The organism is Streptomyces sp. NPDC058665, assembly GCF_042714995.1.
Taxonomy (GTDB): Bacteria; Actinomycetota; Actinomycetes; order Streptomycetales; family Streptomycetaceae; genus Streptomyces.
In genome coordinates, this window is the sequence record NZ_JBHXRX010000023.1 from 53,143 (window position 1) to 110,379 (window position 57,237).

The 57,237-nt window shown below is 69.9% G+C and carries 49 protein-coding genes and 3 pseudogenes (1 of these 52 only partly in view); 32 read left to right on the top strand and 20 right to left on the bottom strand.

The annotated features are described in order from the left end of the window. Positions 1–780 (top strand): annotated as a pseudogene (locus tag ACFWV8_RS17130) (IS630 family transposase) (it extends 353 nt beyond the left edge of the window). 117 nt (positions 781–897) lie between these two features. On the opposite strand, the gene ACFWV8_RS17135 reads toward ACFWV8_RS17130, so the two are convergent. After that, on the bottom strand, positions 898–1,683 hold the full coding sequence (locus ACFWV8_RS17135; RefSeq protein ID WP_384202173.1) for an IclR family transcriptional regulator: 786 nt from the start codon (positions 1,681–1,683) through the stop codon (positions 898–900). A gap of 270 nt (positions 1,684–1,953) precedes the next feature. Here ACFWV8_RS17135 and ACFWV8_RS17140 point away from each other — a divergent pair, with 270 nt between their 5' ends. From ACFWV8_RS17140 to ACFWV8_RS17180, 9 genes and pseudogenes are all read left to right on the top strand, one after another. Next, complete coding sequence (locus ACFWV8_RS17140; RefSeq protein WP_384202176.1) at positions 1,954–2,736, top strand: HpcH/HpaI aldolase/citrate lyase family protein; 783 nt, start codon at positions 1,954–1,956, stop codon at positions 2,734–2,736. A gap of 10 nt (positions 2,737–2,746) precedes the next feature. Beyond that, positions 2,747–3,685: a hypothetical protein gene (locus ACFWV8_RS17145; protein WP_384202179.1), complete on the top strand. Its 939-nt coding sequence runs from the start codon at positions 2,747–2,749 to the stop codon at positions 3,683–3,685. Next, positions 3,682–4,179, top strand: a complete 498-nt coding sequence (locus ACFWV8_RS17150) for a carboxymuconolactone decarboxylase family protein (RefSeq protein ID WP_384202181.1) — start codon at positions 3,682–3,684, stop codon at positions 4,177–4,179. Before ACFWV8_RS17145 ends, ACFWV8_RS17150 begins: the two co-directional genes overlap by 4 nt. Positions 4,180–4,385: 206 nt before the next feature. Next, positions 4,386–5,414, top strand: coding sequence for a tyrosine-type recombinase/integrase (locus ACFWV8_RS17155; RefSeq protein ID WP_384202338.1), 1,029 nt, complete (start codon positions 4,386–4,388; stop codon positions 5,412–5,414). Further along, the gene (locus tag ACFWV8_RS17160) at positions 5,411–5,737 is read left to right on the top strand and encodes a helix-turn-helix domain-containing protein (RefSeq protein ID WP_384202184.1); all 327 of its coding nucleotides are present in this window, start codon (positions 5,411–5,413) and stop codon (positions 5,735–5,737) included. The genes ACFWV8_RS17155 and ACFWV8_RS17160 overlap by 4 nt, the downstream gene beginning before the upstream one ends. 71 nt (positions 5,738–5,808) lie before the next feature. Further along, on the top strand, positions 5,809–7,845 hold the full coding sequence (locus ACFWV8_RS17165; RefSeq protein ID WP_384202186.1) for an XRE family transcriptional regulator: 2,037 nt from the start codon (positions 5,809–5,811) through the stop codon (positions 7,843–7,845). Continuing rightward, positions 7,842–8,060 carry a hypothetical protein gene (locus tag ACFWV8_RS17170; protein ID WP_384202189.1) on the top strand — a complete coding sequence of 73 codons (219 nt, stop codon included), beginning with the start codon at positions 7,842–7,844 and terminating at the stop codon, positions 8,058–8,060. Before ACFWV8_RS17165 ends, ACFWV8_RS17170 begins: the two co-directional genes overlap by 4 nt. 105 nt (positions 8,061–8,165) lie before the next feature. Beyond that, a pseudogene (locus ACFWV8_RS17175) lies at positions 8,166–8,961 on the top strand (IS5 family transposase). 91 nt (positions 8,962–9,052) lie between these two features. Next, positions 9,053–9,628 (top strand): hypothetical protein, encoded by a 576-nt coding sequence (locus ACFWV8_RS17180; RefSeq protein WP_384202192.1) that lies wholly within the window; start codon positions 9,053–9,055, stop codon positions 9,626–9,628. Positions 9,629–9,805: 177 nt separating this feature from the next. Here the strand turns inward: ACFWV8_RS17180 and ACFWV8_RS17185 are convergent, their stop codons facing one another. Next, complete coding sequence (locus tag ACFWV8_RS17185; RefSeq protein WP_384202195.1) at positions 9,806–10,519, bottom strand: cation transporter; 714 nt, start codon at positions 10,517–10,519, stop codon at positions 9,806–9,808. After that, positions 10,519–10,854: an ArsR/SmtB family transcription factor gene (locus ACFWV8_RS17190; RefSeq protein WP_384202198.1), complete on the bottom strand. Its 336-nt coding sequence runs from the start codon at positions 10,852–10,854 to the stop codon at positions 10,519–10,521. Before ACFWV8_RS17190 ends, ACFWV8_RS17185 begins: the two co-directional genes overlap by 1 nt. Positions 10,855–11,080: 226 nt before the next feature. On the opposite strand from ACFWV8_RS17190, the gene ACFWV8_RS17195 reads away from it, so the two are divergent. After that, a complete protein-coding gene (locus ACFWV8_RS17195; RefSeq protein WP_384202201.1) occupies positions 11,081–12,565 on the top strand; it encodes a flavin-containing monooxygenase in 1,485 nt (494 codons plus the stop codon). A 22-nt stretch (positions 12,566–12,587) separates the two neighbouring features. Here ACFWV8_RS17195 and ACFWV8_RS17200 read toward each other — a convergent pair whose 3' ends face one another. The 4 genes from ACFWV8_RS17200 to ACFWV8_RS17215 all read right to left on the bottom strand — a co-directional run bounded on the left by ACFWV8_RS17200 (position 12,588) and on the right by ACFWV8_RS17215 (position 19,607). Beyond that, positions 12,588–13,412: a DUF427 domain-containing protein gene (locus tag ACFWV8_RS17200; RefSeq protein ID WP_384202204.1), complete on the bottom strand. Its 825-nt coding sequence runs from the start codon at positions 13,410–13,412 to the stop codon at positions 12,588–12,590. 177 nt (positions 13,413–13,589) lie between these two features. Beyond that, the gene (locus ACFWV8_RS17205; RefSeq protein WP_384202207.1) at positions 13,590–17,861 is read right to left on the bottom strand and encodes a trypsin-like peptidase domain-containing protein; all 4,272 of its coding nucleotides are present in this window, start codon (positions 17,859–17,861) and stop codon (positions 13,590–13,592) included. Positions 17,862–17,882: 21 nt separating this feature from the next. Continuing rightward, positions 17,883–18,254, bottom strand: coding sequence for a CU044_2847 family protein (locus ACFWV8_RS17210; protein WP_384202210.1), 372 nt, complete (start codon positions 18,252–18,254; stop codon positions 17,883–17,885). 129 nt (positions 18,255–18,383) lie between these two features. Next, a complete protein-coding gene (locus ACFWV8_RS17215) occupies positions 18,384–19,607 on the bottom strand; it encodes a saccharopine dehydrogenase family protein (RefSeq protein WP_384202213.1) in 1,224 nt (407 codons plus the stop codon). 128 nt (positions 19,608–19,735) lie between these two features. Between ACFWV8_RS17215 and ACFWV8_RS17220 the strand changes: the two genes are divergently transcribed. Then, entirely contained in the window at positions 19,736–20,545 is an 810-nt protein-coding gene (locus tag ACFWV8_RS17220; RefSeq protein WP_384202216.1) for a TetR/AcrR family transcriptional regulator, read from the top strand. Here the strand turns inward: ACFWV8_RS17220 and ACFWV8_RS17225 are convergent. Continuing rightward, positions 20,508–22,394, bottom strand: a complete 1,887-nt coding sequence (locus ACFWV8_RS17225) for a hypothetical protein (RefSeq protein WP_384202219.1) — start codon at positions 22,392–22,394, stop codon at positions 20,508–20,510. The two genes, ACFWV8_RS17220 and ACFWV8_RS17225, sit on opposite strands and share 38 nt — an antisense overlap. 153 nt (positions 22,395–22,547) lie before the next feature. Then, the gene (locus tag ACFWV8_RS17230; protein WP_384202222.1) at positions 22,548–24,566 is read right to left on the bottom strand and encodes a beta-galactosidase; all 2,019 of its coding nucleotides are present in this window, start codon (positions 24,564–24,566) and stop codon (positions 22,548–22,550) included. Positions 24,567–24,975: 409 nt separating this feature from the next. Between ACFWV8_RS17230 and ACFWV8_RS17235 the strand changes: the two genes are divergently transcribed. The 9 genes from ACFWV8_RS17235 to ACFWV8_RS17275 all read left to right on the top strand — a co-directional run bounded on the left by ACFWV8_RS17235 (position 24,976) and on the right by ACFWV8_RS17275 (position 37,826). Further along, positions 24,976–26,637, top strand: coding sequence for an ABC transporter substrate-binding protein (locus ACFWV8_RS17235; RefSeq protein ID WP_384202225.1), 1,662 nt, complete (start codon positions 24,976–24,978; stop codon positions 26,635–26,637). A 65-nt stretch (positions 26,638–26,702) separates the two neighbouring features. After that, entirely contained in the window at positions 26,703–27,686 is a 984-nt protein-coding gene (locus tag ACFWV8_RS17240) for an ABC transporter permease (protein ID WP_384202341.1), read from the top strand. Between the two features lie 6 nt (positions 27,687–27,692). Then, a complete protein-coding gene (locus ACFWV8_RS17245; RefSeq protein WP_384202228.1) occupies positions 27,693–28,592 on the top strand; it encodes an ABC transporter permease in 900 nt (299 codons plus the stop codon). 58 nt (positions 28,593–28,650) lie between these two features. Next, positions 28,651–29,736, top strand: coding sequence for an ABC transporter ATP-binding protein (locus ACFWV8_RS17250; RefSeq protein WP_384202231.1), 1,086 nt, complete (start codon positions 28,651–28,653; stop codon positions 29,734–29,736). Further along, a complete protein-coding gene (locus ACFWV8_RS17255; RefSeq protein ID WP_384202234.1) occupies positions 29,733–30,836 on the top strand; it encodes an ABC transporter ATP-binding protein in 1,104 nt (367 codons plus the stop codon). Before ACFWV8_RS17250 ends, ACFWV8_RS17255 begins: the two co-directional genes overlap by 4 nt. Next, positions 30,833–31,876: a LacI family DNA-binding transcriptional regulator gene (locus ACFWV8_RS17260; RefSeq protein ID WP_384202237.1), complete on the top strand. Its 1,044-nt coding sequence runs from the start codon at positions 30,833–30,835 to the stop codon at positions 31,874–31,876. Before ACFWV8_RS17255 ends, ACFWV8_RS17260 begins: the two co-directional genes overlap by 4 nt. 145 nt (positions 31,877–32,021) lie before the next feature. Then, a complete protein-coding gene (locus ACFWV8_RS17265) occupies positions 32,022–33,623 on the top strand; it encodes an FAD-dependent oxidoreductase (protein ID WP_384202240.1) in 1,602 nt (533 codons plus the stop codon). A gap of 12 nt (positions 33,624–33,635) precedes the next feature. Beyond that, positions 33,636–35,807, top strand: a complete 2,172-nt coding sequence (locus ACFWV8_RS17270) for a glycoside hydrolase family 3 N-terminal domain-containing protein (protein ID WP_384202243.1) — start codon at positions 33,636–33,638, stop codon at positions 35,805–35,807. Positions 35,808–36,122: 315 nt separating this feature from the next. After that, positions 36,123–37,826, top strand: coding sequence for a right-handed parallel beta-helix repeat-containing protein (locus tag ACFWV8_RS17275; RefSeq protein ID WP_384202245.1), 1,704 nt, complete (start codon positions 36,123–36,125; stop codon positions 37,824–37,826). A gap of 98 nt (positions 37,827–37,924) precedes the next feature. Here ACFWV8_RS17275 and rpsN read toward each other — a convergent pair whose 3' ends face one another. Next, positions 37,925–38,230 carry a 30S ribosomal protein S14 gene (gene rpsN, locus ACFWV8_RS17280; protein ID WP_329377179.1) on the bottom strand — a complete coding sequence of 102 codons (306 nt, stop codon included), beginning with the start codon at positions 38,228–38,230 and terminating at the stop codon, positions 37,925–37,927. Next, positions 38,230–38,466: a 50S ribosomal protein L28 gene (rpmB, locus tag ACFWV8_RS17285; protein ID WP_384202248.1), complete on the bottom strand. Its 237-nt coding sequence runs from the start codon at positions 38,464–38,466 to the stop codon at positions 38,230–38,232. Before rpmB ends, rpsN begins: the two co-directional genes overlap by 1 nt. Before the next feature lie 68 nt (positions 38,467–38,534). Here rpmB and rpmG point away from each other — a divergent pair, with 68 nt between their 5' ends. Genes rpmG through ACFWV8_RS17300 form a run of 3 tightly spaced genes read left to right on the top strand, consistent with a single transcriptional unit; the run spans position 38,535 to position 39,337 of the window. Beyond that, positions 38,535–38,699, top strand: a complete 165-nt coding sequence (rpmG, locus tag ACFWV8_RS17290; RefSeq protein WP_384202251.1) for a 50S ribosomal protein L33 — start codon at positions 38,535–38,537, stop codon at positions 38,697–38,699. 51 nt (positions 38,700–38,750) lie between these two features. After that, positions 38,751–39,005, top strand: a complete 255-nt coding sequence (locus ACFWV8_RS17295; protein ID WP_384202254.1) for a type B 50S ribosomal protein L31 — start codon at positions 38,751–38,753, stop codon at positions 39,003–39,005. Next, positions 39,005–39,337, top strand: a complete 333-nt coding sequence (locus ACFWV8_RS17300; protein WP_384202257.1) for a 3-oxoacyl-[acyl-carrier-protein] synthase III C-terminal domain-containing protein — start codon at positions 39,005–39,007, stop codon at positions 39,335–39,337. The genes ACFWV8_RS17295 and ACFWV8_RS17300 overlap by 1 nt, the downstream gene beginning before the upstream one ends. Positions 39,338–39,511: 174 nt before the next feature. Here ACFWV8_RS17300 and ACFWV8_RS17305 read toward each other — a convergent pair whose 3' ends face one another. Further along, positions 39,512–40,465, bottom strand: a complete 954-nt coding sequence (locus ACFWV8_RS17305) for a DMT family transporter (protein ID WP_384202260.1) — start codon at positions 40,463–40,465, stop codon at positions 39,512–39,514. Positions 40,466–40,563: 98 nt separating this feature from the next. On the opposite strand from ACFWV8_RS17305, the pseudogene ACFWV8_RS17310 reads away from it, so the two are divergent. Continuing rightward, positions 40,564–40,764, top strand: a pseudogene (locus tag ACFWV8_RS17310) (GntR family transcriptional regulator); the annotation flags it as partial. Between the two features lie 2 nt (positions 40,765–40,766). Here the strand turns inward: ACFWV8_RS17310 and ACFWV8_RS17315 are convergent. Continuing rightward, on the bottom strand, positions 40,767–40,937 hold the full coding sequence (locus ACFWV8_RS17315; RefSeq protein WP_384202355.1) for a hypothetical protein: 171 nt from the start codon (positions 40,935–40,937) through the stop codon (positions 40,767–40,769). 104 nt (positions 40,938–41,041) lie between these two features. On the opposite strand from ACFWV8_RS17315, the gene ACFWV8_RS17320 reads away from it, so the two are divergent. From ACFWV8_RS17320 to ACFWV8_RS17330, 3 genes are all read left to right on the top strand, one after another. Next, positions 41,042–41,422: an aminotransferase class I/II-fold pyridoxal phosphate-dependent enzyme gene (locus ACFWV8_RS17320; protein ID WP_384202344.1), complete on the top strand. Its 381-nt coding sequence runs from the start codon at positions 41,042–41,044 to the stop codon at positions 41,420–41,422. Between the two features lie 18 nt (positions 41,423–41,440). Then, positions 41,441–42,142: a hypothetical protein gene (locus tag ACFWV8_RS17325; protein WP_384202263.1), complete on the top strand. Its 702-nt coding sequence runs from the start codon at positions 41,441–41,443 to the stop codon at positions 42,140–42,142. Between the two features lie 126 nt (positions 42,143–42,268). After that, entirely contained in the window at positions 42,269–43,474 is a 1,206-nt protein-coding gene (locus ACFWV8_RS17330; RefSeq protein WP_384202266.1) for a globin domain-containing protein, read from the top strand. 100 nt (positions 43,475–43,574) lie between these two features. On the opposite strand, the gene ACFWV8_RS17335 is transcribed toward ACFWV8_RS17330, so the two are convergent. Genes ACFWV8_RS17335 through ACFWV8_RS17355 form a run of 5 tightly spaced genes read right to left on the bottom strand, consistent with a single transcriptional unit; the run spans position 43,575 to position 51,000 of the window. Further along, a complete protein-coding gene (locus ACFWV8_RS17335) occupies positions 43,575–44,210 on the bottom strand; it encodes a vitamin K epoxide reductase family protein (RefSeq protein WP_384202269.1) in 636 nt (211 codons plus the stop codon). Beyond that, positions 44,207–44,989 (bottom strand): respiratory nitrate reductase subunit gamma, encoded by a 783-nt coding sequence (gene narI / locus ACFWV8_RS17340; RefSeq protein ID WP_384202272.1) that lies wholly within the window; start codon positions 44,987–44,989, stop codon positions 44,207–44,209. The genes ACFWV8_RS17335 and narI overlap by 4 nt, the downstream gene beginning before the upstream one ends. After that, entirely contained in the window at positions 44,986–45,777 is a 792-nt protein-coding gene (gene narJ / locus ACFWV8_RS17345; protein ID WP_384202275.1) for a nitrate reductase molybdenum cofactor assembly chaperone, read from the bottom strand. Before narJ ends, narI begins: the two co-directional genes overlap by 4 nt. Continuing rightward, positions 45,774–47,300, bottom strand: coding sequence for a nitrate reductase subunit beta (gene narH / locus ACFWV8_RS17350; RefSeq protein ID WP_384202278.1), 1,527 nt, complete (start codon positions 47,298–47,300; stop codon positions 45,774–45,776). Before narH ends, narJ begins: the two co-directional genes overlap by 4 nt. Position 47,301: 1 nt before the next feature. Next, the gene (locus tag ACFWV8_RS17355) at positions 47,302–51,000 is read right to left on the bottom strand and encodes a nitrate reductase subunit alpha (protein WP_384202282.1); all 3,699 of its coding nucleotides are present in this window, start codon (positions 50,998–51,000) and stop codon (positions 47,302–47,304) included. A 379-nt stretch (positions 51,001–51,379) separates the two neighbouring features. Between ACFWV8_RS17355 and ACFWV8_RS17360 the strand changes: the two genes are divergently transcribed. Further along, positions 51,380–51,883, top strand: coding sequence for a hypothetical protein (locus ACFWV8_RS17360; RefSeq protein ID WP_384202285.1), 504 nt, complete (start codon positions 51,380–51,382; stop codon positions 51,881–51,883). A 355-nt stretch (positions 51,884–52,238) separates the two neighbouring features. Next, positions 52,239–53,273 (top strand): Acg family FMN-binding oxidoreductase, encoded by a 1,035-nt coding sequence (locus tag ACFWV8_RS17365; RefSeq protein ID WP_384202347.1) that lies wholly within the window; start codon positions 52,239–52,241, stop codon positions 53,271–53,273. A gap of 53 nt (positions 53,274–53,326) precedes the next feature. On the opposite strand, the gene ACFWV8_RS17370 is transcribed toward ACFWV8_RS17365, so the two are convergent. Further along, positions 53,327–53,749, bottom strand: a complete 423-nt coding sequence (locus ACFWV8_RS17370) for a pyridoxamine 5'-phosphate oxidase family protein (protein WP_384202288.1) — start codon at positions 53,747–53,749, stop codon at positions 53,327–53,329. A gap of 320 nt (positions 53,750–54,069) precedes the next feature. Between ACFWV8_RS17370 and ACFWV8_RS17375 the strand changes: the two genes are divergently transcribed. Continuing rightward, entirely contained in the window at positions 54,070–55,290 is a 1,221-nt protein-coding gene (locus tag ACFWV8_RS17375; protein ID WP_384202349.1) for an MFS transporter, read from the top strand. A gap of 72 nt (positions 55,291–55,362) precedes the next feature. On the opposite strand, the gene ACFWV8_RS17380 is transcribed toward ACFWV8_RS17375, so the two are convergent. Further along, a complete protein-coding gene (locus ACFWV8_RS17380; protein ID WP_384202291.1) occupies positions 55,363–56,490 on the bottom strand; it encodes a saccharopine dehydrogenase NADP-binding domain-containing protein in 1,128 nt (375 codons plus the stop codon). A 128-nt stretch (positions 56,491–56,618) separates the two neighbouring features. Between ACFWV8_RS17380 and ACFWV8_RS17385 the strand changes: the two genes are divergently transcribed. Next, positions 56,619–57,185 (top strand): helix-turn-helix domain-containing protein, encoded by a 567-nt coding sequence (locus tag ACFWV8_RS17385; protein ID WP_384202294.1) that lies wholly within the window; start codon positions 56,619–56,621, stop codon positions 57,183–57,185. The last annotated feature ends 52 nt before the right edge of the window (positions 57,186–57,237 follow it).

The window sequence follows — 57,237 nt, forward strand, 5'->3', positions numbered from 1 at the left end:
ACTGGCGGACTTCCTGGTTGCCGAGGGGGTGGTCGACGACATCAGCCACGAGGGCCTGCGCATCCTGCTCCGCGAGGAAGGCGTCTCCTTTCAACGCCTGAAGACCTGGAAGACCTCCCGCGACCCCGACTACGCGGCCAAGAAGGCACGGGTCGAGCACCTCTACGCGATCGCCGACGGCGAGGTCATACCCGAGGACGGCGAGCCCGAAGTCATCTTCTGCATGGACGAGTTCGGACCCCTCAACCTGATGCCCCACCCCGGGAAGCAGTGGGCCGAACGCAGCGGCAAGCACAAAGACCCCGACCGTGAACCACGCCGCAGACGGCGGGCGACCTGCAACCGCTACGACGGAGTACGCCACCTCTTCGCCGCCTACGACCTGGCCAAGGACAAGATCTACGGCCACATCAAGCCGATCAAGAAGCGCACTCAGTTCCTGGAGTTCTGCCGCTACCTGCGCAGCCTCTACCCGCCATCAGTGCGGATCGCGATCGTCTGCGACAACTTCTCCCCGCACCTCACCACGAAGAAGTGCCAGCGCGTCGGCAACTGGGCCGCCGCGACAACGCCGAGATCGCCTACACCCCGACCAACAGCTCCTGGATGAACCGTATCGAGGCCCAGTTCACCGCCCTGCGCTACTTCACCCTCGACGGCACCGACCACGCCACCCACAAGGAGCAGAGCAGCATGATCCGCCGCTACATCATCTGGCGAAACCGCCACGCCGACGACCGGCGCTTACGCGCCGTCGTCGACAGGGCAAACGTTGCCTGACGCGGCTCTAGCCTTTCTCGTGTGGGACAACCGTTGTGTCCCACACCCGTTGGAGCAGACCGTGGTCACGGGGATCCCGCGCGGTCCGCCGGCCGGGGCCGGAGGACCGCGCCGGTACTAGCCGGTCGCCACGTCGTGTGCGAGCGGGTTTCTCATCTCTCGTTGGATCGTCGCGGCGCCGGTCAGCAGGGCCTTCGCGACAGGACTGTCGTTGCGCTCCGGAACGAACTGCGAGATCCCGACCACCGCGAGCGTCGCCACCACCAGTCCGTTGGCGTCCCGCACCGGGGTCGCCACAGCCCGTACTCCCTCGTCGACGCTGGCGCGGACTGCGATACCGGTACGGCGCACCTCCGCGAGCTCGTCCTCGGTGGCGTCCGCCAGTTGGGCGCCGGGCCGGAAGCGGTGGAAGGACTCGTCGCGGAAGGCCCGGAAGACCACGGACTGGGCCGTGGTACGGCGCAGCACACTGCCCACCCGGATCGACACGTGGGCGGTACGGCCGGAGTCCTCGCAGACCTGGGCCACGACGGGGGCATGGCCGTTCCAGATCCCCAGGACTACTGTGTGCCGCACATGGACGCTGATCTCTTCCATGATCGGGCGGGCGAGGTCGATCACCCCCAGCCGGGAGAGGGCAGTGGTCCCCAGCTCGGCCAGCAGGGCGCCGAACTCGTACGAGGTGCGATCGCGGCGCTGGAGCAGTCCGTGGTTCTCCATGGACGCCAGATAGCGATGGGCGGTTGACTTCCCGACCCCCAGTTCCTGCGCGGCGGTGGCGAGGTCGATGGTCTCGCTCCCGCTGAGCAGTCTGAGGACCTGAACGGCGCGCGCGATCACCTGGATGTCCCCGGTGGAGGACTCGATCCCGGTGGTGGAGGACTCCCGCTGCGCAGAGGCCATCAAGGTCTCCTTCGAAGTTGTTCCGCATTGTGGTTTCGATGTTCGACTATGCGGTACAGCGGACTTTAAAGCGCCCCTGTCCCTCGCTGTCAATGCGTCTGCCAGTTTTCGAGAATGTTTCTTTGGCGCATATCAACCCCTTGACAGTGGAGCGCGACGGATCCTAGCTTCACTGCATTCTGCATACCAGGATGCGCATCCCGTATCGCGCAACGCACTGTCGTCGCGACGGGTAGGCAGCCGCCCCTCACTCACGAAGGAGCGCGGTCCATGCGCATGCTCGAAAGACTCGGCGAATCGGCCGGCCCGCCACTGATCGGCACCTGGATCAAGATCCCCGCCCTGGAGACCGTCGAACTGCTGGCCCACGCGGGCTACGACTTCGTCGTGGTGGACATGGAGCACAGCCCGATGACACTGGAGGCCGCCTACCGGACGACGACCGTCGCCCACGGCCTCGGCACGCGGGTGCTCGTACGCGTCCCCGACCGCGGCGGCAGTCATATACAACGGGTCCTCGACATGGGGGTCGACGGCATCCTCGTCCCCCATGTGAGCAGCGCCGAACAGGCCGCCGAAGCGGTCGGTTCCATGCTCTTCCCACCCCGTGGGACACGGGGACTCGGCACCACCTCCCGTGCCGGGACCTGGGGACTGGACACCACCGCCGACTACCTGCGGCGCGGGGACGAGGAGACCCTGCGCATCCCGCAGTTGGAGGACCTGTCCGCACTGGAGAACGCCGAGGCCATTCTCGACACCCCCGGGCTGAACGCGGTCTTCCTCGGCACCGGCGACCTCACGCTCTCCAGCGGACTGCCCCCCGGCGATCCGCTCCTGGCGCGCCTCACCGGCGAACTCCTGCGATCGGCCGCCGCCCGCGGTGTTCCCTGCGGGACCGCAGTGCGGGACGCCCCGGCCGCCGCCCGCGCCGCCGAACAGGGCTTCTCCTACGTGATGGTCAGCAACGACGCCCACATCTTCGGCGACGCCGCCGTCCAGCTCTGCCGGCAGGTCCGCAGCCAGACACACCGCCCGGAAACCCGGTCCTGAGAGGACACTCATGGTCTACCACCCCGGCGACGCCCGGTCGGCGCTGCGAACCGCCCCGACCGCAAGCCCGAGCACCGGAACCGACAGCCCCCGACAGGCCGCCGAGGCCGACTACGTACGGTTCTACGAAGTGCCGCCGACCACCCGGGACGACAACGCCCGCACCTGGTACGCCCGCAGCCAGCATCTGGTGACCGGCTACACCCAGGTCACCGGCGAGACCGTCGTCGAACACCCCGGCGGCCCCGACGAGCACGCCCTGCTCCTGCCCGAGGACACGGTCGGCGCCACGATCGAGTCGGGCGGCGAGAGCACGGAGGTCTCCGGGCACACCCTCACCTTCATGCCCCCGGGCCCCGCCACCCTCACCCTGCGCGGCACCGGCCGGGCCGTCACGATCGCCACCACCCGGTCCGAGGCACTGGCCGCCAGAGCCGCCAACGCCGACTCGTACGAGCAGCCGCATCCCCACGTGGCACCGCTGATCCCCTGGCCGGAGCCCGTTGGCGGGTACCGCGTCCGCACCTACCGGCTGGACGTCCCCGGTCTGGAGAACCCGCCGTTCCGTATCTTCCGCTGCTCCTCCTTCATGGTGAACGCCCCCCGGCCGCGCTCCGGCCCCCGTGACACCACCAAGATGTCGCCCCACTCCCACGACGACTTCGAGCAGTGCTCGCTGATCATCGACGGTGAGTTCGTCCACCATCTGCGCTGGCCGTGGACCACCGACCTGGGGCAGTGGCGGGAGGACGACCACGAGCACTGCGGCGCGCCGTCCCTCACGGTGATACCCCCGCCCGTCGTGCACACCAGCCAGGCCGTGGGCAAGGAGACCAACCACCTCATCGACCTCTTCGCCCCGCCCCGCAGGGACTTCTCCCTGATGCCGGGCTGGGTGCTCAACGCGGACGAGTACCCGATGCCGGACGACCCGGAGCCGGCCCGATGAGCCGGCTCGACGTGGCGCTGCCGGGACCGCCCACCGCCGAACAGCGCAGCCTGCACGACGAGATCGCACTCGGACGGCGTGCCGAGCGCCCGCCGGCGTTCCCGCTCCTCGACGACCGCGGGCTGCTGAACGGGCCCACCCGGGCATGGCTTCTCCAGCCCCGGCTCGGGGCGGGGCTGGAGAAGCTCGGAGCGGCGATCAGCTACGACATGACCCTGCCGGCCCGCTGCCGGGAGGCCGTCATCCTGACCGTGGCACAGCACCACGCGAGCCCCTTCGAGCTGTACGCCCACCGGCTGGCCGCCGTCCGGGCGGGACTGAACGAGGCGGAGACCGGGACGCTCTGCGCGGGACAAGTGCCCGAGACCACCGACACCCGCGAACGGACCGCTGTCGAGGTGGCCAGGAAACTGCTGGAGACCGGCGGCCTGGACGACGCCGACTACGCGAAGCAGGATGAATTGCATCTGATGCAACACTCCTCGCGACGCTGACACGGCCGTTTATGCAGGCTGCTGGCGCGGTGCCGCGTCAGCGACCAGAGGGTCTCTGGTCGCTGACCTGCACCCTAGCAGGCAGACTCAACAATGATGCATCTGATACAACAGCGGTTGTGGTTACTCAGGCTCCTGGTTCGGCGCGTCTTGTGCTGGCCCGCAACGTCATACACATCGACCCGGCTCCGGCCGTCTTCACCGCGATGAGTGAGGGCTGGGCCCGGCAGCAGTCGGCCCGGTTCCTGAAGTCGTCGACGATCGATCCGCGGCTGCGCATGATCGAGCGGCTGGAGGAGTTCACCGGCCTGTATCCCTGGCAGTGGTCACCCGCGGAGGGTGAGGCCTTCATCGCTCACCTGCGAAGCGGGAAGAATCCGATCCAACTGTCGACGGCCCGTACGTACGAGGTGACGATCGAGCTGTTCCAGGAGTACCTGCTCGACACCCGCTACGGCTGGATCGACATCTGCCTGGAGAGGTTCGGCGAAGCCCCGCAGCAGGTCTTCCACGAGGGCAACTCGGTTCTGCACACGGTCGAGTACGAAGGCGATCCGCGACGGCGTCCACTGGACTACGACGAGGTCCAAGCCCTCTTCGACGCCGCCGACGCCCGGCCGGCCAAGGTTCGGGGCCAGGGTCGCAAGGGCGCCCTGACCGCCTTGCGGGACGCCGCCGCCCTCAAGACCATCTACGCGTACGGCACCCGTCGGACCGAGTCGTCCAAGGTCGATCTGGTCGACCTGCGGCGCAGTCGCAAAGCTCCGCAGTTCCGCCGCTACGGCACCATGATGGTCCGCTTCGGCAAAGCCTCGAAGGGGGCACCGCCCAAGCGCCGCACGGTGCTGATGGTCCCGGAGATGGACTGGGCGGTCGACGTCCTGGACGAGTGGGTGACCGAGATCCGCCCGCACTTCTCGCCCGGACGTCACCCCGCGCTCTGGGTGACCGAACGGGTCGGGCGGCTGTCGCCGCGGTCGATCAACGAGGCGTTCGTGACGGCCCGCGAGGACGCCGGTCTCGACGAGGACCTCGACCTGCACTGCCTTCGGCACAGCTACATCACACATCTGACCGAGTTCGGCTATCCCGCCCGCTTCGTCCAGGAACAGGTTGGTCACTCCCACGCATCAACCACGGCCATTTACATGGGGGTCTCGGACGAGTACCGCAACACGCTGCTGGCAGCATCCATGAAGAACCGACTGGGCGACGACTGGGACGTGAACTCGTGATCAAGAAGATGGGCTACCAGTGGCAGCTTCGGCAGCTGATGGCCGAGCGTCAGATGTTCCAGACCTCCGACCTGGTCCCCTTGCTGGCGGAACGCGGTGTCACCCTGTCGCGCGAGCAGGTCTACCGGCTGGTGACCCAGCCGCCGCAGCGCATGAGCATGGACACCCTCGTTGCGCTCTGCGACATCCTGCAGTGCACCCCTAACGACCTGATCAAGCCCGAAGTCGTCAACGTCCAGCTCCGCAAGACCGCCGACGGGGACACCGGCCCGCTGCCGGACAAGCCCCGCCGCACCGTGATCCGCCGCCCAGGGCAATCGTGAAACCAGCCGCAATACGCCGGCAGCGCGAGCTCGCTCAGGCCCGCGCTCGCATGATCGCCTACCTTCAGCGGGTGGCAGGCCCTGCGCTGACAGTCGAGGACGCCCAGGCGGCGTTGGAGAAAGCGAAGGCATGGAATCCCGCTCCGGCACGGGCCCTGGACGACTACTTCACCGAGCACCCGAACGCCCTCACCGAGCCCTCGCCACACTGTCCTGTCCATGTGGTCCGGCTCCTCCAGCACCTCGAAGCCACCGGGCACGGCGACGCCGTCACCCAGCTGGCCTGCGCACGCTGCCACCGCACCGGCCTTCGCCTGCCCCGGATCACCGAGGAAGGCCGCTGCTGCGACTGGTGCGTCGCGCGGACGGAGCTTCGGCCCTGCGCACGCTGCGGCCAGAACGGCCTCATCGTCGCCAAGCGCGAGGACGGGCCCGTCTGCCGCCGCTGTTACCGCACAGACCCGTTGTTCCTGAAGGACTGCGCCGACTGCGGCCGCAAGCGCCCGCCCGCCCTCCGCCGCGAAGACGGCACGTTCCTTTGCCTGCGCTGCTACCCGAAGCCGAAACACGAGTGCATCCACTGCGGGGAACTGCGGCCGGCGAACGCCATCACCGACGACGGCCCGGTCTGCGCTCCCTGCCGCCTCTCCCCGCCCACGCTCTGTGACGCCTGCCAGCAGATCAAGCCGATCAGGATCTCCCGCAAGTCCGATGGCGAGCCCGTGATCTGCGGAGACTGCTACCGCGGGCCGAAGCGGACCTGCGTACAGTGCGGCCAGGTCCGGCACGGATTCACCCGCCGCGAGGGCGAGTTCTACTGCACCTCCTGCCGCGAGCGACCGTGGCTGCCTTGCGCCGACTGCGGCGAGACCAGGCCGGTCAAGGTCCGCTGGCCCGTTGGCCCGCTCTGCGCCACGTGCTACACGCGCCGAAGGCGCCAACCTGCCCCGTGCGCTCAGTGTGGAGTCCTCCGCGCGCTCGTCGGACGAACCGAAGACGGACAGAACATCTGCGGTCCGTGCTCCGGCACCGGGATCGACTACACCTGCCCTCGCTGCGGTAACCCCGGCGCCATCTACGCCGACGGCGCCTGCGCACACTGCGTTGCCAAGGACCGGGTCCGCCAGCTCCTCAGCAACGAGGACGGCACTGTCCACCCCCAGCTCCAGCCCCTCGCAGAACAACTCAGCACCGCCAACCACCCCTGGTCTGTCCTCGGCTGGATACGCCGCAGCGACGCAGCCCGCATGCTGGCCGGCCTCGCCGCACGCCAACAAGAGATCACCCACGAACTCCTCGACGAACTGCCGCAGGACTCGCGAACCCTCTACATCCGAGAACTGCTCGTCGCAGCAGGCGCCCTACCCACACGGGCAGAGCACTTCGCTCGCACCCAGCTCTGGCTCAAAGCCAGACTCGCCGACCTTCCCCCTCATCACGCCCGCATCGTCCGCCCGTTCGCCGAATGGGGCGTCCTTCGCTCCGCCCGGCGCCGCGCTGACAAGGGCCGCTACACCCTCGCTTCTGCATCAAGCGACCGGCGAAACATCCGCGCCGCAATCACGTTCATGACCTGGCTCGACGACAACTCGATCACGCTCGCCAACCTCAGCCAGGAAGACCTCGACCTCTGGCTGACCACCAACCCCACCCGGCGCCGAAACCTCAAGCCGTTCATCCGCTGGGCCGTCGCTCGCCGCCTCACCAGCAAGGTCACCATCTCGACGAAGAAGTACGGCCTGCCCTCCCGTTTCCTCGACACCGACGAACTCAACCAACAACTCCGCCGTTGTCTCAACGACGACACCCTCCCCTTGGAAGCCCGCATCATCGGTGCCCTGACCTGCCTCTACGCCCTCCCCACCACCCGGATCGTCGACCTCACGACCGACCGCTTCCACCGGGACGGCGACGACGCCTACCTGAGATCAGCAAGCACCCCGTCCTCCTCCCACCCCGGCTCGCGGTCCTCATCGAACGACAGATCACGAGCCCCGCCTGCCGCACCTCCGTGCTCCAGCAGTCGCACACCGGGACACCAGGCTTCCTCTTCCCGGGACGGCCCCCAAGCCGCCCCCGCAGCCCTCAGACCGTCAACCACTACATGAAGCTGCACAGCCTGCCGGGCATCGGCGCCCGCAACACGGCCCTGATGGAAGCGATCACCGACCTCCCTCCGATCGTGGTCAGCGACCTCTTCGGCATCCACCCCAACACCGCCTACGCCTGGGCTCAGTACGCCCAAAACAGCTGGGCGGAATACCTCGAAGCCGCGCAGGCCTTGGAGGCGGCCGTCCAGGACGTCGACGGCCCGCAGGCGTGAGCCTGCGGGCATGTCCGGCGCGGAAGTCCTAGGGCGCGTATCGAGTCGTGATCAATCTTCGAGATTCGCCCCCAGTCCGAGGCCTGACCCGATAGATCCTCTTGCGTGACTCAAATGCAACTGGCAGACGCAGAATGGGAGTTCATCGAGCCGTACCTGCCGATCGGTGAGTACGGCCCGTACCCCGAGCGGCTGCGACAGCAGTTCGAGGGCGTGATCTGGCGGTTCAAGACGGGTGGGCAGTGGCGATCACTGTCCTTGAGGAAGCAGCTGCCGAGGAAGAGAAGGTCAGGTCAAAGGGGGCAGCCTCAAGGAGCGAAACGGGCAGGCTGCCGAAGCGGATCCCGAGCGGGAGGTACGACGACGCGTCCTGCGTCGCCGAAAGCTCCGATTGAAAGCTGCCCTCCTGGGACGCTCGCGGGGCGGGCTGACGAGCAAGGTTCACCTCGCCGCCGACCGCAGGTGCCGCCCGCTGTCGTTCGTCCTGACCGCGGGACAGGCCGCGGACAGCCCGCAGTTCATCCCCGTGCTGGAGAAGGTGCGTGTCCGGGGGCCCGTCGGCCGTCCTCGCACCCGACCCGACGCGGTCGCAGGTGACAAGGCCTACGCGTCCCGAGGCAATCGCGCCTACCTGCGGAAACGCCAGATCAAGGCTGTCATCCCGGAGAAGAAGGACCAGGCTGCCAACCGGAAGAGGAAGGGCCACAAGGGCGGTCGGCCAGTCAGCCACGACGCTGACCTGTACAAAGAGCGCAACACCGTTGAGCGCCTGATCAACAAGCTGAAGGCCTGGCGAGGTTTCGCCACTCGCTACGACAAGACACCCGCGAGCTACCTCGCCGGCCTCCACCTTCGCGCCTCGATCATCTGGATCAAGGACCTCACGCGGACCGCTCCTTGATCCAGCGAGGTGTCACGAAGACTGTGTTGGCCGCACGTGGCCGGCTGATACCCGGTCGAAGGTGGGCTGGTCATCATGTTGGATGAGCCACATGAACGAGCATGCTGCAGTGCGACTTCGTCAGGCCATCCGCCGTATCGAAGAGGCCACTCGTGACCGTACCGCCACGGGGTGCCGACCGGAGGACGCTGATGACCTCACCGGAACGTTCGCCACAGACGGGGCACTCGGTTTTGACCCGATCCCCTTCCTGCGCGCCCTGCACGAGGCCGGCTCGCACGCGATGGTCATCGGCCAGGTCGCCGGCATCATGCACGGATCCGCCGAGCTGACCGGGGACCTCGACCTGCTGTGGGACGGCACACCTGCGCAGGCCCGAGCCTTGCGAGATGCCCTCGCCGCGGCTGGCTGCACCGATCTACCCGACCTCGACCGAGCCCAGGTGGGATATCAGGTGACCGGTGCCGCCGGGGATCTGTGCACGCCTGCCTTGCCCTGGGGCGACTTTGATGTCACCGACTGCCTGACCCGAGCACAAGGCACCGACGACTCCTCCGGATTCACGATCCGCTACGCGTCGCTTGACGACCTGATCCGAATGCGGCGGGCCATCGGACGGCCGAAGGATCATCGCCGCGCCGACGAACTCGACCGCCTGCACGCCTGAACACACCATGCCGACGGCGAACGATCGATGGTGCCCCGCCCGGGTGAGGCACTGTTCAGCGTGGCGGTCCCGGCATCCTTCGCTAGAGCCACCAGACCACGGTTTCCCGAGCAACTGCTGAAACAAGTCCTGACTCGAAGCCGAATCCCGCAGAGTGATCACGACTCGATACGCGCCCTAGCTGCAGCAGTCGCAGCCCGGGCGGCACCCGCAACCGTCGCTCTCGGCACTCACAGGGTCGGCGGCCGGGACGCCCGGCACCGCGCAGCAGCCCTTGCCCTGCCAGGCGTCGTGCCCTTCCTTCACCGCGATCGCCGCGATGACGAGGGCGGCGATCGGGTCGGCCCAGGACCAGCCGAAGATGCTGTTGGCGAGAAGGCCGACGAGCAGGACCGCGGACAAGTACGTGCACAGCAAGGTCTGCTTGGAGTCCGCGACTGCGGAGGCGGAGCCGAGTTCGCGGCCCGCGCGGCGCTGGGCGGCGGACAGGAACGGCATCACGGCCAGGGAGAGCGCGGCGAGCACCATCCCGACCATGGAGTGCTTGGCCTCGCCGCTGCCGGCCAGGGCCCGGACGGACTCGACGGCTACATACGCGGCGAGGGCGAAGAAGGAGACGGCGATGATCCGCAGCGTTGTCTTCTCGCGGGCCTCGCGGACCGCGTGGTCACGGGCGGAGAACTGCCAGGCGACCGCGGCGGCGGAGGACACCTCGATGATCGAGTCGAGCCCGAAGCCGATCAGGGCAGTGGACGAGGCGATCGTTCCGGCGGTCAGCGCGACGGCTGCCTCGATCACGTTATAGGTGATCGTCGCGGCCACCAGCAGCCGTATTCGCCGGGCCAGAGTGTCGCGACGGGCCGACGACGGGCCGAGGGATATCGCGGTCATCAGCAGCACCCCTTCTCGTCGGCGTCCGGGCAAGTGCGGTCGGTCTCGACGGCCACCACGGCGGCACGAAGGTCGTCCAGCGCATGCCCGAGGCGTTCATCGGTGAGTTCATAGCGAGTACGGCGGCCGTCGGGGACGGCGACGGCCAGGCCGCAGTCCCGCAGACACGCGAGGTGATTCGACAAGCGGGTTCGGGAGATCCCGAGCTCCTCGGCGAGGTCGGAGGGATAGGCAGGGGCCTTGCGCAGGGCGAGCAGAATGCGGCAGCGGATCGGGTCGGCAAGCGCACGGCCGAACCTAGCCAGCACCTCGACCTCGGGGGCGACGGTCAGCATGGAACGACAGTACAGGAATCTCTGAATTCAGAGAAGAATGAACCCTCCGCCTGGTTCGCCTTGGAATAGCGCAGGGATGGAACACCGCCTCTTCCCCAGTCGCGGCGGACCGCGTCCTCGGTTCGCCGGGCCTGTTCGAAGTCACCACGCTGGTGGGCTTCTACACCCTGATCGCCCTCCAACTGAGCGTGTACGCCATCCGCCCGCCGGCAGAGGAGCGGACCTGATGGGTGCCGAACAGTCCGCGTCCGAGCCCGAGTCCACCGGTGTCGTCATCATCGGCGGCGGCTTCGGCGGCATCGCCGCCGCCGTCAGACTGATACGCGCCGGCGTCGAGGATTTCGTGATCCTCGAACAGTCCGAGGGCCCCGGAGGCACCTGGTGGGACAACCGCTATCCAGGCTGCGAGGTCGACATCCCCTCCCACGCCTACTCCTTCTCCTTCACCGACCACGACTGGCCCCGCACCCACGCCACCCAGCCGGAGCTCCAGCGATACGCCGAGACGGTCCTCGACCGCTTCGGGCTCCGCGCGCGGCTCCGGCTGGGGACCCGCGTGGAGTCGGTGACCTGGGACGAGGAGAGCGGCCGGCACCGGGTGCGGACCGCACGGGGCGCCGGGTACCGGTGCCAGTTCGTCATCAGCGCCGTAGGACTGCTCAACGTGCCCCGCTACCCGGACTGGCCCGGTCTCGACGGCTTCACCGGAGACTCCTTCCACACCGCGCGATGGGACGAGAAAGTCCAACTGGCGGGCAGGCGCGTCGCGGTGGTGGGCACCGGATCGACGGCCGTCCAGATCGTGCCGGCGGTGGCGGACAGCGCGGCACGGCTCTACGTCTTCCAGCGCGAACCCGGCTGGGTGGAGCCCAAGGGTGAACGCGCCTTCACGGAAGCGGAACGCGCCCGGTTCCGGCGCAGCCCGCTGTACCGGCGCCTCTACCGGCTGCGGCTGTTCCACGAATCGACGCGGCGCTTCCGCGCGTACGACGCCGGCGGCCGGGCCCAGAAGCGGATGCGGGAACTGTGCCTGCGGTATCTGGAGACGTCCGTCCAGGACCCCGCCACCCGCGCCGCGCTCACCCCGGACTACCCGTGGGGGTGCAAACGGCCGATCTACGCCTCGACCTACTACCCGGCGTTCAACCGGGACCATGTGACGCTGGTGCCGCACCCGGTACGTGAGATCACCGCCACCGGCGTGGTGGACAGCCGGGGCGAGGAAGACGAAGTGGACGTCCTCATACTGAGCACCGGGTTCCAGCCCACCCGTTTCCTCTCGTCCTTCACCGTCACGGGCGCGGACGGCAGGGAGATCCAGGAGGCGTGGGGGGACCGCCCCCGGGCGTTCCTCGGGGTGACCGTGCCCGGCTTCCCCAACTTCTTCATCCTGTACGGCCCCAACACCAACGGCGGCTTCTCCATCATCGCCCAGCTCGAACGCCAGGCAGACGTGGCCGCCCGTGCCATCCGTAAGGTCCGCCGCCGCGGATGGAAGGCGGTGGACACCCGGGAGCGCGCGCTGGAGCGCTATGTGCGGTGGCTGGACCGACAGTTCGACCGCCACGCGTCGGCGATGGAGGCAGGATGCAACAACTACTACCACGCACCCTCAGGGGCCAATGTCACCCAGTGGCCCCGCACCCATCTCGCCTACTTCCTGCGCTGCCGGGCACTGCCCCGTCTCGGGCTGACGTTCCGCCGGCGCTGAGCCCCGGCCGGCAACTCCTCGATCAGGTGGCCGACTTCGTATCCGTTCGGGTACGCGCCGCTTCGAAGGCCGCCCGGTCGGCCGGGGCGGCCCGAGGCAGCAGTGTCCCGTCGACGTGCGTGTCGACCCGCTCGTTGTAGAAGCAGACGAGCCCGGCGATGGGCGCCAGTTGGCGGGTCGGGAAGTCGTAGGACCAGGCCAGGTCCTTGTGGGTGGCCGTGCCGGTGTCGGCCGACCAGTAGGCGCTCGTCCGGCCCTTGTACGGGCAGGCGGTGACCGTGTCGGAGGGCACCAGGCGCGTGAGGTCGGCGTGCGTACGGTCGAGGTAGTAGCGGGTCGGCAGGCCGGTCTCGAACACCATCACCGACGAGGGCGCGTCGGCCAGCACCACACCGTCCCGCTCAACGCGCACCGGCCGGCTCGAACGGAGCGCGTCCACCCGGGTGTAGGGGTTCCTCGGGTGGACGAAGACCTCCTCGTCCTCCTCGAACCACGCGTCGAGCGCGTCCCACTCGAATCTGACCGTGCCCGCGAGCTCTCCGGGCGCGTCGTCGGCCCACACCCACGCGGCGGCGGGCCGCGAGACACCGTCGGCCACCAGCGCGTGCCGCCGGGCCGTGCCCGGTGTGAGCCGTTGGACGTGGTCCTCGTCGAGGAGGGCGCCCTCGGCCACGTCTTCGAGCGGAATGCTGTACTGCGGGTAGCCCGGCCATTCCCATACGTACCGCGCCCGTACGGTATCGAGCACCGCACGCCCTCCCACGAAGGCGCGGATGCGCCGGGGGACCGGCTCGACATGGCCGACCGGGGCGATCGGCCGGGGATGACCCGGCGCGGTGTCCGTCATGGGTACTCCTGGCTCAGAGGCGGTGGTTGAAGACCTCGTCAGCGTCGCAGACCCGCGGCACGACCCGGGGCAGGCGGTGAGTCCCGGAGAGTCGGGACGCGCGAGGGCGACCGCGCGTTCTGTCTCCGCCCAGGCGGCCCGACGGGGAGGCGGCCCGACGAGGACCGGGCTCGGCTGTCAGGACGGGCAGATGTCCGTGGGCACGCCATGGGCGAGTCCGCGGCGCTCGTCCTGGGTGAGCTCCCGGCCGAGGACCTTGCACAGGTGGCGCCTCCAGAGGGCGGGGTCGAGGCGGAGCAGGTCCTGGGGCTCAAGGTTCGCGGGGTCGCGGAGGATCGCCTTGCCGTCGCGGGTCGCTGCCGGAAAAGCTTGTTCTTCGCCGAATTGGTAGATGTCCTGGTAGCCGGGTTCGTCCGCCTTGAGGAAGTGGATCGAGCCCTTGTAGGCGAGGAAGAAGCCGGCTCCCTCGGTGGGGCGCAGCGACCACTCCTGTGACCACTCGCGGTCGGTGAGCGGCCCGAACGGGCCCGCCACCCTCCTTGCCGGCCGCCCGGGTGGGACCGACCAGAGCTCAGCCATCTGGGCAGTGGTCAGGACGGTCACGTACTCCGGGTCGGCCAGGAAGGAGGCCGAGAAAAGGTCATCGGCGAGACGCACGCGGAGCTTTTCCTCGGGTTTTCCCGTGCGCAGGTCGACGGCGTGCATGTACGACTCACCGGCCACCGTTACGCTCACGAACCCCGGCTTGGGATGGTCTCGTACGGTGAAGGCGGGCCGGTCCTTCTTGGTCAGGCGTATGTCGCGCAGATCAACGGGCCGCGACAGACGCCGACCGCTGCGGGCGTCCCAGCTCTCCACGACAGAACCGGACGTCGTGACGATCCGGTCGTCGCCATGGAAGCCGAGAAAGACCGCCGGCCGTTTCCTGGATTCCAGAGCGGGGGGCTTCGCGGTGCGAAACTCCGCCACCCGACGCAGCGAAGGGAGCGCACGGACCACGACCCGATGCCTTTCCAGGACGTCCGCCACCAGCGTCCCGGGCCCGTTCACTTCGAGGGGCACGTACGGTTCCTGAGCGGGGGCGGACGTGACCTCGGAGAGAATCCCCCCTTCGCCTTCCGTCTCCATGACCCGCAGCAGACCGGCGTCTTCCTTTCTTGCCCTGATGACCATCCTGCTGCCGTCGCCGAGCAACTGCGGCTCCGGGTCCGTGCTGTCGTTGTACAGCGTTCGCGCCCACCCTTTGAGCGCGTTTCCCTCGTTGGTCACCAAGGTGGGTGTGTGAGGAGTCCCGACAAGGAAGGGGGGAGCGTCGACGGTCGCGGAGTACTCGACGCGGTTGGAGTAACTCAGCGGATCGGGGCCGAGGAAATACGTCCGCGGCGCGATACCGGGGTGAGTACCGACAAGGTCCCAGTGGTTGGAGGAGTTGTTCACGACCGCGAAGTAGTCACCGGTGCCGTCGACGGCGATGTCGGAAAGGGTGCAGTCGTACTTGTATTTGTCCATGTCGACGGTCCTCAGCACCTGTCCGTCCGATACACGAACAACGCGAAACCGTGTCTCCGGACCCGTGCAGGAAACCGCCACGCCGGCGTTCCCCGAAACCGCGACCGCGGCTCCACGCGACAACTCGCGTACGGCGCCCGTAGCGATGTCGACCTTCACCAGCGAGGGGCGGGGAAGGAGTCGTTTGGCCACAACCGTGTTCTCGTCGGGCCCGAACCACACGCTGTCCAAGCCACCGAATCGCTTGGGCAGTTCACGAGGCCGCCCGGTCGCCAGGTCCCACACTCGCAAGGGCCGTGCCGACACGGACGCGCCGACCAGGAAATGGGAGTCCGGGGAGAAGTCCATGGTGTTACGGCGGTCCACGTCAGGTAGCGAGTCGGGCCCCAGGAGGGCGCCTCGGAGGGTGCGCATCGGTCCCGCCAGTCGCTTTCCCGTGGGTGTCACGTCGTGCCAGACCACCACGCCGTCCTCACCGCGCACGTAGGCGATCCGGCTGCCGTCGGAGCTGACCACAGGGGACAGGACGTCGTCCACGAAACGGAGCTGTGTATGCCGGACGCTGCCGTCCGCCGTACGGACGAACAGTGTCGCGCGGCCCGTCACGCTCGTCACGAGGGCCACCGTTCCCTCGTCGCTGACGTCCGCCTCCACCATCTTTCCCTGAGCCCCCGCCAGCACCCACGCCGCGCCCTTCAGCTCCGCGTAGCGCCGCATCAGCGCGCTGCGGGCCTCCTGCGTGGGTGCGGTGTCGTACGCCGCGAGAGCTGCCAGGCCCGCCTGAGCGGGGTTGCTGTCCGTCAGCTCGTCCGACTGGATCGCCAGAGACCTCGACCGGCCGTCCGCCGCCCGCTTCGCGCTCACCCGGGACTCCTGCGCGAGGAATGTACCGAGCCCGGCGATCAGCGCGAGGGCCAACCCCACCGCGATCCACCCCGCACGCACCCGGGCGCGCCGTGCCTGGCGGCGCCGGCGGGCCAGCGCGAGGAAATCCCGTTGTTCCTCCGTCAGGTCCGCCTCACGGCTCCGCAACCTCGCCTTCAAGACGGCGAGTTGAAGGGTGCCGGGCAGCAGATCCACCGGGCTGTCCGCCTTCAGCCACCGCTCCAGGTCGTGCTGCACCTCCGCGCGGGCGGCGAGGAAGTCGGCGTCGGCACGGACCAGATCGGCCAGCGTCGGCCACGCGGTGATCAGCGCCTCATGCGCCAACTCGGCGCTCTCCGGGCTTCCTTCGCCCCCGTGGAGGACCAGCAGGCGCTGCCCGGCCAGCGCCTGGGCCAGGCGCCAGCGCCCCTCCCCGGCCTCGTCGCGGGTCAGCCGGCGCCGCAGTGGAGCCTCACCACCCGGCAGCACCCGTACCAGCCCGGTCAGCAGCGCCAGGGCTTCAGCCTCGCCCCCGGACGGGACGCACTGCTGCCACGCCCGCTCGGCGTGGCGGCGCAGCGCACCGGACACCCCGCCGATGTCCTCGTACGTCGTGGCCAGAAGACGCCCCGCCGCCCGGTGCTCCCACAGCTGTTCCAGGACGAAGCCGAGCAGAGGGAGGACGCCCGGTTCGCCGCCCGTGTCGTCCAGTACGCGCCCGGCGAGCCCCGGATCGTACTCCACCGCCGGTACCGTCTCGACCGGCTTGGTGATCACCTCTCGCAGCTGGTCGCGGGACATCGGCGTGAGCGGCAGCGTTGCGCCACCGCGCAGGACGGGTCCCAGGCGCGGGTGTTCGAGGGCGGCGTTCATGAAGTCCGCGCGGAGGGTGAGGAGTACCCGTGCCGAGGTGGTGGGCGGGCGGTCGGGGAAGAGCAGTTCCACGAGTTCGCCGAGTTCGGCGTCCGTGCGGTCCAGGAGCGCCTCGGCCTGATCGAGGATGATCAGCGGCTTGCCGGCGGCCGTGCCGCGGAGCCGGTGGAGCGTGTCGGTGAGCCCTTTGTCCGTGAGCCAGGCCTCCACCTGGTCCACGCTTTCCGCGCGGGCCGGCCCGAACCGGCCGGTACGGACGGCCTCGTGGAGTTCGGTGGCGAGCGCGGAGCGCGGGGACGAGACCTGCCCGGCGTTCACCACGAACACCTCGTACCCGGCCCGCCGCATCCGCGGAGCCACCCCGGCCAGCGCCAGTGACGACTTCCCGCAGCCCGAAGGGCCGTACAGGGTGACCGCGGTGTCGGCACCGCGCAGCGCGGTGACCACGCGCTCGATGTCGCCGTCACGTCCGAAGTACACGTCCGCGTCCTGCTCCTGGAAGGGTGCCAGACCGCGGAAGGGCGTGGGAGGATTCACGACGGCGGCGAGTGAGGGAACCTCCCGCAACACGCTCCTGGTCCGCAGCACGTACGCCTGCTGCGCGTCCTGCTGCGGTTGCGCGGCCACGAGCAGACCGACGACCGCGCCCAGTTCGTTGTCCCAGACCGGACCGCCGCTGAACCCGCGCCGGACGTGTGCGCTCTGCCCGTCCGCCCGGGAGAGCTGGAGCCAGCCCTCGCTGGTGGCGCCGCTGAGCCTTCCGCGGAACCAGGTCTCCCCGGGCTCGCCACCCGTGAACCCCACCGCACGTGCCCCGTGATCCCATACGCTCGCGGCGTCGGCCATCGGCAGGGGACGGGCGGAGGGGATCGCCTCCCGAAGCCGCAGGACCGCGATGTCGCCCGCGTGGCCGGCCCTGATCGGCACCCACTGCTCGACCTCGGCCGGCCACACCTCGGGCCCGCCGCCCTCCCGACGCTCGGCCAGCGGGAGTTCGACGTTGACCACCGCCCCGGTCGGCACCGTCTCGTCACGGGGCCGGTCCAGCGCGTCCGACACCACGTGGGCGCAGGTCAGCACCAGATCCTCGGCGATGAGGAAACCCGCGCCGCTCAGCGCCCCGTGGGGCCCCGTGACCCGGACGACCGCTGAGGCCAGGGCCTCGTCCGGACTCGGCGACGCCCCGTCCGCGGTCTCCGACATCGTGCCCCCAGTCCGGATCGGTCAACTTCCCTGAGGATCATCCCCAGTTGAGTCCCCGGTGTCACGGCGGCTCCAGCTCAGACTCACCGTGAAGTTGGCCGTGGTCGCCGTGCTCGCGATGACGACGTCCGCCCCCGCGGACAGCGAGACCCCGAACTCCAGGGTCATCTCGTCGGGCGGCACGGCGAGTTCCTGGAACCTCCCGACGAAGCTCTCCGCCACCGGCCGTACGGTGTCCAGCATCTGGCCGAGCGATCGCCCGGCACGGGCGACCGAGCCGCCGCGGCCCACCCGGACCACCGACTCGTCCACCTCACGGATCTGAACCCGGATGACCTCCTCGCCTCCCTCGTCCAACGGCACTTCGACCGTGTGCACAAGACGGTCAGTCACAGCAACCTCCAACAGATCGAGCGGCTGGGGATTGTAGCGAAGACAAGTCCCGCTCAGACGCCGGACGTTGATCGGTGAGCCAGGCTCGGGGAACGGCGACCCGCGGATCCCGATCGACCCCGAGCGACGTCAGTTCTCCTCGCGCAGGCCCCACGGGGAGCCGTACGCGGTGAGGAGGTCGAGGAACGGGCGGGGCGGCAGGGCCTCGGGGCCGAGGACTCCGCTGCCGGTCCATACGCCGCCGGCGATCAGTTCGAGGGCGACGACCGGATTGATCGCGGTCTGCCAGACCACGGCCTGGGAGCCGTACTCGCGCATCGACCACTGGTTGTCGACCACGTGGTACAGGTACACCTCACGCACGGCACCGTCCTTGACGCCCCTGACCCAGGTGCCCGCGCAGGTCTTGCCGGTCATACGGTCGCCGAGTGTGGCCGGGTCGGGCAGACAGGCGGCGACCACGTCACGGGGCGAGACCTGGACGGGACCGCCCCGCCCGGGGACCGTGACCTCGGCGGTTGAGTCCAGGCCCAGTTCATGGAGCACCTTGAGCTTGGCGATGAAGTCGTCGCCGAGGCCGTACTTGAACGTCACCCGGCGTGCTTCGACCCAGCGGGGGATCAGCAGCACCTCCTCGTGCTCCACGTTGACGCACTCCACCGGGCCGATCCCCTCGGGAAAGTCGAAGACCTCCGGCTCGCTGAACGGCGCCGTGGTGAACCAGCCGCGCTCCTTCTCGTAGACCACCGGCGGATTGAGGCATTCCTCGATGGTGGTCCAGATGCTGAAGGACGGGGCGAAGTCGTAGCCGTCGACGGTCAGATCGGCGCCGTCCCGGACGCCGATCTCCTCGATCTCGTCGAAGAGTTCGTCGGCCGCGTACCGTGCGAAGACGTCCGACAGACCCGGCTCCACGCCCATGCCGACCAGAGCCAGGCGGCCCGACCGTTCCCACTCGCCGGCCAGCTCGAACTGCCCGTCGCCGAGCTTCACACCGCAGCGCTCGTAAGGGTGGGTGCTGTGCGGTGAGGACAGGGACATCGCCATGTCCAGGTAGTGCGTGCCCGCTGCCAGGGCGGCCTGGAACAGCGGCATGACGAACCGCGGATCGGTGGCGTTGAGCAGCACGTCACACGAGTTCTCGGCGAGCGCCCGGCGCACCGCTTCCTCGTCGGAGGCGTCCAGGCGCAGTGCGCTGAAGCGGTCCCCGCGTTCCCCGAGCGCCGCGACGGCCTTCTCGGCGCGGGAGAGGTCGTAGTCGGCCACGGTCATGTGGGTCAGGAAGTCCCGGCGGGCCGCGATCCGGCTGATGGCGGTTCCGACGCCGCCCGCGCCCACGAGCAGTACACGCATGTCGCACACCCTTCGTCCCCGCAGGCGGACGCCTGTCGGGTACCCCGATGCAACGGGACCGCACCGGCTAGGGTCAACTGTGTTGGCATAAGACCGTGGGCGACAGCCGGGGAACAGAGGAGAGCGCGATGCCGAAGCAGGTGGTGCCGGAAGAGGCGCGACGCAGGCGCCGTCCGACCAGGCAGGGCTCTGTACTGTCCGAGACACTGATCGTGCACACCGCGCTGCGGGTGCTCAGAGAGCACGGCGGTACGGGACTGACCGCCCGCCGGCTGGGCACCGCCCTCGGCGCCGACCCGAGCACCCTCTATCGGTACTTCGCGGGTATGGACGATCTGACCCGCGCCATCGGCGAGGAACTCATGGGACGGGCGCTGGACAACTGGACGGCCACGGGTCACTGGCAGGCCGACCTGCGCGCCCTCGGGCTCGCGATCCACTCCTCCTATCTCGCGCATCCGCAGGCCGCCGTACTGACCGCCAGCCGGGTCACCGGCCGGCCCCGGGAGATCGCGGTGGACGAGGCGATCCTCGGCATCCTGCGCGGCGCGGGTTTCCCCGACGCCACGGCAGTCCGCGTCTACCACGCCTTCATCGACTCAAGTCTGGCCTTCGCCGCCCTGGACGCGGGATCGCTGGCCCTCACCGACGAGGCCCGCGAGAGGGACGAGGAGATGTGGAGTTCGACGTACGCCCGGCTTCCCGCCGACACCCACCCCCATATCGCCACCACCGCGCGACTGCTGGCCGGCCGCATGACACACAGCGCCTACCCGGTCGTCCTGGACACCCTGCTGAACGACGCGGCGGCGCAGCTCACGACGGCAGAGCCGCGGCCCGTCCCCCGTAACGAGCACCACGCCCAGGAGGCCCTGCCAGACGCGGCAGGGCCTCCGTCCGTCAGCCGGCGGGCGCCCGGTCCCGCCCGGCCACGGTGAAGGAGTACGACACCGCGAAGGGGGCATGGCCGTACGTCACGTTGATCGTTTCGCGGGGCTTCGCGCGCAGCGCCGCCACATGGAGGGTCGCGCTGAACGTCTTCGAGTTCTTCCCCGTCTGCGTGACGGTCAACGGTTTCGCGCTCCGGTCGCCCACGCGTACCTCGACCGTGCCCTCGCCGAGGGCCTCGGCGTCCAGGTTCAGCGGTGCGGCCAGCTCCACCCGGACCGTCTCATCAGCCTTCACGACCTTCGCCGGAGCGCGGTCGCGGGCGATCACCTTCAGGTGAGTCTGGTCAGCCGCTCGCCATGCCAGTGACTCGTTCCAGGCGGTGTTGAAGGCGACCCATCCTTCGGTGTGCCCGATATCGCCGATCTCGGGGTCGAAGGGGTAGAGCCCGTTCTTCGGGCTGCCGTCGAGCACGCCCCGCTCGCCCTCCAACAACCCTGCTCCGCCGTAGTATTCGGAGTACCACCCGCGTTCCACGCCCTCGAATCCGTCCTTCTCGCTGGGCGCGTCGTAGGAAGCGTGGCGCCCCGCCGGGTTGCGGCCGAAGAGATTGTCGACCTGTGCCGTGGCGACCTCACGGAGTCGGCCGGCCAGCGGGTCGTCTCCCAGAAGGCGTGCCGCCGCGAGTGCGGGCGCGGAGAAACCGGCCACGTTTCCCACCTCGTTGGGATCGTCGGCACCGCCGCCGGTGAAGGCGGGTATGGTCCAGCGGTCGTCGGAGTAGCGGCGGAAGTCCCAGAGATTGTCCGAGCGTTCGACGGCGATCCGGGCCCAGTCCCGCACGAACCGGGTGATGCCCTCGGGAGCCTGGTCCGGATACGTCTCGGCGAACTGCACCAGTCCCGTGATCAGTACGTGCTCGCTCTGCCGCTGCCCCTTGGTGACGCGCGGATCCGTGACATCCAGCTCGTCGACCAGCCAGGATGCCTGCTTCTGGGCGGCTTCGAGATAACGGCCGGCGTCGTCGCGGCCCTCACGCTTCGCCACCTCGTACATCATCAGGTTCGGCCACACCGAGTGCCCCGGTGCGAGCTCTCCTTTGCCCGTTCCCACCTGCGTATAGACCTGGAGCAGATTCCCGGTGTGAGGTGTGAGCGCCTGCCAGGAGTACCGATCGCGGGCAGGGTTGTCCCAGGTGGCGAAGAGATGGGCGGTGGCACGCTCGTACACCGAGACGGGGATGTATTTCTCCAGCCGAGGATAGGCATAGACGAAAGCGGCGAGCTGCTCCTTGAGTTGAGGGTCGTTCACGTCCTCCTCCAGAAGCACCTCGACGCCCCAGTGAATAAGACGCACGATCTCGGGTGTGCCTTCCGGCAGGGTCACCGGAAGCCCCTTGTAGACAGCGCTGTCCACGTGGATCCGGTCGAACGCGCCGGGGTTCGCCGAATACAGGTCGACGAGTGTCTGGATCTCTTTGGAGTACTGCGACGCGTCGCGCCAGGCCACCCCCTTCATGCACTCACGCGGCCCGTACTCATCGCTGACCGGGTCGGCTTCCTTGCGCGTGTAGTCGCCGAAGTAGCACCGACTGCCCGACATGAATTCGATCGCGCGCCGATAGGAAACCCGCTCGGTCCAGTACGCGCCGATGCCGAAGGGTACGGATGTGCCCACGCCGGCTTTCCCCGTGACGATGACGACGAAGTCACCCGTGTCGCGTGGGTCGAACGCGGTGAGATCGCCTATGCCGTTCTTGATCTTTCCTCGGTGCCTGACGGCACCGGATGCATCGGTGACCGTGAACCTGGCACCGTCCTCCGCCCGTGGCGCGGTGAACCGCTTGGACTCGCCGAGACCGAAGCCGCTCTGGTTGAGCAGCACGGGCTGCGCGGCCATGGGATCTCCTGCCGCCGCACCTGCGGAAACCGGATCGGTCGCGGCAACAGCCGTGCCTGGAACGGCTCCCAGGATGAGCGCACCTATGGCTACCAGCAGACGGACCTTCATGGGCCACCTCTCTTTTCGATGGATGGGAAGAAGCGCGCGACGTCACCGGGGGTTCTCCGCCACCACGGCGACTTCGCCCGCCGCGACGGTGAGAACGCCCGGCGAGCGGGTGGCTGACAGGAGATCGATTCCTGTCGTAGCCACCCGCGCCGGGTGATCGGTGTGGTTCACGACGAAGAGCCAGGACCTGCCGTCGGGGGTGCCGCGGCGGGTGACTTCCACTCCATGACCGGCGCCCGGGACCGGAGTCGCGCAGCCCGCCTGCGCGGCCCACCGGGGAAGGAGCCGCAGGAGGGAGGCGTGGTCAGGGCGGGTGGCCAGGTAGCGGGTGGTGCCGTGGCGAAGGACGGCCGGGCCGCCCCGCGCGGGTCCGTCGGCGAACCGGCTCTCCACCTCCGTATCCGGATCGGGCAGCACACGCTCAGCCCACAGCAGGCCGATCGAGCCGTCGTCCAGACCGACGGACGCTCCGGCCGTGAGCGGCAGGTACTCGTCCACCCGCAGGCCGAGCAGGTCACGCAACTCGCCCGGATACGGGCCGGGGTGGACGCGGTCGTGCGGATCGGCCACTCCGCTGAACGGGCCGACGACCAGATGGCCGCCGCGGGCCGCGTAGTCCTCCAGCGCCCTGGCCGTACCGGACGACAGGGCGTAGAGCGAGGGCACCAGCAGCAGGCGCTGTTCTCCGGGTTCCCCGGGGCCGGACACCAGGTCGCAGGAGAGCCCGAGTTCCCACAGGGCGCGGTACCAGTCGCGGAGAACGCCGGTGTACGTCATGTCGCCGCTGGGCCGGTGGGGCAGTTGGAGGGCCCACATGGCTTCGTAGTCGAGGAGCAGGGCGATGTCGGCCGGCGCACACGTGCTGCCGGCGATGTCGGCGAGGGCGGCCACAGTGGCGCCGAGCGCCTTGGTCTCCCGCCAGACGCGGGTGTCCTCACCGCCGTGGGGAAGCATGGCCGAATGCCACTTCTCCGGTCCGTACACGGACTGGCGCCACTGGAAGAACAGGGCGGCGTCCGCGCCGCGGGCGAGGTGGGTGAGCGTGTTGCGGGCCATCTCCCCCGGGGTTTTGGCGATGTTGCGGGGCTGCCACTGCACGGCGGATGTGGAGTGCTCCATGAGCACCCAGGGCTGCCCGGCCGCGAGACCGCGGGTGAGGTCCGCGGCGAAGGCGAGGTCGGCGGCGCGGTCCGGATCCTCGGAAGAGAGATAGTGGTCGTTCGAGACGATGTCGACCTCACGTGCCCAGCGCCAGTAGTCGCTCCAACGAAGGGAGCTCGCCATGAAGTTGGTGGTGACCGGGCGGCCGGGGGAGTGGGCGCGCACGATGTCGCGCTCGGCGCGGAAGCAGGCCAGATGCGCGGCGTCGCTGAAGCGAAGGAAGTCGAGCCACAGTCCCGGCGAGAGGCTGCTGGTGCTGGGCCGCGGCGGAGTGACCTGTGCCCAGTCGCTGTAGCGCATGCCCCAAACGGCAGTGCCCCAGCGGTCGTTGAGAGCGTCGAGGCCGTCTCCGTACGTAGTGCGCAGCCAGGAGCGGAAGGCCTCGGCGGAGATGTCGCACCAGCAGTGCGGGTTCCCGTTGGCGTACTCGTTGTTGATGTGCCACATCACCACGGCCGGGTGGTCGCCGTAACGCTCGGCGAACCGGCGGGTGATCACGGCCGCGCGCTCCCTGTAGGCGGGGGACGAGGGACAGTACGCCTGCCGGGAGCCGGGCGCGAGCGTTCGCCCGTCGGCGGTCACCGGCAGTGATTCGGGGTGTGCGTGGGAGAACCAGAGCGGCGGTGCGGCGGTCGGCGTGGCCAGGTCGACGGCGATGCCCGACTCGTGGAGAAGGGCGATGACCTCGTCCAGGCCGGAGAAGTCGAAGGCGTCCGGCGCGGGTTCGATCCAAGACCAGGCGAAGACACCGAGGGTCACCAGGTTGACGTTGGCCTCGCCCATGAGGCGGACATCGTCCTTCCACGTCGCCCTGGACCATTGCTCCGGGTTGTAGTCGGCGCCGAAGGCGGGGCGCGGGATTCGGTTCCATGCGAGGTGCGGCCGGTCGGATCGCGGCATGGGGAAGCTCCTGAGCTATGAGCGGCGAAGTGCGGGATCGACGGGGCGGCGCAGTACCCATCCGCCGGCGGCCCGAGCAACGGGCGGCTGGTCCACGAGAGTGTGCGGGAGCGACGACTGGACGCCGACGGGCGGAGCGCGCTATGCACGACGGCCCGTCGCGGTGACCAAGGCAGGTGCTGGAGGCGGCAGTTGATGCACCGTGAGCGCGCTCAACTTAGGCTGGCCGCACCAGGCTGTCAACGGCCGGAAAACATTCCCGTCACACCCTTGACGCTCTCCCGCAACGTCCGTACGTTCCCTGGTCATACGTAGAAGCAAGTGCCCCGGAGCCTTCTTCCGTCATGCTCATACGTATGAGCAACTCTCTGTGCGCAGCCCCGCCCTAACGATCAGCCAGGAGTCAGCCATGCCCACGAGAAGAGTCTTCCTAGCGCGCACCACCGCCGCGGCCGTCACGATTCCCCTCGGGGCGACTGCCTGCACGGCCGGCACGGGCGGGTCAGGGGCGGGCGGCACATCGGCGAAGTCACTCGTGTTCGGCAAGACCGACGGAGGGACGACGTTCGTCCGCAACTACAACATGTTCGGCCCCGCCACACAGAAGTCGCCCAACAGCGAGATGATCTACGAGCCGCTGGCCCGGATCGACTACAGCGACGGTGCGAAGGTCAAGCCGTGGCTGGCCAGTAGCCTGGAGTTCGACGAGGCCGGCACCACGCTCACGGTGACACTGCGCGACGATGTGACGTTCTCGGACGGCAAGCCGATGACCGCCGACGACGTGGTGTTCTCGCTGGGTATCCCACTGGAGGACCCCTCGTTCAACACCGGTGGCACCACCTACGAGCGCGTGGTCAAGAAGGACGCCACGACCCTCACTCTCCACTGGAAGCAGCCCGCCTTCAGCGAACTGGGTCAGCTGGCCTCGATCATGGTTCCGGTCGTGCCCAAGCACATCTGGGCGGGGAAGGACCTCAAGAGCTGGTCCAATCCCGACCCGGTGGGCACCGGCCCCTTCACCCTGGAGCGGTTCGCGGCTCAGCAGGTGACCCTCCGCGCCAGGGACGACTACTGGGGCGGGAAGTTCGCCTTGAAGGAACTCAAAGTCGTCCCGACCAGTAGCGACGCCGTGCGGGCCCAGCTGCTGCGCGGCGAGGTGGACTGGGCGCTCATCGCCTGGAACGGCGCCGAGAAGGAGTACGAGGCGAAGAACCCCAAGCATCACCTGTATCAGAAGTACGCGACCGGCGGGACCTACGCTCTCTTCTTCAACACCGCCAAGGCTCCCTTCGACAACGTCCATCTGCGGCGGGCGCTCGCGATGACCATTCCGCGCAAGGACATCGTCACCATGCTGGAGCGTCCCGGCACGGAGGCGGGACCCACGGGACTGGTCGATGAGGTCTTCGCCGATGTGATCCTGCCCGAGTACCGGAACAAGGTGCAGGCGGTGGACGCCGCCGGGGCGCAGAAGGAGCTGGCGCTGAGCGGCTTCAAGGTGCGGGGCGGCAAGCTGGTCAAGGACGGCAAGTCCTACGCTCCGAGGCTCTCGTTCAACCAGGACTACGGGTGGGACCCGTATGCCAACATCATGATCCGCAGCTGGCAGAAGCATCTCGGAATCACGGTGAAACAGGTCGGTGCCCCCAGTGCCAACCTGTACGAGCAGCAGCAGGCCGGCGACTTCGACCTCACCATCAACTTCACGACCGGCGGCGGCGTCGCCGGCGTCTACAGCGGGCTGAGCAGCCGGGCCCACCGCCCGCTGGGTGAGAAGGCAGCCACCAACTTCGGGCGGTGGAAGGACCAGGCCACCGACACCTCGCTCGGAAAGCTGCTGGGGTCGAACGAACCCGCGGTGACGAAGAGCGCCGGGGAGGAACTCCAGAGGATCGTCGCGGACCAGGTGCCGTACAGCCCCATCTACAACAGCTACTGGTTCATAGCCATCAACGCCTCGCACTGGGAAGGCTGGCCCACGCCCGAGCGCTTCTCCCACGTGCCGTTCCCGGGCCTCGGCCCCGACGCCACACTTACCTTGATGGACCTGAAGCAGGCCGCCAAGTGACTGCGGCGGCCGTTTCCGCCGCGCCTGCCGCGCGCTCAGCAAGAGTTCCCCGCCGCTGGCGGTTCCTGGCCCGCCGGCTCGGCTTCTACCTGGCCGCCGCATGGTCGGCGATCACCCTGAACTTCTTCCTGCCGCGGCTCATGCCGGGCGACCCGTCCGCCGGCATCGTCGACAAGCTCCAGCGGGTCAGCGGCCAGCAGCTGTCGCCGAGCGCCCTGGAATCGATCCAGAAGGTCTTCGGCGAACCGGACACCAATCTCGGCCGCCAATACATCGACTACCTGGGCCAGTTGGCGCACTTCGATCTCGGTGTCTCGGTCAGCAACTTCCCCACGCCGGTGAGCGACCTGCTGTGGCAGGGGCTGCCCTGGACCATGCTTCTGGTCGGATCGACCACCGTGATCGCGTTCGTCCTCGGCACCGGCATCGGCGCCGCCGCGGGCTGGAAGGCGGGCAGCCGCTTCGACACCGTGGTCAGCCCCCTCACCACGTTCGTCTCGGCCATCCCCTACTTCTGGATGGCGCTCATCGGACTGTGGCTGTTCGGCTTCCAGCTGGGCTGGTTCCCGCTGTCCGGCGGATACGACGCCGACCTGCCGATCAACTTCTCCCCGTCGTTCCTGCTCAGCGTGTTGCACTACGGTGCGCTGCCCGCCGCCACCATCGTCTTCTCGGCCTTCGGCGGCTGGCTGCTCGGCATGCGCAACATGACGGTTACCACCGTGCGCGAGGACTACGTTCTTCTCGCCCAGGCCAAGGGCCTGTCCAACCGCAGGGTGATGCTCCGCTACGCGGCCCGCAACGCCGTCCTGCCGAACTTCACCGGCTTCGCTCTCGCCCTCGGTCACGTCGTCGGTGGCGCCCTGCTCACCGAGGTCGTCTTCAACTACCCGGGTGTCGGCTATCTGCTCTTCACCTCGCTCCAGCAGCGCGACTACCCGGTCATGCAAGGGGTCTTCTTCCTCATCATGCTGACCGTTCTGCTGGCCAACCTGCTGGCCGACTCGGTGTACGCCCTGCTCGACCCGCGCATCAGAGAAGGAGGGTGACGGGAGTTGAACACCGCATTCCTCACCAGCTGGAAGGTCCGCGTCGGCCTCGGTATCCTGGCCTTCTTCTGTCTGCTCGCCGTGTTCGGGCCCTGGCTGGTGGGCACCCTGCTGGGCCTCGACCCGCGCGAGAACGACACCAGCGTCATCGCCCAGCCACCCGGCGCCGCCCACCTCCTGGGGACCAACCAGTTCGGGCAGGACGTCCTCGCCCAGGTCGTCGCCGGGGCCCGCGGGTCGATGTACGTCGGGCTCCTCGGCGCGGTGGTCGGCACGGCGATGGCGATCCTGATCGGAGTACCGGCCGGGTACTACGGCGGCAAGGTCGACGCCGCCCTGAACTTCCTGACGAACCTGTTCCTCGTCCTGCCCGTGTTGCCTCTGATCCTCATCGTCGCCGGCTATCTGGAGGGCACGGGAATCACCACCATCGCCCTGATCATCGGCTTCTTCGGCTGGTCCGGCGGCGCCCGTACGCTGCGCGCCCAGGCGCTCAGCATCGCCAACCGTGACTTCGTACGCGCCATGCGGATGCTCGGCGAGCGGGGCCGCAGGCTGGTCTTCGCCGAAGTGCTGCCCCATCTCACCGGCCTCATCGCCTCGATGTTCCTGCACGCGATGATCGGCGCGGTGATGGCCGAGGCGGGACTCGCCTTCCTGGGCATCTCCGACTCATCGGCGATCAGCTGGGGAACGATGATCCAGTCGGCGCAGCAGCAGAGCGCCGTGCTGCGCGGCCTGTGGTGGTGGTTCGTACCGCCCGGCCTGTGCATCGCCCTGATCGGTACGGCCTGTGCCCTGGTCAACTTCGGCGTCGACGAGATCGCCAACCCCAAACTGCGAGTTGCCCGCCCCGTCTCGGTGCGGCGCGCGAAGCGGCTCGCGCGAACAGGCGGTGGGGCGTGATGGTCAGGTGCCCTGTGCCGCCGCGCCCGACGACCGTTCCGACCGGAGGTGGATCCCGATGACCGTACAGGCCGAGCAGCACATGCCGTCCAAGACCTCCGCCGGACAGGCTGTCCTTGAGGTACGTGGCCTGACCGTTCAGTACGCCACCGGTGGCGTACCCGTTCGCGCCTGCTCCGACATCTCCTTCACCCTGAGCCGGGGCGAGATCCTCGGCGTGGCCGGGGAGTCGGGCTCCGGGAAGTCGACGCTGATCACCGCCCTGACCCGGCTCCAGCGCCCGCCCGCCGTCACCACCGCGGGAGAGATCCTCTTCCATGGCCGCGACGGTGCCCCGCCCGTCGATCTCGTCGCGCTCGACGGCAAGCGGATGCGCCGCTACCGGTGGACCGCGCTGTCCATCGTGCTGCAGTCCGCCATGGACGCGCTGAACCCGGTGATGCGGATCGGTGCCCAGTTCGCCGACGTCCTGCGGGCCCGCGACCGCTCGCTGAGCAAGCGGGACGCCTGGGCGCGGGCCGCCGAACTGCTCGCCCTGGTCGGCATCTCCGCCGACCGCGTCCGCGACTACCCGCACCAGCTGTCCGGCGGTATGCGCCAGCGCGCCGCCATCGCCCTGGCCCTGGCCTGCGGGCCCGAGCTGGTGGTGATGGACGAGCCGACAACCGCGGTCGACGTCGTGATGCAGCGCCAGATCCTCGCTCAAGTGCTCAGGTTGCGGCGCGAGTTGGGCTTTGCCGTCGTCTTCGTCACCCACGACCTGTCGCTGTTGCTCGAACTGGCGGACCGTATCGCCATCATGTACGCCGGCCGCATCGTCGAGGTGGGTGAGGCGGCGGCCCTCTACAGCGCCCCGAAACACCCGTACACCCAAGGACTGCGCGACTCCTTCCCGCCGTTGCACGCCCCGCTGCGCACCCTGCGCGGCATCCCCGGGACCCCGCCCGACCTGCGCCGCCCACCGGTCGGCTGCCCCTTCCACCCGCGCTGCGCACAGCGGATGAAGGGGTGCGAGGAACGGCTGCCGGCCCTGCTGCCCGTAGGGCCGAAGGCAGGGCACGAGGCGGCGTGCCTGCTCAACGAGACCGAGACCGAGACCAAGACCGAGATCGACAGCGGCGAGACGAAAGGCGGGATCCTGTGAGCAAGGTCCTGCGTGACAAGGTGTCCGAGGCGGACGCGCCGGAGTACGTGCTGGAAGCACGGGACGTCTCCAAGCACTTCACCGTCCGCGGCCCCCTCGGCGGCACGTCCGTCGTCCGCGCTGTCGAGGATGCCACCGTCCGCCTGAAGCCCGGTCAGATCCTGGCGCTGGTGGGGGAGAGCGGCAGCGGCAAAACCACTCTGGCCCGCATGCTGGCCCGCTTCCACGAGCCGACCCGGGGTGAGATCGTGCTCCGGGGCGAGACCGTGCGCGGCAACCGGCGGGCACAGCGCACCTACCACTCCGAGGTGCAGCTGATCTTCCAGGACCCCTTCGGATCGCTGAACCCGCTGCACCGTGTCCGCTACAACCTCGAACGTGCGCTGCGCCTGCACCAGCCGCACCTGACGGCCCAGGGGCGGAAGACGCGGATCACCGAACTCCTCGAACGCGTCAGCCTCACTCCGGCCGCGGAGTTCGCGGCGAAGTTCCCCCACGAGCTCTCCGGCGGGCAGCGCCAGCGCGTCGTCATCGCCCGCGCACTCGCCGTGGAGCCGAAGGTCCTGCTCGGCGACGAACCGATCTCCATGCTGGATGTGTCGATCCGGCTGGAGATGCTCAACCTGCTGCAGGGACTGCGTACCGAGGACGGTCTCGCGCTGCTCTACATCACGCACGACATCGCGAGCGCCCGCTATCTGTGTGATGAGATCGCCGTGATGTACGCAGGACAGATGGTGGAGTCAGGCCCCAAGGAGGAAGTGATCGCGTTCCCGCGGCACCCGTACACCAAACTGCTCATAGAGTCCTCGCCGGACCCCGAGCGCGGCGTGGGAGACCGCGACAAGCTCTTCGCGGGAGCCGACGAACTGGGCGAGCCGCCCAGTCTGATCGACCCGCCGACAGGCTGCCGGTTCCACCCCCGTTGCCCCTTCGCGATGCGGGAGTGCGCCGTCGAGGCCCCGCCGCGCACGGAGTTGGGCGACGGGCACTGGGCGAAGTGCTGGCTGCACGCCAAGGGCCGGGCCGGGGAACTCGCCGAGACGACACATGCCGCGGCGACCGCCGCCCGGCGGGAGAAGCTCCAGGGGGCATCATGACAGCGCGACGACGGGGCAAGGCACCCAGCCAGGCGGACGTGGCACGGCTGGCCGGGGTGTCCCAGTCCGCGGTGTCCCGCGTGATCAGCGGGAACGCGGCGACCGCACGGATCCCGGAAGAGACGAGACAGCGGGTCTTCGAGGCGGTGCGAGAGCTGGGCTACGTCGCCAATCCGGCGGCACGGGCCATGCGCAAGAAGCGCAACAACCTGCTGGGGGTGCACACCTTCGAGCGTGTGTTCCCCCGCGCGCACGAGGACTTCTACTTCGAGTTCCTCCTCGGCATCGAGGAGCGGGCCGAGGAGACCGGCTTCGACCTGGTGCTGTTCACCTCGACCGGGTCCGGCACCGACGGTGAACGCCAGATCTACAAGGACGGCACCAATCGGCTCAACCTCGCCGACGGCAGCATCCTGTTCGGTGTCGCGGCCGACCGCGGTGAGCTGGCCCGCCTCTGGTACGAGGGCTATCCCTTCGTTCACATCGGCCGCCGCGACGTACCCGGCGCACAGATCCCGCAGATCGTCCCCGACTACCACGCGGCGAGCGGACAGATCGTCGAACGACTGGTGCGGCACGGCCATCGGCGACTCGGCTACATCCGTGAGTGGCTGCAGATGGAACCGTACGAGGACCGTCGCCTCGGTTACGCGGAGGCGGTCGAGCGGCTCGGACTGACCGATGTCTCGCCGGGGTTCCACGGTGCCGTGGACATCGACGGGCCGTGGCTCGACGAGGTGGCGGGCGGCGCGGTGACCGCGATCGTGGTGGAGTCCGTGCGGCTGGCGGAGTCCCTGCGCGACCAACTGGCCGCGCGCGGACGGAAGATCCCCGACGACGTGTCCGTCGCCGTGCTGGAGGCGGCGCCCGCTGACCTGTCCGGACAGTGGGACTCCCTGGTGATTCCCCGCGTCGAGATCGGCCGGCTCGCCGTTGACCGGTTGCAGGCCATGCTCGACGACCCCGACCTGCGCACCAGCAGCCTGATGGTGCCCTGCCCGCTGATTCCCGGTACCACCATCGCGGACGCGCGCGAGTAGGCCCGAACAGCTCTCACCACCCCACAACCCCGGACGCGCCGGCACCCGCGCGGCGCCGTCCGCCGGTCCCGGCTGCCCCGAAGCCGACGACCGACGCCGACCGACCACAGCGACCGGTAGAGCCGGCAGAAGGAACCCCGAACCCATGACAGACATACGAACCGAGGTCCTCGTCGTCGGCGGCGGCCTCGGCGGCGTGGCCGCGGCGCTCACCGCCGCCCGGCTCGGCCGGACCGTGGTGCTCACCGAGGTCACCGACTGGCTCGGCGGGCAACTCACCGCACAGGCCGTACCGCCCGACGAACATCCCTGGATCGAAGGCCCGGCCGCACCACCGGGCTACACCGAGCTGCGCCGCCGCGTGCGCGACTACTACCGACGCAACTATCCCCTCGGACCCGATGCCGCACAGGACCCGCTGCTCGACCCCGGGCTCGGCGTCGTCAGCCGCATGTGTCACGAACCGCGGGTGGCCGCCGCCGTCCTGGAGGAGATGCTCGCCCCGTGGCGGTCCTCCGGCGCGCTCACCGTCCTGACCGGATACGAACCGGTCGCCGCGCACACCGACGGCGACCGCGTCGAGGCGGTCACGCTGGCCGGCCGGCGCGGCGAACCCGAGATCACCGTCCAGGCCGACTACGTCGCGGACGCCACCGAGCTCGGCGACCTGCTGGAACTGGCCGGCGTGGAACACGTGATCGGCGCGGAAGGGCGCGACGAGACCGGGGAGCCGCACGCCCCCGAGACCGCCGACCCCCTGGACCAGCAGGCCGTGTCCTGGTGCTTCGCCCTGGACCACAGGCCCGGCGAGGATCATGTGATCGACCGGCCCGCGTCCTACGACCACTGGCGCACCACCGTCGCCCCGTTCTGGCCCGGTTCGCAGCTCTCCTTCACCGACGTCGAGCCCATCACGCTCCGGCAGCGCACCTGGGCACTGATGGGTGCCGACCGGGCGGCGGGCGAGCACTTCGACCTGTGGCAGTTCCGCCGTGTCCTGGCTCGCGAACAGTTCGCGGCCGGTGCCTTCGCCTCCGACGTCACCGTGGTCAACTGGCCGCAGATCGACTACTGGGAGGCGCCGCTGCTCGGAGTCGACGCCCAGCGGCGACAGGCGGCACTCGACGCCGGCCGAGATCTGTCACTGTCCTTCCTGTACTGGCTGCAGACCGACGCCCCCCGTCCCGACGGGGGCACCGGCTGGCCCGGCCTGCGGCTGCGGCCCGACGTGACGGGCACCCCGGACGGTCTGGCCAAGGCGCCGTACATCCGTGAAGCGCGCCGCATCAGAGCGGAGTTCACCGTTGTCGAGCAGCATGTGGGCGTCGAGGCCCGCCCGCCGGGCGCGGGCGGTGCGGTGTTCCACGACAGCGTCGGCCTCGGCAGTTACCGCATCGACCTGCACCCCAGCACCGCGGGCCGTTCGTACATCGACATCGAGTCCTACCCGTTCCAGATCCCCCTCGGCGCGCTGATCCCTGTCCGTGTCGACAACCTCCTGCCCGCCAACAAGAACATCGGCACCACGCACATCACCAACGGCTGTTACCGGCTGCACCCCGTGGAGTGGGCCATCGGCGAGGCGGTCGGCGCGCTCGCCGGATTCTGCCTCGACCGGGCCCTGCCGCCCCGCAAGGTCCGCTCCGACCAGAACCAACTCGCCGACTACCAGAGGCTGCTCAGCCACACCCTCGGCATCCAGCTCGCCTGGCCGGAGGAGATCCGCTCCCGGCCGCACCACTACTGAGAGGAATCCGCCATGAGCGGCCATGAGCACGGGCCCCGTATCGAGGAACTCCTGGGACGGATGACCGTCGAGGAGAAGCTCGGCCAGTTGCAGCAACTGGCCTGGGCCTGGGACACCGGGCCGGGCGGTGGTGACACCGTGGCGGCCGAGACCGCCGCCCGAAAGGGCCTGCTGGGTTCGGTACTGAACGTGGTCGGCGCGCGGCCGAGCAACGCGCTGCAGCGCATCGCGGTGGAGGAGTCCCGTCTGGGCATCCCGCTGGTCTTCGGCCTGGACGTGATCCACGGCTTTCACACCACGTTTCCGATTCCGCTGGGTCAGGCGGCCGCGTTCGATCCGGCGGTGACGGTGGCGGATGCGGAGGTGTCGGCGCGCGAGGCGCGGTCCAACGGGATCCACTGGACGTTCTCTCCGATGATGGATGTGACCCGGGAGCCGCGCTGGGGCCGGATCGCGGAGAGCATGGGCGAGGACCCGTACCTGACGACCGCCTACGCGGTGGCCAAGGTACGTGGCTACCAGGGCGACGACCTGCGCGCCAAGGACCGGGTCGCCGCCTGCGCCAAGCACTTCGTCGCCTACGGGGGCGCGGAGGGCGGCCGTGACTACAACACCGTCGACGTGTCCGAGCAGCGGCTGCGCAACCTCTATCTGCCGCCGTTCAAGGCCGCTGTCGATGCCGGCGCCGCCACGGTGATGGCCGCGTTCAACACCGTCAACGGCATTCCGGCTCACGCCAACGAGCACACCCTGACCGGAATCCTCAAGGACGCGTGGGGTTTTGACGGGGTGGTGGTCAGCGACTGGACCGGCGTCCTGGAACTGGTCACGCACGGTGGTGCGGTGGACGAGGCCGACGCGGCACGGCGGTCACTGACCGCCGGAGTGGATATGGAGATGGTCTCCACCACCTTCGTCGAGCACGGCCGCGACCTGCTGGCCTCAGGGGCGCTGACGGGGGAGCGGCTGGACGACGCGGTGTCCCGGGTGCTGCGGCTGAAGCTGCGTCTGGGCCTGTTCGAGCGCCCCTACGTGGACGAGTCCGCCGCTCTGTCCGCCCCGAGCGCGCGGGCGCGGGCCGCGGCGCGCGAGGCGGCCGGCCGTTGCATGGTGTTGCTGAGGAACGAGAACGCGCTCCTGCCTCTGGACGCGTCGGGCCTGGGCTCGCTGGCGGTCGTGGGTCCGTTCGCCGACTCCGGTGACCTGTTGGGTACATGGACGCTGCCGGGTGCACCGGAGGCGGTCCCGGTTCTGTCCGGGTTGCGCGATGCGTTGCCGGACACCGGCATTCGCCATACGCCCGGGGTGGCGGCTGAAGGAGCCGACACCTCCGGTATCGCGGAGGCGGTGGCTGCCGCCGAGGCCGCCAACGCCGTGGTGCTGGTGGTGGGTGAGCCGTCCGCGATCAGTGGGGAGGCGGCCGTGCGCAGCGAACTGGGCCTGCCCGGTGCGCAGGAGGAGCTGATCGACGCGGTCGCTGCGACCGGCACGCCGTGCGTGGTGGTGCTGGTGGGCGGGCGCCCGCTGACGATCGGCGGGTGGGCGGAGAAGGTGTCGGCGATCGTGATGGCCTGGCATCCGGGCATCGAGGCGGGTCCCGCCGTCGCGGACGTTCTGACCGGCGCGGTCGTCCCGGGCGGCAAGCTGCCGGTGACGTTCCCGCGCGTGGTGGGGCAGCTCCCGCTCTACTACAACCATGAGCGGACCGGTCGCCCGTACAACCCGGCCGAGCCCGACGTGACGTACGTGTCGAAGTACCTCGATGTCGCCGATGGCCCGGAATTCGCGTTCGGCTACGGCCTGAGCTACACCACCTTCGAGGTGGGGGAGCCGCGGTTGAGCTGTGAGCGGATCGCCTCGGCGGAACTGCGGGCGGGCGCGTCGGTCGAGGTGAGTGTCCCGGTGCGCAACACCGGTGACCGGGAAGGCGAGGAGGTGGTCCAGCTCTACATCCAGGACCCCGCCGCGACCATCGTCCAGCCGGTCCGCCGGCTGCGCGGCTTCCAGCGGGTCCGGCTGGCGGCGGGGGAGGAGCAGCACGTCCGCTTCCTCCTGGGCGCCGGTGACATCGGCTACTGGACCAACGACCCGAAAGGCGTGTTCACCGTGGAGCCCGGCGAGATCCACATTCACACCGGCAACAGCTCACGGACCGGGGCCCGGCGCACCCTCCTGATCACCTGACCGCCTTTACGGGGTTCGCCGTCGGACATCGCACCGCGCCGGGACGCGCGCGGTTGTCCGGCACGGCTGTCCTCGATGACCCGGTGCCGGCCCGGAACGGGGACCGGCCCGCACCGCCAGGACCGTCTCGACCCGGACGGCGAAGCCGTCCGCCGAAGGGAGCGATGCGCCGAGGAGACGCCCCTCACCTGCTCTTCGATCCATATCGCCTGGACGCCATGCCGGCAGCGCCGCGTGGTTCGTCAAGGCATGCCTCAACCACGAGTCGTCACCCGCGTGTCCGTGCGTCGTCACGGCCACGCGGAAGGGAGAAGCATGAGAGCAAGGATTTGTGCCGCGGTGGTGGCCCAGGCAATGCTGGGACTGCTGCTGGCAGGTGCCGCCACGGGCACCGCCCACGCCGCCGCCACCACCTACTACGTGTCACCCACCGGCAGCGACGGCAACACCGGTCTCTCGCCGGACCAGGCGTGGAAGTCGACCGGGAAGGTCAACGGATTCACGTTCCCGCAGGGGAGCGTCGTCTCCTTCCAGGGCGGACAGACGTTCACCGGCTGTCTGGTCTTCAATTCCACGAACGTCCCGGCATCGTCGGCCTCGACGCCGTTCAAGGTCACCTCGTACGGCACCGGTCAGGCCACCCTCAAGTCCAGCTGCACCGGCGACTATTCGGCGGCGGTCACCGCGGACAATGTCAGCGGCTTCCAGCTGGTCAACATGAAGGTGGTCAACGGCACCACGACCGCGGCCGGTGTGCTGCTGCAGAACCAGACGTCGTCGGCGGCGGCCAAGGGCCTGAAGGTGACGGGTTCGGACATCTCCGGATTCACGACGCCCAGTGGCAGCAGCAGTACCTTCGGCGGACAGATCATGGTCCTGGGCTACGCGGTCAATGCCAACAGCGGGCCGCTGGACGACGTGCAGATCCTCAACAACAAGCTGCACGGCGCCGCCGTGACCTCGAACGCCGGGCCCGGCATCTACGGCTGGGGCTCGGGGACCAACATCACCAATGTCCGGGTCGCGGGCAACACCGTCTACAACCTGGGTATGGCCGCGCAGAGCACCGGGGCCGCGCTGACCGGGAACGGCTGGGACGGCGCGGTCATCGAGCGCAACCTGGTCCACGACATCGGGGCGAACGTGACCTCGTGCGGTGGCGCCAGCGGGATCATGACGTACACCTCGAACGATGTGACGATCCGTCACAACGAGGTGTACAAGGTGCAGCCGGTCCCGGCCTACACGGCCGGGTGTGACTGGGACGGCATCGACCTGGACGGCGGCACCACGAACTCGGTGGTGGAGTACAACTACACCCACGACAACGCGGGCAGCGGCTATCTGGCCTACACCTCGACCGCCAGTTCGATGGTGTGGGGGCCGAACACCTACCGTTACAACATCTCCGAGAACGACGACTGGGCGAACGCCCAGGGCGGCCTGTTCGACGTGGTGCCCAGCGCGCCGAAGAAGGCGCTGTCGATCTACGGCAACACCTTCTTCACCAACAAGGACCAGACCGCGAACAAGAAGGCCGGCGCGAGCGCGTGCTTCCTCTTCGGCTATGCCTCGGGCACGTGGGCCAGTGGTTCGCAGATCAAGGACAACATCTGCCACATGGCCAACAAGGGCCCGTACGGCAAGACCGGCCAGCTCTACTACAACCCCAACGGGCAGACCGGTATGACGTTGTCGAACAACCTGTACTACGGGACGAATACCGGTGGTTGGCGCTGGGGCGGTACGACCCACGCCGACTTCGCCGCGTGGAAGGCGGCCGGGCTGGAGACGGGGTCGGTGTGGGGTGACCCCTTGTTCACCTCGCCCGGCGCGGGCGGCACCTGCTCGTGGTCGCCGGCCTCGGGCACGGGTCCGCAGCCGTGTCCACAGGCCTACACCCTCAAGTCCGGTTCACCGGCGCTCAAAGCGGGCACGGCCGTGCCCGGCAACGGCGGAGCGGACTACTACGGGACGGCCGTCCCGAGCACGCCGAACATCGGGGCCGACGCGGGATAGGCCCTGACCGTAGCCGTAGCGGCCCTGTCCGTCCTCCGGGTCGGGCAGGGCCGCGCGGGTATCAGGGGGTCCGCCGCCCGACACGGTGAACTCACCTGTCACCAGGAGGACTTGACCACTCCCGGGAGGAGGCCGGCATGCGCCTGCTCGCGCATACGGATCCGGGACAGGCCGAACTTGCGCAGATGGCCACGGGGGCGGCCGTCCACGCTGTCCCGATTGCGTACCCGGGTCGCGCTCGCGTCGCGCGGCTGGCGCCGCAACTCCTCGACCGCGGCGATCCGTTCGGACTCCGGCGTGCCGGGCCGGCGGATGATCTCCTTCAACTCCGCACGGCGTGCGGCGTACCGCTCGACGGTTCGCCTGCGTTTCTCGTTCTGCGCGATCTTGCTCTGCTTCGCCATCAGACCTTCACTCCTCGCGCCCGGATGCGGACCACCGCCGCCTCGATGCCGATGGTGTCGATCGTCTTGATCGCCCTCGCGCTGAGGGTCAGCCGCACATGACGGCCCTCACTCGGCAGCCAGTACCGCTTGCGCTGAACGTTCGGGTCGAACCGGCGCGACGTACGACGGTGCGAGTGGCTGATGCTGTTGCCGAAGCCCGGCTGTGCGCCGGTCAGTTGGCAGTGGGCGGACACGGAGTTACCTGCCTCTCGTCGAGCGATTCCATTCTTGAACATGGAAATCATTGCCATATAGTAGCGCCATGGCTCGCAACGAACTACGCCCGATCATCAAGCTCCGCTCCACCGCGGGTACGGGCTACACGTACGTCACACGCAAGAACCGGCGGAACAACCCCGACCGCCTGGTGCTGCGGAAGTTCGACCCGCTCGTCCGCCGGCACGTCGGCTTCCGCGAGGAGCGCTGACTCCGGCCCACGCCCACGCCCGCGCCCACTCCCGATCCCGAGGACACATCCATGAAACCCGGAATCCATCCTTCGTACGGTCCCGTCGTCTTTCGCGACACGGCCGCCGACTTCGCCTTCCTGACCCGCTCCACCATGACCAGCGACCGGACCGTCGAATGGGAGGACGGCAACACCTATCCGGTTGTCGACGTGGAGACCTCGTCCGCGAGCCATCCCTTCTACACCGGCACCGCTCGCGTCCTGGACACAGCCGGCCGCGTCGAGCGCTTCGAGCGGCGCTACGGCCGCCGTGAGGGCCAGTGATGGAGAACGAGCCGAAGCTGCCCGTGGTCATCGTCAGCGGGCTCCACCGCGACGCCCGCCGCGAAGTGGTGGAAGAACTGCTCAAGGGGACGCCCCACAGCGTCGCCCTGCATCACGACCTGACGACGGCGGGCGCAGGCACGGTGCGCCGGACCGTACGGAACGCCTCGGGCGATACCGCGGCGGCCTCCATCCCTGTCGCACTGACCCAGGCCAGGGACACCGGGGTCTATCAGCCGGGATCGAAGGTGCTCCTCACCGCATTCGGCGGAGGAGCTACCTGGGGAGTGACGGCGATGACGTGGCCGGAACTCGCCACCCCCGAACAGTGAGGAAGTGTTCACCCGCGCCGAGGCCTACCTCCACGTCGAGATACCGGACGACGATCTGGCGGAGATCGAGCGGGTGTCAGACCTTGCCAGGGTCCTCGGAAGGCAGCGCGTGCGCTGAGACGGTCCACGCGGGGGCAATCGGCGGTAGCCGGGTGCCCCCGCCGCGGTATTCGGTCAGGCGTGGTCGGGGAGGGTGGAGTTCCGGGTGCCGGGCGGCACCGCGGGCTCTGCCGGGGCGCGGGTTTCCGGACGCGGGCCGCGGCGGCCGAAGGAGGCGAGTCCCACCGCGAGGCCGAGCAGGACCAGGGCGATGCCCGTAACCGTCGTGCGACCGGGGCTTTCCTGCCCCAGGGCCGCCGACATGGCGAGGGTGCCCAGGGGGACGAATCCGTAGAAGAGGCCGGCCTTGTCGGCGCGGATGCGGGGGAGGGCGGCGTACCAGAGGAGATTGGCGAGGACGGCCACCGCGAGCGCTTTGTGGGTGAGAGCGAGGAGTTCGGGGGTGGTCGGCAGCCGGAGGAGACCGGTTCCGTCGGCGAGGACGCCCGCCGTCAGAAGGACGGGAACGGAGCCGGCCGCCGCGAAGGCGGACGTGCGGACCGCGCCGAGGGTGGGCAGCAGCGGGACCGCGCAGAGGGAGAAGGCCACTTCGCAGGCGAGGGCACCGAACGCGTAGGACAGACCGGTTCCGGTGGTGGCCCCGAAGCCGGTGGTGACCGCAGTGCCGAGCGCCACCACCGCACCACCGATCACCACTTGGCCGCGCGGGCGGCGGCCGTCCTGGAAGGCTCCGAGCACGGCAAGAGCCAGGGGCGTCGCGGCGATCACGGTGCCGACTACGGAGGGGTCGCCGTACCGGGTGGCCTGCACCAGGCAGACGTTGAAACCCGCGATTCCGAATACCGCGAGACCCGCGAACCACAGCCACTGACGGCCCACCGGTCTGCGCGCGGGCAGCGCGAGAAGCCGGGCCGCCAGCCACAGGACGAGCGCCGCCGCGCCGAAGCGCAGGGCCTGGCCGCCGTAAACCGGGTAGTCGTGCAACGGAACGGACGTGGAGGCCGAGGAACCGATCAACAACAGCGCGAGGACGGCCATGGCCACGGCCAGGCACGATGAGGAACGCATACGGATCACGCTAGGAGGACACCGGTCCACACGTCAGGACCAATCCGGGCCCTGAAACGAGGACCGGTCGCGGAATGGTCGGCGAACCCGCGGAGCCGATGGTCGGGGAAGACGAGGAGGAAAGTCGGTTGGACCTGAATCTCGTACTCGACGATCGCGACGGTCGGCTGGCCCGGCAGGTGGCGGAGGCGATCAGGCGCACGGTGCGCCGAGGCGGACTCACCCCCGGACAGCGGCTCCCGTCCAGCAGAGGTCTGGCGAAGGACCTCGGGACGGCACGTGGCCCGGTCGTCGAGGCATATCAGCAGCTGCTCGCGGAGGGGTACGTCGAGACACGGCCGGGCGCCGGTACGTTCGTCGCGCGCCGGGCCGCTCCCGCCCGCGCCCCGGGCACGGGCTCGGGCTCGGGGCTCATGCGGGCCATCGAGCGCGCCACCGCCGTTCCGCCCGCGCTGCCCGCACCCTCACGCATCCGCTACGACCTGCGCCCCGGCCTCGGCGACCTCTCCCTCTTTCCCCGGCACGCCTGGCAGCGGGCTCTGCGGTACGCCCTGGCCACCGCCCCCCCACAGCGAACTGAGCTACCCACCGCCCGCCGGCGTACCGCGGCTGCGCGACGTACTCGCCGGCTATCTACGACGCAAACGCGGAGCACTGCTGCCCCCGGGACAGCTCGTGGTCACGGCGGGGTCCACCCAGGCTGTGAGCGCCGTGGCCCGTGTCCTGCTCCAGGCCGGGCACCGCAGACTGGCCGTCGAGGACCCAACTGACGTACGCGAGCGGCAGATCCTGCAAGCCGTAGGACTCGAAGTCGTTCCCGTCCCGGTCGACCGGGACGGCCTCGACATCGAGCGGCTCGCACGCAGCGGCACCCGCGCCGTGCTCCTCGCCCCCACCCACCACTTCCCGACCGGAGCCGTCCTGTCCGCACGGCGCCGCGTCCAGCTCGCCGACTGAGCACGCGCCCACGATGCCGTGATCATCGAGGACGACTACGACGGCGAGTTCCAGTACGAACGCCCGGAGACCGGCTGCCTCCCGGCACTCGCCCCGGACCGGGTCGTCCTGGTCGGCTCGGTGAGCAAGTCCCTCGCCCCGGCCCTCCGGCTGGGCTGGGCAGTGGCACCGCCACCGCTGGCCGAAGCCGTCGCGGTGGAACGCGCCATCACCGACTTCGGCACCCCGACCCTCGACCAACTCGCGCTGTCCCACCTGCTGTCCACGGGCGGCTACGCCCGTCACCTCAGACACGCCGCCCGCCACTACAGGGACCGCCTGCGTCGGCTCCTCGACGCCGTGGAGCGGCACATCCCCCACGCACACCTGCGGGGAAGCGCCACCGTCGGGCTCCATCTGTGCCTCGAACTGCGGCACACCGACGAGTCCACCCTCCTGAGGACCGCCGCCGCACGAGGCGTGGCACTCCAAAGCACCCACGCCATGCATCTGCGCAGCCCGGACCCCGGCACGGGGACTCTCCTCGCCCTCGGTGTCGGGCAGTTGCCCCAGAGCCGCGTGGATGAGGCGGTGGCGGCCCTGGCCACCGCTCTGCGATCAAGCGGAGCTTCGGCCCGCCACACCGAGGGGCAGGAACACATCTCCATCAGGACGGTCGGGCAGTTCGCACAGGGCCGTTCGGCCCCCCTTCCGCCCGGACTGTGGAACCAAGGGTCCTGACCTGCTGGGCCGTTCGTCCCCGCAGGTCCGAGGAGGCCCCGGCCGGGGCCGGATCGCTGATAGACCGCTTGCAGACGAGATGTGTGAGCTGCCTGCCCGCGCACGTCCGCACTTCCGAGGAGAGCGATGCTTTCGCCCGAGTCCGCCGCTGTCGTCCGCGCCACCCTGCCCGCCGTCGGCGGCGCGCTCGACGAGATCACGACCCGCTTCTACGGCACGATGTTCAGCGAGCGGCCCGAGCTGCTGGACGGGTTGTTCAACCGCGGCAACCAGGCCAACGGGGAACAGCGCAAGGCTCTGGCCGGCTCCATCGCCGGCTTCGCCCAGGCGCTGCTGGCCAATCCTGATGCCCGGCCGGACGAGTTGCTGAGCCGGATCGCGCACAAGCACGCCGCCCTCGGTGTGACAGAGGACCAGTACACGATCGTCCACAAGTACCTGTTCCGTGCCATCGCCGAGGTCCTCGGGGACGCCGTCACACCCGACATCGGCGCGGCATGGGACGAGGTGTACTGGCTGATGGCCGGCGCGCTCATCGCACGCGAGGCCCGTCTGTACCAGGAGGCTCGAATCGACCCGCGCCACCCCTGGCGGCGGTGGACCGTGATCGAGCGCCGCGAGGAGACCCCGGACGTCGTGTCCTTCCTGCTGCGCCCCGCCGACGATGCCCCCATGCCGCCCGCCCGCGCCGGCCAGTACGTCAGCGTGCGGGTCCAACTGCCCGACGGAATAAGCCAGCTGCGCCAGTACAGCCTCTCGGGTGCCCCCGGCGACCAGGTGCGGCGCATCACGGTCAAGCGTGTCGCGAGCGTCGCCGAGGCCCCCGAGGGCGAGGTCTCCAACCACCTGCACCGCACCGTACGGGGAGGTGACGAGCTCACCCTGTCGGCACCGTTCGGCGATGTGGTCCTGGACGACGCCGACAGCCCACTGCTGCTGGTCTCCGCCGGCATCGGCTGCACCCCGATGGCCGGGATGCTTGAGCATCTCGCCGCCACCGGGGCCGTCCGCCCGGTGCGCGTCCTGCACGCCGACCGCACCCCTGCCGACCATGCGCTGCGCGCCGACATCCGGCGCCTGGCCGGCGAACTCCCGGACGCTCGGACCGAGTTCTGGTACGAGCAGGACGCCGACGGTGAACCCGGCGCGCGCACCGGGCTGATGCACCTGGACGGCCTGGACCTCCCCGCCGACGCCGACGTGTACCTGTGCGGCTCGCTGCCCTTCATGCGTGCCGTCCGTACCCAGCTGCTCAAGGCCGGCATCCCCGCACGCCGCATCCGCTACGAGGTTTTCGGCCCCGACCTGTTGCCGGCCCACGCCGAGGGCTGACACGCCCACTAGCCCTGAGCCTCCGGCCCGGGACCGGACTCAGCCCAGCCATCATTCATGGCTGGGCTGTCGTGCTCTTCTGCCGGAGTGCTCAACTCAACTACAGCAGGCTGCTCCAGTACGACCAGAAGCGGGTGAGGACGAGCAGCGCGATCACCCCGTACCAGGCGCCGAGCATCATCCAGTGCGTATCCCGCACGACCTCCAGCACACCCCGGGGCGCGGAGACCATTCCCTGTTCCAGGGCGTGCAGGGTCAGATACCAGAACAGGGCGATGGTGACGACCCAGACAACGGCACAGTAGGGACAGATCTTGTTGAGCTCGTAGAGCGACTGCCCGATCAGCCAGTGGACGAACACCACCCCCACCAGCGCCCCTGCGCCCAGCGCGAGCCACAGCCGACGGTGCAGACGCGCCCCGCAGAGCACGGCGACGCCCAGCGCGGTCACGGCGGCGAAGGCACCCAGTCCGAGCAGCATGTTGGGGAAGCCGAACAGACTGCCCTGCGCGCTGGACATGACGCTGCCGCAGCTAACGACCGGGCTGATGTCGCACGGCGGTTGGTAGGCCGGGTCCTTGAGGAGCCGCCAGTCGTCCAGCGTGAGCTGGAAGGAGGCGAGCCAGCCGACGATCCCGGTCAGGACCATCACCCATCCCGTTCGGCGGCTCGCCCCCACGGTGTACGCGGGCCGGGCGGTCGCGGTGTCCGGTGTGAGCGCGGGGCCGTGACTCATCCGGCTCGCCCGGAGCCGGAGGACGAACGTCGCCGGCCCGCCGTCGTCGGGGACGTGGCCGGTGCGGCCCGCCGCCGGTAGACGAGGTAGGGCCGGACCAGATAGCCGACGGGGGCGCTCCACACATGGACGAGGCGGGTGAAGGGCCAGACGGCGAAGAGCAGGCAGGAGGTCAGGGCGTGCAGCTGGAACAGCAGCGGGGCTCCGGCGACGGCATCGGGGCGGGGCTGGAGGACGAACAGGCCGCGGAACCAGACGGAGACGGTTTCGCGGTAGTCGTAGCCGGGGCCGAAGACGTTGTGGGCGGCGGTCGCCGTGATACCCAGGAGAACGGTGGCGGACAGCAGCGGGAAGAGGAGCTTGTCGCTGCGGTCGGTGCCCAGCCGGATCCGGCGGGTCAGCAGGCGGCGGGCGCACAGCATGCCGAGGCCGGTGACCATGGTGACGCCGGCCACCGAGCCCGCCCAGACGGCCGTGGTGTGGTACGTGTGCTCGGTGATGCCGGCGGCCTCGGTCCACGAGTCGGGAACGGCGAGTCCCGCGACGTGCCCGGCGATCACCATGAACGCGCCGAGGTGGAACAGCGGGCTGCCCCAGCGCAGCCAGCGGTGTTCGAGGAGCTGGGTGGTGCGGGATGTCCAGCCGAACTGGTCCTGGCGGTAGCGCCAGACATGGCCGGCCGCGAACACGGCGAGGCAGATGTAGGGGAAGGCGACCCAGAGGAACAGATCGGCGCCGCTCGCCGGGGCGGCGGCCGAGGGGAGGAACGGGGCGTTCATCGCGGGCCTTCCGTACGGCTGGTCGGAGCGGGCGATATCCGGGTCGGCGGGGCGGGCGTCGGCGGCACGAAGGTGCCCGGCGGTGCGAACTCGCCGTCCCCGTAGGTGCCGTAAGGGTCGAGGCCGACCTCCTCGTTCGGCGGGCCTTTGGCGACGAGCCGGGCCACGGCCGCGCGGTCCGCCTCGGTGGGCGGCGGCAGCAGGGTGAGCAGCGCGGCCAGGACGTCGCGGTAGGGCGAGTCGGCGTCGGCCAGTGCCCGGTGGATCAGCTCAAGTCCGCGCCGGTGCAGGCGCAGCGGTGCCTCGCCGCCCCCCGGTCCTGTCAGAGCGGCGAACTCCAGGACGACCGGGAGATGGTCGGGCAGTTCCCCGCCGTCGATGTCCCACCCGGCGGCGCGGTAGCGCTGGTTGAGGGTGAGCAGGGCCATGCCCCGGCGGCGGGTGTCGCCGTGCAGGTAGTAGGTGAGGTAGAGGCTGCTCTTGCGGCGCAGGTCGAACATCTCGACGTAGTGCCGCTCCAGCGCCTCGGGCTCCTGTGCGGCGAACCAGTCGGTGAAGCGGGCCAGGTGTTCCGCCGCGGGCGTGGCTGGCAGAGCCCGCACCGCGGTCGTCAACTCCGCGCGGAATCCTGTCAGTTCGGCATCGGGATACTGCAGGAGCAGTGACCCGAGCCGCAGCGTCAGCGCCCGGTCCGCCGTCTCCTCGGGCGTGAGCCGGGCCGGGCGGCGTACGGCGGCCCGGACGCGGGTGCGGACGAGGGCGGGAATCGTCGCGGGCAGCGGGCTCACGGATGTCCTCCGGTGGTGGTGTCGCGGCGCAGGGTGGGGATGCAGAGCATGACCGTGCGGGGTCCGGCGTCGCCGGACGGCTCGACCGGGCAGCGGTTCTCCAGCGCGGTCAGTGCGGCGGCGTCCTCCTTGTGGGCCGCGGGGACGACGTAGCGGTCCTGGTACTTGGCGACGGAGAGGAGGCGGTGCAGGTCCTCCGCCTCACGGGCGGTCAGGCCGACGGCGGTCAGCACGGCCTCGTCGCCGGTCTCGCCGAGGCCGCGTTCGCGCATGTACGAGCGCAGCGCGGTGAGTTTCATCAGCACCCCGGCGACCACGTCGGTCTCGCCGGCGGTGAACAGCTCGGCCAGGTACTCCAGCGGGATGCGCAGTCGGGTGACGGCGGCGAAGACGTGGTCGGGGTTGTCCTGGTCGCCGCCCGCGGCGTCGACCGCGTCGAGGACGGGGGAGAGCGGGGGGACGTACCAGACCATCGGCAGGGTGCGGTACTCCGGGTGCAGCGGGAGCGCCACCCGGTAGCGTATGACCAGGTCGTACACGGGGGAGCGGCGGGCGGCGTCCAGCCAGTCCTCCGGGATCCCCGACTCCCGTGCGGCGGCCATGACTTCGGGGTCGTGCGGGTCGAGGAAGACCCCGCGCTGGGTGTCAAGGAGGTCCTTCTCGTCCGGGGTGGCCGCGGCCTCGCCGACGCGGTCGGCGTCGTAGAGCAGCAGTCCCAGATAGCGCAGGCGTCCGACGCAGGTCTCGGAGCAGACGGTGGGCTGGCCCGCCTCGACGCGCGGGAAGCAGAAGGTGCACTTCTCGGCCTTGCCGGTGGCGTGGTTGACGTACACCTTCTTGTACGGGCAGGCGGTCACGCACATGCGCCAGCCTCGGCAGCGGTCCTGGTCGACCAGGACGATGCCGTCCTCGACACGCTTGTACATCGCGCCGGACGGGCAGGCGGAGACGCAGGCGGGGTTGAGGCAGTGCTCGCAGAGTCGGGGCAGATGGAAGAGGAAGGTCTGCTCGAACTCGAACTTGACCTTCTCGGCCCACTCGCCGGTCAGATTGGGGTCGCCGAAGGCGTTCTCGGGGGCTCCGCCGAGGCCGTCCTCCCAGTTGGCTCCCCAAGTGATCGCGGTGGGCCTGACGGTGAGCACGGAGCGCGGGCGCGCGACCGGGATGTCCTTCCCGGCCGGGGCGCTGACCAGGTTGTCGTAGTCGTAGGTGACGGGTTCGTAGTAGTCCTCGATGCCCGGCAGGTCGGGATTGGAGAAGAGCGACAGCAACCGCTTCAGCCGGCCCCCGGAGCGCAGGACGAGCCGGCCCCGCTTGTCGAGCGTCCAGCCGCCCTTCCACCGCTCCTGGTCCTCGTAGCGGCGGGGATAGCCGACGCCGGGCTTGGTCTCGACGTTGTTGAACCAGGCGTACTCGACGCCGGTGCGGTTGGTCCACGTCTGCTTGCAGGTCACCGAGCAGGTGTGGCAGCCGATGCACTTGTCGAGGTTCATCACCATCGCGATCTGGGCCATGACGCGCATGTCAGTACTCCACTCGCTGGCCGCGGCGGCGGATGACGGTGACCTCGTCGCGCTGGTTGCCTGTCGGGCCGTAGTAGTTGAAGGCGTACGTGAACTGCGCGTAGCCGCCCGCGAGATGGGTGGGCTTGAGCAGCAGCCGGGTCAGGGAGTTGTGAATGCCGCCACGCCTGCCGCTGACCTCGGTCCTCGGCACGTTCACGGTGCGGTCCTGGGCGTGGTACATGTACACGGTGCCCTCGGGCATACGGTGCGTGACCACCGCCCTGGCGACGACGACGCCGTTGCGGTTGTACGCCTCGATCCACTCGTTGTCCTTCACGCCGATCTTCTCGGCGTCGGCGGTGGACATCCAGATCGTGGGGCCGCCGCGGGACAGGTCGAGCATGTACTTGTTGTCCTGGTAGTTCGAGTGGATGGACCACTTCGAGTGCGGAGTCAGATAGCGGACCGTGACCTCGGCGCGGCCGTCCTCGTGCAGCCGCTCGTCGCCGTAGTGCCGGGGCGAGTTCAACGGGGGCCGGTAGACGGGCAGTTGCTCGCCGAGTTCGGTCATCCAGTCGTGCTGGACGAAGAAGTGCTGGCGGCCGGTGAGGGTGTGCCAGGGCTTCTTGTGCTCGGTGTTGATGACGAACGGGGAGTAGTGGCGCCCACCCGTCTCCGAGCCCGACCACTCGTACGAGGTCATGACCGCGCGGGGCTGGGTGCGGGTGTCGGCGAAGGTGATCCGCTCCGCCTCCCGCTCGGCGGCGAGCTCGACGAGCCCCCGGCTGCCGGTCCGCCGCTCCAACTCCCGGAAGCCTTCGGTGGCGAGACGGCCGTTCGTGGTGCCGGACAGGGCGAGGATCGCCTCGCACATGTCGGAGGCGGTGGCGAGCGAGGGCCGTCCGGCGGCGACTCCGTCCCTGACGGTCCCGTTACGGCGCCGCAGGTCGTCGATCTCCTGATCGGGGTGGACGGTGACGCCCTTGGTCGTGGTGCCCAGGGTGTCGAGCAGCGGACCGACGGCGCGCATCTTCTGCGCGATCGCGGCGTAGTCCCGTCCGACGGTCACCAGCTTCGGCATGGTCCGTCCGGGAACCGGCTCGCACCCGCCGGCCTTCCAGTCCTCCACCGTCCCGCCCGGCTGGGCGAGTTCGTCCGGTGTGTCGTGCGTGAGCGGCACCGCGAGGACGTCGGTGCGGATGCCGAGGTGCACGGCCGCCAGTTCGCTGAACCTGTCGGCGATCGTCAGGAACGTGTCGTAGTCGGTGCGGGCCTGCCAGGGCGGGGCGATGGCCGGGGTGAAGGCGTGGACGAAGGGGTGCATGTCCGTGCTGGACAGGTCGTCCTTCTCGTACCAGGTGGCGGCCGGCAGGACGACGTCGGAGAACAGGCTGGTGGAGGTCATACGGAAGTCCATGGTGACGAGCAGGTCGAGCTTGCCCACGGGTGCCTCCTCCCGCCACACAACGTCCTTCGGCCGCTGCTCGGGCGGGGTCTCATCGGAGCGGACGGCGGCGTCGGTGCCCAGCAGGTGGCGGAGGAAGTACTCGTTGCCCTTGCCGGAGGAACCCAGCAGGTTCGCCCGCCACACGGTCAGCACGCGCGGGAAGTTGGCCGGGTCGTCGGGGTCCTCGGCGGCGAACCGCAGCCGTCCGGACGTCAGTTCGTCGACGATGTGCTCGGCGACGGGCCTGCCCGCCCGGACCGCTTCGTCCGCCAGGTCGAGGGGGTTGCGGTTGAAGCCGGGGTGACCGGGCGTCCAGCCCAGGCGGACCGCCTGCGCCAGACAGTCGGCGAACGCCTTGCCCTTGAACCGCCCGTCCCCGAGGGGAGAGGCCAACTCGTCGGGCCCGAACGCCTCGTAGCGCCACTGGTCGGAGTTCAGATACCAGTACGAGGTGCCCGCCATGTGCCGGGTGGGCCGCTGCCAGTCGAACGCGAACGACAGATGCTGCTGCCCGGTGACCGGGCGGACCTTCTCCTGGCCGACGTAGTGCGCCCAGCCGCCGCCGTTCACGCCCTGGCAGCCGGTCGTGGTGGTCAGCGCCAGGAAGGCGCGGTAGATGGTGTCCGAGTGGAACCAGTGATTGGTGCCGGCGCCCAGGGCGATCATCGAACGGCCGTGCGTCCGCTCCGCGTTGCGGGCGAACTCCCGGGCGATACGCGCCGCCTGCTCGGCCGGTACCGAGGTGATGGTCTCCTGCCAGGCGGGGGTGTACGGCTGCGACGGGTCGTCGTACGAGAGTGGCCAACTGCCGGGCAGACCGGCCCTGGCCACCCCGTACTGGGCGAGCATCAGGTCGAACACCGTGGTGACGAGCCGCCCGCCGATCCGGCGGACCGGCACACCACGGACCATCGCCGAGCCGCCTTCGGTGGCGCCCTCGTCGAATCGCGGCAGCGCCACCCGCACCATGTCCTCCGCGCCCTTGAGCAGGCTCAGTTGGGGCATGGTGTCGCCCAGGTCGAGATTCCAGCGGCCCTGCCCGGCCTCGCCCCAGCGGAAGCCGAGCGAGCCGTTCGGCACCACGGGTTCTCCGGTGGCGGCGTCGATGAGGACGGTCTTGGACTCGGCGTTCTCCGTGTCGTGGCCGAGGTCGGCGGCTGTCAGGAACCCGTCCGGGACGAGACCCCGCTCGTGCTCGCGCAGCGTCACCAGGAACGGGGCATCGGTGAACTCGCGCAAGTAAGCCTGGAAGTACGGCACTTCGCGGTCGACGAGGAACTCGCGCAGGATGACATGACCCATAGCCATCGCAAGTGCCCCGTCCGTGCCGGGGTGCGGGGCCAGCCACTCGTCGGCGTGCTTGACGTTGTCGGCGTAGTCGGGGCTGACCGCGACGACCTTGGTGCCGTTGTAGCGGGTCTCGGTGAGGAAGTGGGCGTCGGGGGTACGGGTGACGGGGATGTTGGAGCCCCACATGATCAGATAGCCGGCGTTCCACCAGTCGGCGGCTTCCGGGACGTCGGTCTGGTCGCCGAAGACCTGCGGAGAGGCGATGGGCAGGTCGGCGTACCAGTCGTAGAACGACAGCAAGGTGCCGCCGATCAGCGACGTGTACCTGGCCCCGGCCGCGAAGGACGCCATGGACATCGCCGGGATCGGGGAGAAGCCCGCGACGCGGTCAGGGCCGTACGCCTTGATCGTGTGGACCTGGGCGGCGGCGACCAGTTCGCCGACCTCGTCCCAGTCCGCGCGCACCAGGCCGCCCTTGCCGCGGGCCTTCTTGTACGCCCGCGCCTTCGCCGGGTCGGACGTGATCTCGGCCCACGCCGCCACCGGGTCGCCGAGCCGCTCGCGGGCCTCGCGCCACAGTTTCAGCAGGGCGCCGCGCACATACGGGTAACGGACCCTGCTGGGCGAGTAGGTGTACCAGGAGAACGACGCTCCGCGCGGGCAGCCGCGTGGCTCGTACTCGGGGCAGTCCGCGCCGATCGAGGGGTAGTCGGTGGCCTGGTGCTCCCAGGTGATGATGCCGTCCTTGACGTACACCATCCACGAGCACGAACCGGTGCAGTTCACGCCGTGCGTGGAGCGCACCACCTTGTCGTGCGCCCACCGGTCCCGGTAGAAGCCCTCCCACTTGGCGTCCCCGGTGCCGAACACGGCGCGTCCGTCGGCCGACACCTCGCGGCGGGTGAGCAGTCGCCGGGCGGCAAGCGGCCAGCCCTCACCGGCGCGCGACTTCCGCCGCGGTGCGTTCTGATCGCTCTTCATGGCCAGGAACGGTAGGCGGCGTCGACCTCGGCGCACCTGGGGCCGGCGGTCCCTGCCGGACGACCTTCCGGCCCCATCCGGCGAGGCCGTAATAGGGCCCAATGGTCCCGGAGTTGGGACCGGTCGGCCAGGGAGCCGGTGTGGCGGGCGTTGCATGCTGGGCATTGATCGAACCGCGGATGCCCGTCCGTACGAGGGCGTCCCGTGCCCGTCAGGCGGCCGATTCCCCCGTACCCGGCCGTCGAGGGTGTGGCGCGTACGGCGTGTGGTATCCGGTTCGGTCATGCGTCCGGCCGCTGCTCGCGGCCGGACGCGGCACCACCCTCCCCGGAGCCAACACCCCCAAGACACGCCCCAGTCGGAAGAAGGACAACACGCCATGGACGGATCACACCGTCGGGCCGGCACCTTGCTCGCCACGGTCGGAACAGCTCTGGGCGTCGCCGGACCGGTCATGGTGCCGCGCGCTCGCAGCGGCCGGAAGGAGATCCGTACCGAGCTGGCGGCCCAGAAGATCACCTTCCCCGAGCGCGGTCTGCCTCCCGAACTCGCTGCCTACGCGGGCCGACGCGTGGAAACCGGGCCCGAGGCGCACGCCTACGCCGAGTTCATCAAGGGCAATCTCGCCCATGCCACCGGCGGTCGCACCTACGCCGAGATCAGCGCCGAGTCGCATGCCACCGGAGGCGACGATGAGAAGCTCTCCGAGCTGCGCCGTACCGCGTTCATGGGCCAGTCCCTGCGGGCCTCACTGATGTCCGCCTACCAGGCATGGCACCTCACGACCCTGGTCACGGGTCTGGGTGCCGCGCTGACCGGCCTGGGCGCGGCCTTGGTGGCCACAGCGGACGCCCTGGCCTCCCGCTCCCCGAACCGCTCCTGAACACAGCGCCGACCGCCGCCGCCGGTGGACGCCGACGGCGCCCGATCCGGAGGTATCCCGTGCACGACCACGCCGACCGGCCTCGATGCCGATTCCGCCGCTGCCGCGCGCGGTGGGCACCCCGCGCGGTCCGGCCAGGTCACCGTCCTGCCGCCCGCCTCGTCTGCCCCGACTCCAGGGCGGCCGGGCACAGCCCCCGGACGCCGGGGAGGACCGCGCGATGAGCCCCGCCGTGATCCTGCCGCCGGCCCGCCATCCGCTCGACCCGGAGGCCAGGGACCGCTTCACCGCGTCGGCCGGCCGCCGGTTCGGAATGCCGATGGCCCGCGGTCACGAGGAAGAAAGAGGAGGCATCATGCGTACCCGAACCCTGCTGGACGCGGCCACCCTGGAGTCGCTCCTGGCGGCCGCCGTCGCGGCGCCGTCGATCCACAACACACAGCCCTGGCGCTTCCGCCTGGACCCCGAAAGCCAGGTGCTGGAGGTCCATTCGGCGCCGGAGCGAATCCTGCCGCTGGCCGACCCGGCGCACCGCGCCCTGTACCTGTCCGTGGGCGCCGCGGTCTTCAACCTCCGGCTCGCCGCCGTACACCTGGGCATGCGACCGGACGTACGGCTCCTGCCGGACCCGCAGGCACCCGGACTGCTGGCCGCCGTCCGGCTGACCCGCCGGCTCACCGCGGACGACCACCTCGACGACGCCGGTCTCCATGAGGCCATCGCGCGGCGGCACTCAAGCCGGATGCCGTTCACCGGCAGGCCGGTGCCCCCGCCGATCGTGGCGGAGATGACGGCGGCGGCGCATCGCGCCGGAGCGCGGCTGCATGTGCCGGACATCGCCGGAACACGGTGGCTCCTGCGCCTGACCGCCGCGGCGGAGGCACGCAACATCGCCGACCCGGAGCGCGCCGCCGAAACCCGCGGCTGGATCACCGCCCCCGGCAGGGACGCCCTCTACGGCATACCGCTCACCGCCCTCGGCCCGCCCGACTCGGCGGCGCGGATGCCGATGCGGGACTTCACCGGCGCGCAGGCCGCCCTCCGGCGCCCCACCCTGCGCTTCGAACGCCATGCCCAGGCGGCCTTGCTGTGGACGTCCGACGATGGGCGGGAGGACTGGCTGCGCGCGGGCCAGGCCCTGCAGTACGTCCTGCTCACGGCAACGGCCCGAGGAGTGCGTACCTCGCTCCTCCACCAGGCCATGGAATGGCCGGACTTGCGGGGAGCGACGGCCGGTTCCAGGCGGCTCCGCCGCCCGCAGATGCTGATCCGCTTCGGTTACGGCCCGGACGGCGGCCACACGCCGCGCGCGTCCGCCAATCCCGAACGCGAAGCCGGCTGCGTCACGGAGCCGAGAGCCTCGCACCCGGGCACAGGACCGACCGGCTGACTGTCCGCGGCCGGCGTCGGTCCGATCCGCCGCCCCTCGCGCATTGCCGCGCCTTACCGATCGCCGCGTGCCCCGTTGAGCTCGCGACCGGTAACCATCTCGGCTTCGATCCGCACGAACACCGCCTCCCGCAGAGGCATCCAGGACGTGGGGCCGGCCTGCGACAGCCGCTTGTGCTCGGCGCGGTCGGTCACCACGGTGGCCCGGCCGGTGACGACCACACTCCAGCCGGACCGGGTGGACGCGTCGAACTCGTCGGCTTCGAACGCGACCACGACACCGTCGATCGCGCGCACGAGGTCCGAGTCCGGCGAGGTGAGCAGCAGCACCGAGGCATCCGTGTCCAGGGAGAAGTTGACGGGGAGGACCGCGGGCAGCGCCTGCCGGGTGTAGACCACCCGGCCGACCGGTGTCTTGGCGAGCAGGCGCAGGCTCTCCTGCCGGTCGAGCGCGCGAAAGGCGTCGTTCCTGGACATCGCTCCATCGTCCCCGCGGGAGGCACGAGGGGGGTAGGGCCGACCGGCCCTACCGTCCCCACCGCTGCGGACGGCCGGATCCGGAGCCCGGGACTGTCTGTCCGTCGGCAGGGACTGATGGCCCATGCCTCCGCCGAGTCCCGGCGTGAACAGTGGTGACGGGAAGTCGCCCCGCAGGCAAGGGACTTGCGGTGCGTGTGCGATCACGGTGGCGCCGTACCACCGTGAAGAGGAAAGGGACGGACGACATGGTCCAGCCGTTGAAGTCGAGGGGCGGCGGCTCGCCGTCGGGTACGCCGGTGCCCGGCCGGGCGTGGCTGATGCTGGCTCTGGTCACGGTCGGTTTCGCCGTGAACTTCTGGGCGTGGGCGCTGCTCAGCCCGCTCGGCCCGCGGTTCAAGGACGGCCTCGGCCTGTCGTCGTTCCAGCAGTCGCTGCTGGTGGCTGTGCCGGTCGTGGTCGGCTCCCTCGGCCGTATCCCGGTGGGTGCGCTGACCGACCGGTTCGGCGGCCGGGTGATGTTCCCGATCGTGTCGGCGGCCACCATCGTGCCGGTGCTCTACCTCGGTCTGGCGGGGCATTCCTCCCTCGCCGCGCTGCTGGTCGGCGGCTTCTTCCTCGGCATCGGCGGCACCGCCTTCGCCGTCGGTGTACCGCTCGTCAACGCCTGGTTCCCGCCCACGCGGCGCGGTCTCGCCATCGGTGTCTTCGGCGCCGGCATGGGCGGCACCGCGATCAGCGCCCTGACCACCGTGAAGCTGGTCGGCACGCACAACATGTCCACTCCCTTCCTGATCACCGCCGCGGTGCTGGCCGCGTACGCCGTCGCCGCCGCGCTGCTGCTGCGTGACGCGCCCGGCCGTACCGTGCCGACCGAGCCCCTGGCCCGCCGACTGGCGGCCACCGCCCGGCTCGGCATCACCTGGCAGGCGTCCGCGCTGTACGCGGTGGCCTTCGGCGGCTACGTGGCCTTCTCCGTCTACCTGCCGACCTATCTCAAGACCGGCTACGGCCTCACCCAGGGCGACGCCGCCAACCGCATGGCCGGGTTCGTCCTCCTCGCGGTGGCGATGCGCCCGATCGGCGGCTGGCTGTCCGACCGGCTCGGCCCGGTCCGGGTGCTGGCCGGCGCGCTGACCGTGGTCGTGGCCGGTGCCGTCGCGCAGGCTTTCACCCCGGCCCTGGCGCCGGTGGGCACCATCGCCTTCCTGGCCATGGCCGCCGCACTCGGCGCCGCCAGCGGCGCGACCTTCGCCCTGGTCGCCCTGCGCACCCCGGCCGACCAGGTCGGCTCGGTCACCGGCGTGGTCGGCGCCGCGGGCGGACTGGGAGGCTTCCTGCCACCCCTGGTGATGGGCTCGCTGTACGGCGAGTACGGAACGTACGCGGCCGGCCTCGCCCTGCTCGCCGTTGTGGCCACCGTGGCACTGGCCTTCACCCTCACCGGCGTCCGTGCCGCATCCGAAGGCGCCGCGTGGGAACCCGGCACCGCCCGCCCGCGCGAGCACCGCACGGCCGGCACCACCGGCACCACCGGATAAGGGCGAGCTGCCCGGCCCGACAGGAACGAAGGACGGACCGGTTCTCCGGGTGGGGCGACTCGGCGGTGCTCCTCAGTCCCGTACGAAGGTGCCGCCCGCGGCCGTCGCCAGGTCGGGCCCGAGGGCGGCTGCCGGTGTCCAGGCGCCGGGCCTGCCGGCACCGCGGGCCAGCAGTTCGGTGACGGTGGCGGTGACGTCGGCCGTGAAGTCCATGCCGTCGCCGGCGCGGAGCCATCCCTCGTGCCGGGTGCCGTCCGCCCACTCCACGACGGCGTGTCCCCAGGAGTGTGCGCGCGGCCGGGGTGCGGCCTTCTTGATCGCGGCCCGGCCGAGCCGGTCGACGGCGAGGCGTCGCAGGGCTGGAACGGACAGCAGGCGGCCGAGCAGCGGGAGCAGGGCACGTACAAGCGGCGCGGCCGGCACGAGAGCGGAAGTGGCGGTGACGAACGGTGCTCCGCTCGCCGCGTGCGCCGCGACGAGGTCGCCGGACGCGACACCTGCCGACTTCGCCGACTCCCCGTCCGGGAAGGTGAGTCGCCGCGGGTCCGCGCCGAGGCGTGACGTCACCAGCCGCCCGTTGTCGTACCGCCGTCCGCCGGCGGTGAGCACGTCCACCATGCTGGCCGCGAGGGCGGTACCGAGCACACCCGCCTCGATGGCCACCGAGGCCACGGCGTCGACCCGCACCCGGTGCGGCGCGGGCCGGCCCTCGCAAAGCTTCGCCACCACCGCCTCCGTCGCCAGGACGCCGAATCCCGCGCCGGTGACCAGGGTGCTCCCTGCCCGCACCGCCTCGTCGTGCAGGGCGAGCAGCCCCTCCACGGCGACCACGTCGTTGGCCTGGTCGACGTAGTGGCCGCCGGGCATGCAGGCACGGGCGATCACCGGCGCCGTGGCGGCGAAGGCGCCCATGGTGTTCACCACCACCCGGGGGCGCTGCCGGACGATCTCGTCCGCGATCCGCCCGGCCGAGTCGGCGACGACGACCTTCGCGTCCCCGGGCAGACCGGCTTCGGCCCCGGCGGCCAGCAGCCGCTCCCGGCTGCGCCCGACCGGCACGACCGTCAGCCCCCGCGCGGCCAGCCGGGCGGTCACGCCCCGGCCCACACGGCCGGTCGCCCCGACCACCCATACCTCGTCGTTCGTCCTGCTCCCACCTGTCGTCCTGCCGGTCCCGCTGGTCTCGCTGGTCTCGGTCATGTGAAACGTCCTCCTGCCTGCTCCGGACCGCACCGGGGACGAGCGCGCCCCTCAGTGATGACACAGTGTGTCGTGAGTACAGGCTAGCACTGACGACACAGTGAGACATCGCCTGTTAGAGTCACCCCATGGCGAGATGGGATCCGGGTGCCGAGGAGCGCCTGAAGCGCGCGGCTGTCGAGCTGTACCTGGAGCGCGGATACGACAACGTGACGGTGACCGATATCGCCGAGCGGGCCGGGCTCACCCGGCGCTCCTACTTCCGCTACTTCCCCGACAAGCGCGAGGTCCTGTTCGCCGGCTCGGAGCGCCTGCCCCCGGCACTGGCGCACGCGGTCCTGACGGCCGACCCGAACGCGGCCCCGCTCGCTGCCGCCCTCGACGCACTGGCGCGGGTCGGCGCCCAACTCGCCGAGCAATTGGGGGACGTGACGGAGCGTCAGGCGGTTATCGACGCCAGCCCGGAGCTGCGGGAGCGCGAACGGACCAAGATGGCAGCGGTCACCGAGGCGATGCGCGACGCACTGATGCAGCGTCAGGTGAACGCCGGGACGGCCGAACTGGCCGCGCAGCTCGCCACGGTGGCCTTCCAGAACGCCTTCCGGCACTGGATCGAGACCGCGGGGCAGGCGAGTTTCGGCAGCTGCCTGCACATGGTGACCGACGAACTGCGAGCCGCCGTCGCCGGGACGTGAGAAGGACGTCTGCCCAGCGCGCAACCGATCGCTTCAGGGGGAGGACCGGCGT

Coding starts and splice junctions, on each gene's coding strand:
- ACFWV8_RS17135 (WP_384202173.1), bottom strand. CDS start 1,683: ATGGCCTCTGCGCAGCGGGAGTCCTCCACCACCGGGATCGAGTCCTCC.
- ACFWV8_RS17140 (WP_384202176.1), top strand. CDS start 1,954: ATGCGCATGCTCGAAAGACTCGGCGAATCGGCCGGCCCGCCACTGATC.
- ACFWV8_RS17145 (WP_384202179.1), top strand. CDS start 2,747: ATGGTCTACCACCCCGGCGACGCCCGGTCGGCGCTGCGAACCGCCCCG.
- ACFWV8_RS17150 (WP_384202181.1), top strand. CDS start 3,682: ATGAGCCGGCTCGACGTGGCGCTGCCGGGACCGCCCACCGCCGAACAG.
- ACFWV8_RS17155 (WP_384202338.1), top strand. CDS start 4,386: ATGAGTGAGGGCTGGGCCCGGCAGCAGTCGGCCCGGTTCCTGAAGTCG.
- ACFWV8_RS17170 (WP_384202189.1), top strand. CDS start 7,842: ATGAAGCTGCACAGCCTGCCGGGCATCGGCGCCCGCAACACGGCCCTG.
- ACFWV8_RS17180 (WP_384202192.1), top strand. CDS start 9,053: ATGAACGAGCATGCTGCAGTGCGACTTCGTCAGGCCATCCGCCGTATC.
- ACFWV8_RS17185 (WP_384202195.1), bottom strand. CDS start 10,519: ATGACCGCGATATCCCTCGGCCCGTCGTCGGCCCGTCGCGACACTCTG.
- ACFWV8_RS17190 (WP_384202198.1), bottom strand. CDS start 10,854: ATGCTGACCGTCGCCCCCGAGGTCGAGGTGCTGGCTAGGTTCGGCCGT.
- ACFWV8_RS17195 (WP_384202201.1), top strand. CDS start 11,081: ATGGGTGCCGAACAGTCCGCGTCCGAGCCCGAGTCCACCGGTGTCGTC.
- ACFWV8_RS17200 (WP_384202204.1), bottom strand. CDS start 13,412: ATGACGGACACCGCGCCGGGTCATCCCCGGCCGATCGCCCCGGTCGGC.
- ACFWV8_RS17205 (WP_384202207.1), bottom strand. CDS start 17,861: ATGTCGGAGACCGCGGACGGGGCGTCGCCGAGTCCGGACGAGGCCCTG.
- ACFWV8_RS17215 (WP_384202213.1), bottom strand. CDS start 19,607: ATGCGTGTACTGCTCGTGGGCGCGGGCGGCGTCGGAACCGCCATCAGC.
- ACFWV8_RS17220 (WP_384202216.1), top strand. CDS start 19,736: ATGCCGAAGCAGGTGGTGCCGGAAGAGGCGCGACGCAGGCGCCGTCCG.
- ACFWV8_RS17225 (WP_384202219.1), bottom strand. CDS start 22,394: ATGGCCGCGCAGCCCGTGCTGCTCAACCAGAGCGGCTTCGGTCTCGGC.
- ACFWV8_RS17230 (WP_384202222.1), bottom strand. CDS start 24,566: ATGCCGCGATCCGACCGGCCGCACCTCGCATGGAACCGAATCCCGCGC.
- ACFWV8_RS17235 (WP_384202225.1), top strand. CDS start 24,976: ATGCCCACGAGAAGAGTCTTCCTAGCGCGCACCACCGCCGCGGCCGTC.
- ACFWV8_RS17250 (WP_384202231.1), top strand. CDS start 28,651: ATGACCGTACAGGCCGAGCAGCACATGCCGTCCAAGACCTCCGCCGGA.
- ACFWV8_RS17260 (WP_384202237.1), top strand. CDS start 30,833: ATGACAGCGCGACGACGGGGCAAGGCACCCAGCCAGGCGGACGTGGCA.
- ACFWV8_RS17265 (WP_384202240.1), top strand. CDS start 32,022: ATGACAGACATACGAACCGAGGTCCTCGTCGTCGGCGGCGGCCTCGGC.
- ACFWV8_RS17270 (WP_384202243.1), top strand. CDS start 33,636: ATGAGCGGCCATGAGCACGGGCCCCGTATCGAGGAACTCCTGGGACGG.
- ACFWV8_RS17275 (WP_384202245.1), top strand. CDS start 36,123: ATGAGAGCAAGGATTTGTGCCGCGGTGGTGGCCCAGGCAATGCTGGGA.
- rpsN (WP_329377179.1), bottom strand. CDS start 38,230: ATGGCGAAGCAGAGCAAGATCGCGCAGAACGAGAAACGCAGGCGAACC.
- rpmG (WP_384202251.1), top strand. CDS start 38,535: ATGGCTCGCAACGAACTACGCCCGATCATCAAGCTCCGCTCCACCGCG.
- ACFWV8_RS17295 (WP_384202254.1), top strand. CDS start 38,751: ATGAAACCCGGAATCCATCCTTCGTACGGTCCCGTCGTCTTTCGCGAC.
- ACFWV8_RS17300 (WP_384202257.1), top strand. CDS start 39,005: ATGGAGAACGAGCCGAAGCTGCCCGTGGTCATCGTCAGCGGGCTCCAC.
- ACFWV8_RS17305 (WP_384202260.1), bottom strand. CDS start 40,465: ATGCGTTCCTCATCGTGCCTGGCCGTGGCCATGGCCGTCCTCGCGCTG.
- ACFWV8_RS17315 (WP_384202355.1), bottom strand. CDS start 40,937: ATGCGTGAGGGTGCGGGCAGCGCGGGCGGAACGGCGGTGGCGCGCTCG.
- ACFWV8_RS17330 (WP_384202266.1), top strand. CDS start 42,269: ATGCTTTCGCCCGAGTCCGCCGCTGTCGTCCGCGCCACCCTGCCCGCC.
- ACFWV8_RS17335 (WP_384202269.1), bottom strand. CDS start 44,210: ATGAGTCACGGCCCCGCGCTCACACCGGACACCGCGACCGCCCGGCCC.
- narI (WP_384202272.1), bottom strand. CDS start 44,989: ATGAACGCCCCGTTCCTCCCCTCGGCCGCCGCCCCGGCGAGCGGCGCC.
- narH (WP_384202278.1), bottom strand. CDS start 47,300: ATGCGCGTCATGGCCCAGATCGCGATGGTGATGAACCTCGACAAGTGC.
- ACFWV8_RS17355 (WP_384202282.1), bottom strand. CDS start 51,000: ATGAAGAGCGATCAGAACGCACCGCGGCGGAAGTCGCGCGCCGGTGAG.
- ACFWV8_RS17360 (WP_384202285.1), top strand. CDS start 51,380: ATGGACGGATCACACCGTCGGGCCGGCACCTTGCTCGCCACGGTCGGA.
- ACFWV8_RS17365 (WP_384202347.1), top strand. CDS start 52,239: ATGCGTACCCGAACCCTGCTGGACGCGGCCACCCTGGAGTCGCTCCTG.
- ACFWV8_RS17370 (WP_384202288.1), bottom strand. CDS start 53,749: ATGTCCAGGAACGACGCCTTTCGCGCGCTCGACCGGCAGGAGAGCCTG.
- ACFWV8_RS17375 (WP_384202349.1), top strand. CDS start 54,070: ATGCTGGCTCTGGTCACGGTCGGTTTCGCCGTGAACTTCTGGGCGTGG.
- ACFWV8_RS17380 (WP_384202291.1), bottom strand. CDS start 56,490: ATGACCGAGACCAGCGAGACCAGCGGGACCGGCAGGACGACAGGTGGG.
- ACFWV8_RS17385 (WP_384202294.1), top strand. CDS start 56,619: ATGGCGAGATGGGATCCGGGTGCCGAGGAGCGCCTGAAGCGCGCGGCT.